This window comes from Roseateles sp. (assembly GCF_039929605.1).
Lineage (GTDB): Bacteria > Pseudomonadota > Gammaproteobacteria > Burkholderiales > Burkholderiaceae_C > Pelomonas.
Genome location: NZ_JBDSQX010000059.1, coordinates 1 through 48,400 on the forward strand (window position 1 = coordinate 1; position 48,400 = coordinate 48,400).

Annotated in this window: 44 protein-coding genes and 1 pseudogene; 13 read left to right on the forward strand and 32 right to left on the reverse strand. The window is 67.5% G+C overall.

From position 1 onward, the window contains the following. Positions 1-115, forward strand: a pseudogene (locus tag ABIS05_RS08170) (IS5/IS1182 family transposase); the annotation flags it as partial. A gap of 26 nt (positions 116-141) precedes the next feature. Here ABIS05_RS08170 and purH read toward each other — a convergent pair. From purH to dusB, 3 genes are all read right to left on the reverse strand, one after another. Continuing rightward, the gene (purH, locus tag ABIS05_RS08175) at positions 142-1,722 is read right to left on the reverse strand and encodes a bifunctional phosphoribosylaminoimidazolecarboxamide formyltransferase/IMP cyclohydrolase (protein WP_348014472.1); all 1,581 of its coding nucleotides are present in this window, start codon (positions 1,720-1,722) and stop codon (positions 142-144) included. 63 nt (positions 1,723-1,785) lie between these two features. Beyond that, a complete protein-coding gene (locus tag ABIS05_RS08180; protein ID WP_348014473.1) occupies positions 1,786-2,034 on the reverse strand; it encodes a helix-turn-helix domain-containing protein in 249 nt (82 codons plus the stop codon). 17 nt (positions 2,035-2,051) lie between these two features. Beyond that, a complete protein-coding gene (dusB, locus tag ABIS05_RS08185; RefSeq protein WP_348014474.1) occupies positions 2,052-3,101 on the reverse strand; it encodes a tRNA dihydrouridine synthase DusB in 1,050 nt (349 codons plus the stop codon). Between the two features lie 62 nt (positions 3,102-3,163). On the opposite strand from dusB, the gene ABIS05_RS08190 reads away from it, so the two are divergent. Together ABIS05_RS08190 and ABIS05_RS08195 are read left to right on the forward strand one after the other, a co-directional pair. Beyond that, the gene (locus tag ABIS05_RS08190; protein ID WP_348014475.1) at positions 3,164-3,661 is read left to right on the forward strand and encodes a YqaA family protein; all 498 of its coding nucleotides are present in this window, start codon (positions 3,164-3,166) and stop codon (positions 3,659-3,661) included. A gap of 175 nt (positions 3,662-3,836) precedes the next feature. Continuing rightward, complete coding sequence (locus tag ABIS05_RS08195) at positions 3,837-5,318, forward strand: carboxypeptidase M32 (RefSeq protein WP_348014476.1); 1,482 nt, start codon at positions 3,837-3,839, stop codon at positions 5,316-5,318. 78 nt (positions 5,319-5,396) lie between these two features. On the opposite strand, the gene ABIS05_RS08200 is transcribed toward ABIS05_RS08195, so the two are convergent. From ABIS05_RS08200 to ABIS05_RS08220, 5 genes are all read right to left on the reverse strand, one after another. Then, entirely contained in the window at positions 5,397-5,690 is a 294-nt protein-coding gene (locus tag ABIS05_RS08200; protein ID WP_348014477.1) for a hypothetical protein, read from the reverse strand. A 147-nt stretch (positions 5,691-5,837) separates the two neighbouring features. Continuing rightward, a complete protein-coding gene (locus tag ABIS05_RS08205; protein WP_407074917.1) occupies positions 5,838-7,115 on the reverse strand; it encodes an NnrS family protein in 1,278 nt (425 codons plus the stop codon). Continuing rightward, positions 7,115-7,582, reverse strand: a complete 468-nt coding sequence (locus ABIS05_RS08210; RefSeq protein ID WP_348014478.1) for an Rrf2 family transcriptional regulator — start codon at positions 7,580-7,582, stop codon at positions 7,115-7,117. Before ABIS05_RS08210 ends, ABIS05_RS08205 begins: the two co-directional genes overlap by 1 nt. 36 nt (positions 7,583-7,618) lie before the next feature. Beyond that, the gene (locus tag ABIS05_RS08215) at positions 7,619-9,892 is read right to left on the reverse strand and encodes a nitric-oxide reductase large subunit (protein WP_348014479.1); all 2,274 of its coding nucleotides are present in this window, start codon (positions 9,890-9,892) and stop codon (positions 7,619-7,621) included. Between the two features lie 28 nt (positions 9,893-9,920). Then, complete coding sequence (locus ABIS05_RS08220; RefSeq protein WP_348014480.1) at positions 9,921-10,208, reverse strand: DUF2249 domain-containing protein; 288 nt, start codon at positions 10,206-10,208, stop codon at positions 9,921-9,923. A gap of 225 nt (positions 10,209-10,433) precedes the next feature. On the opposite strand from ABIS05_RS08220, the gene ABIS05_RS08225 reads away from it, so the two are divergent. After that, positions 10,434-10,697: a DUF3079 domain-containing protein gene (locus ABIS05_RS08225; protein ID WP_348014481.1), complete on the forward strand. Its 264-nt coding sequence runs from the start codon at positions 10,434-10,436 to the stop codon at positions 10,695-10,697. Between the two features lie 284 nt (positions 10,698-10,981). Here ABIS05_RS08225 and ABIS05_RS08230 read toward each other — a convergent pair whose 3' ends face one another. The 6 genes from ABIS05_RS08230 to ABIS05_RS08255 form a co-directional block, all read right to left on the reverse strand. Further along, positions 10,982-11,167 (reverse strand): hypothetical protein, encoded by a 186-nt coding sequence (locus ABIS05_RS08230; RefSeq protein ID WP_348014482.1) that lies wholly within the window; start codon positions 11,165-11,167, stop codon positions 10,982-10,984. Next, complete coding sequence (locus tag ABIS05_RS08235) at positions 11,167-11,391, reverse strand: hypothetical protein (protein ID WP_348014483.1); 225 nt, start codon at positions 11,389-11,391, stop codon at positions 11,167-11,169. Before ABIS05_RS08235 ends, ABIS05_RS08230 begins: the two co-directional genes overlap by 1 nt. Positions 11,392-11,393: 2 nt before the next feature. Next, complete coding sequence (locus ABIS05_RS08240; RefSeq protein WP_348014484.1) at positions 11,394-12,041, reverse strand: hypothetical protein; 648 nt, start codon at positions 12,039-12,041, stop codon at positions 11,394-11,396. A 7-nt stretch (positions 12,042-12,048) separates the two neighbouring features. Continuing rightward, a complete protein-coding gene (gene lpxC / locus ABIS05_RS08245) occupies positions 12,049-12,984 on the reverse strand; it encodes a UDP-3-O-acyl-N-acetylglucosamine deacetylase (protein ID WP_348014485.1) in 936 nt (311 codons plus the stop codon). A gap of 16 nt (positions 12,985-13,000) precedes the next feature. Beyond that, positions 13,001-14,974: an ATP-binding protein gene (locus tag ABIS05_RS08250; RefSeq protein WP_348014486.1), complete on the reverse strand. Its 1,974-nt coding sequence runs from the start codon at positions 14,972-14,974 to the stop codon at positions 13,001-13,003. Between the two features lie 77 nt (positions 14,975-15,051). Further along, entirely contained in the window at positions 15,052-15,615 is a 564-nt protein-coding gene (locus ABIS05_RS08255) for a TetR family transcriptional regulator (protein ID WP_348014487.1), read from the reverse strand. A gap of 109 nt (positions 15,616-15,724) precedes the next feature. Between ABIS05_RS08255 and ABIS05_RS08260 the strand changes: the two genes are divergently transcribed. From ABIS05_RS08260 to ABIS05_RS08270, 3 genes are read left to right on the forward strand one after another with little or no spacing between them, the layout of a single operon-like run. Then, positions 15,725-16,420 (forward strand): SDR family oxidoreductase, encoded by a 696-nt coding sequence (locus tag ABIS05_RS08260; RefSeq protein WP_348014488.1) that lies wholly within the window; start codon positions 15,725-15,727, stop codon positions 16,418-16,420. Between the two features lie 17 nt (positions 16,421-16,437). Next, a complete protein-coding gene (locus ABIS05_RS08265; protein ID WP_348014489.1) occupies positions 16,438-17,259 on the forward strand; it encodes an alpha/beta fold hydrolase in 822 nt (273 codons plus the stop codon). After that, positions 17,256-18,443 carry a Bcr/CflA family efflux MFS transporter gene (locus ABIS05_RS08270; protein ID WP_348014490.1) on the forward strand — a complete coding sequence of 396 codons (1,188 nt, stop codon included), beginning with the start codon at positions 17,256-17,258 and terminating at the stop codon, positions 18,441-18,443. The genes ABIS05_RS08265 and ABIS05_RS08270 overlap by 4 nt, the downstream gene beginning before the upstream one ends. A gap of 53 nt (positions 18,444-18,496) precedes the next feature. Here the strand turns inward: ABIS05_RS08270 and ftsZ are convergent, their stop codons facing one another. The 15 genes from ftsZ to mraZ form a co-directional block, all read right to left on the reverse strand. Further along, the gene (gene ftsZ / locus ABIS05_RS08275) at positions 18,497-19,747 is read right to left on the reverse strand and encodes a cell division protein FtsZ (RefSeq protein WP_348014491.1); all 1,251 of its coding nucleotides are present in this window, start codon (positions 19,745-19,747) and stop codon (positions 18,497-18,499) included. A 95-nt stretch (positions 19,748-19,842) separates the two neighbouring features. Beyond that, positions 19,843-21,072: a cell division protein FtsA gene (gene ftsA, locus ABIS05_RS08280; RefSeq protein ID WP_348014492.1), complete on the reverse strand. Its 1,230-nt coding sequence runs from the start codon at positions 21,070-21,072 to the stop codon at positions 19,843-19,845. Between the two features lie 8 nt (positions 21,073-21,080). Continuing rightward, positions 21,081-21,914, reverse strand: a complete 834-nt coding sequence (locus tag ABIS05_RS08285) for a cell division protein FtsQ/DivIB (RefSeq protein WP_348014493.1) — start codon at positions 21,912-21,914, stop codon at positions 21,081-21,083. A gap of 4 nt (positions 21,915-21,918) precedes the next feature. Continuing rightward, positions 21,919-22,890 (reverse strand): D-alanine--D-alanine ligase, encoded by a 972-nt coding sequence (locus ABIS05_RS08290; RefSeq protein WP_348014494.1) that lies wholly within the window; start codon positions 22,888-22,890, stop codon positions 21,919-21,921. Then, positions 22,887-24,278, reverse strand: coding sequence for a UDP-N-acetylmuramate--L-alanine ligase (gene murC / locus ABIS05_RS08295; RefSeq protein ID WP_348014495.1), 1,392 nt, complete (start codon positions 24,276-24,278; stop codon positions 22,887-22,889). Before murC ends, ABIS05_RS08290 begins: the two co-directional genes overlap by 4 nt. A 178-nt stretch (positions 24,279-24,456) precedes the next feature. After that, positions 24,457-25,539, reverse strand: coding sequence for an undecaprenyldiphospho-muramoylpentapeptide beta-N-acetylglucosaminyltransferase (murG, locus tag ABIS05_RS08300; protein ID WP_348014496.1), 1,083 nt, complete (start codon positions 25,537-25,539; stop codon positions 24,457-24,459). Positions 25,540-25,663: 124 nt separating this feature from the next. After that, complete coding sequence (ftsW, locus tag ABIS05_RS08305; protein WP_407074918.1) at positions 25,664-26,911, reverse strand: putative lipid II flippase FtsW; 1,248 nt, start codon at positions 26,909-26,911, stop codon at positions 25,664-25,666. Further along, positions 26,908-28,587, reverse strand: coding sequence for a UDP-N-acetylmuramoyl-L-alanine--D-glutamate ligase (murD, locus tag ABIS05_RS08310; RefSeq protein ID WP_348014497.1), 1,680 nt, complete (start codon positions 28,585-28,587; stop codon positions 26,908-26,910). The genes ftsW and murD overlap by 4 nt, the downstream gene beginning before the upstream one ends. Positions 28,588-28,591: 4 nt before the next feature. Beyond that, positions 28,592-29,770, reverse strand: coding sequence for a phospho-N-acetylmuramoyl-pentapeptide-transferase (gene mraY / locus ABIS05_RS08315; RefSeq protein WP_348014498.1), 1,179 nt, complete (start codon positions 29,768-29,770; stop codon positions 28,592-28,594). Then, a complete protein-coding gene (gene murF, locus ABIS05_RS08320; RefSeq protein ID WP_348014499.1) occupies positions 29,760-31,172 on the reverse strand; it encodes a UDP-N-acetylmuramoyl-tripeptide--D-alanyl-D-alanine ligase in 1,413 nt (470 codons plus the stop codon). The genes mraY and murF overlap by 11 nt, the downstream gene beginning before the upstream one ends. Continuing rightward, positions 31,169-32,635 (reverse strand): UDP-N-acetylmuramoyl-L-alanyl-D-glutamate--2,6-diaminopimelate ligase, encoded by a 1,467-nt coding sequence (locus tag ABIS05_RS08325; protein ID WP_348014500.1) that lies wholly within the window; start codon positions 32,633-32,635, stop codon positions 31,169-31,171. The genes murF and ABIS05_RS08325 overlap by 4 nt, the downstream gene beginning before the upstream one ends. Next, positions 32,635-34,428, reverse strand: coding sequence for a penicillin-binding protein 2 (locus ABIS05_RS08330; protein WP_348014501.1), 1,794 nt, complete (start codon positions 34,426-34,428; stop codon positions 32,635-32,637). Before ABIS05_RS08330 ends, ABIS05_RS08325 begins: the two co-directional genes overlap by 1 nt. Further along, positions 34,428-34,691, reverse strand: a complete 264-nt coding sequence (ftsL, locus tag ABIS05_RS08335; RefSeq protein WP_348014502.1) for a cell division protein FtsL — start codon at positions 34,689-34,691, stop codon at positions 34,428-34,430. Before ftsL ends, ABIS05_RS08330 begins: the two co-directional genes overlap by 1 nt. A 90-nt stretch (positions 34,692-34,781) precedes the next feature. Beyond that, positions 34,782-35,720, reverse strand: coding sequence for a 16S rRNA (cytosine(1402)-N(4))-methyltransferase RsmH (gene rsmH / locus ABIS05_RS08340; RefSeq protein WP_407075009.1), 939 nt, complete (start codon positions 35,718-35,720; stop codon positions 34,782-34,784). An 11-nt stretch (positions 35,721-35,731) separates the two neighbouring features. Next, entirely contained in the window at positions 35,732-36,172 is a 441-nt protein-coding gene (gene mraZ, locus ABIS05_RS08345) for a division/cell wall cluster transcriptional repressor MraZ (protein ID WP_348014504.1), read from the reverse strand. A 408-nt stretch (positions 36,173-36,580) separates the two neighbouring features. Between mraZ and ABIS05_RS08350 the strand changes: the two genes are divergently transcribed. Continuing rightward, positions 36,581-36,871 (forward strand): co-chaperone GroES, encoded by a 291-nt coding sequence (locus ABIS05_RS08350; protein ID WP_348014505.1) that lies wholly within the window; start codon positions 36,581-36,583, stop codon positions 36,869-36,871. 150 nt (positions 36,872-37,021) lie between these two features. Further along, positions 37,022-38,674, forward strand: coding sequence for a chaperonin GroEL (groL, locus tag ABIS05_RS08355; protein ID WP_348014506.1), 1,653 nt, complete (start codon positions 37,022-37,024; stop codon positions 38,672-38,674). Between the two features lie 200 nt (positions 38,675-38,874). Here groL and ABIS05_RS08360 read toward each other — a convergent pair whose 3' ends face one another. Both ABIS05_RS08360 and ABIS05_RS08365 read right to left on the reverse strand, forming a co-directional pair. Then, positions 38,875-39,702, reverse strand: a complete 828-nt coding sequence (locus ABIS05_RS08360) for a MipA/OmpV family protein (RefSeq protein ID WP_348014507.1) — start codon at positions 39,700-39,702, stop codon at positions 38,875-38,877. A 29-nt stretch (positions 39,703-39,731) separates the two neighbouring features. Next, positions 39,732-41,927 (reverse strand): tetratricopeptide repeat protein, encoded by a 2,196-nt coding sequence (locus tag ABIS05_RS08365; RefSeq protein ID WP_348014508.1) that lies wholly within the window; start codon positions 41,925-41,927, stop codon positions 39,732-39,734. A gap of 88 nt (positions 41,928-42,015) precedes the next feature. Between ABIS05_RS08365 and ABIS05_RS08370 the strand changes: the two genes are divergently transcribed. Next, entirely contained in the window at positions 42,016-44,061 is a 2,046-nt protein-coding gene (locus ABIS05_RS08370) for a DUF1631 family protein (protein ID WP_348014509.1), read from the forward strand. Here the strand turns inward: ABIS05_RS08370 and yihA are convergent. Continuing rightward, entirely contained in the window at positions 44,058-44,792 is a 735-nt protein-coding gene (yihA, locus tag ABIS05_RS08375; RefSeq protein ID WP_348014510.1) for a ribosome biogenesis GTP-binding protein YihA/YsxC, read from the reverse strand. The genes ABIS05_RS08370 and yihA overlap by 4 nt on opposite strands. Positions 44,793-44,862: 70 nt before the next feature. Between yihA and ABIS05_RS08380 the strand changes: the two genes are divergently transcribed. The 3 genes from ABIS05_RS08380 to ccsA all read left to right on the forward strand — a co-directional run. Further along, a complete protein-coding gene (locus ABIS05_RS08380; protein ID WP_348014511.1) occupies positions 44,863-45,483 on the forward strand; it encodes a c-type cytochrome in 621 nt (206 codons plus the stop codon). A gap of 65 nt (positions 45,484-45,548) precedes the next feature. Then, complete coding sequence (locus ABIS05_RS08385; RefSeq protein WP_348014512.1) at positions 45,549-47,642, forward strand: cytochrome c biogenesis protein ResB; 2,094 nt, start codon at positions 45,549-45,551, stop codon at positions 47,640-47,642. Then, on the forward strand, positions 47,639-48,400 hold a 762-nt coding region (ccsA, locus tag ABIS05_RS08390; protein WP_348014513.1), incomplete at its 3' end, for a cytochrome c biogenesis protein CcsA. The genes ABIS05_RS08385 and ccsA, both read left to right, overlap by 4 nt.

Below are 48,400 nucleotides of genomic sequence, written 5' to 3' on the forward strand. Positions count from 1 at the left end.
GCTGCTCGTGCGATACGAGAAACTCGATCGCAGCTTCCTCGCGCTCAACCACATCGCCGCAGCGATCATCGCGTTCCGCAAGGTGCCGCTGACAATAAACATTATTTACGGATAGGCTCTAAGTCCCGCAAGTGACACCGATCAGTGCCGGAAGTGGCGCACGCCGGTCAACACCATCGCGATGCCACGCTCGTTGGCGGCGTTGATGACCTCGTCATCGCGCATCGAGCCGCCCGGCTGGATGACACAGGTCGCGCCCGCGTCCGCCAGCACGTCCAGCCCGTCGCGGAACGGGAAGAAGGCGTCGCTGGCGACGGCCGAGCCGGTCAGCGTCAGGCCGGCGTGCCCGGCCTTGATGGAGGCGATGCGGGCCGAGTCCAGGCGGCTCATCTGGCCCGCACCGACACCTAGCGTCATGCCGCCGCCGCAGAAGACGATGGCATTGCTCTTCACGTACTGGGCCACGGTCCACGCGAACATCAGGTCGTCGAGCTGCTGGGCCGTGGGCTGCAGCGTCGTGACGATCTTGAGGTCTTCCTTCTTCAGGAAGTGGTTGTCGGACGTCTGCACCAGCAGGCCCGAGCCGACGCGCTTGCTGTCGCCAGCATTGCGGCCCTGGTCCCACGGGCGCGGGCCACCTAGCGGAAGGTCGATCTGCAGCAGGCGCACGTTGACCTTGCCCTTGAAGGCTTCGAGCGCCTCGGCGCTGAAGCTGGGCGCCATCAGCACCTCGACGAACTGCTTGGCGACGAGTTGGGCAGCGGCCCCGTCCACCTCGCGGTTGAAGGCAATGATGCCGCCGAAGGCGCTGGTGGGGTCGGTCTTGAAGGCCTTGCTGTAGGCCTCGGCCGGGTTGGCCGCCACGGCCACGCCGCAGGGGTTGGCGTGCTTGACGATGACGCAGGCGGCCACGTCAAAGCTCTTCACGCATTCCCAGGCCGCGTCGGCGTCAGCGATGTTGTTGTAGCTCAGCTCCTTGCCTTGCAATTGCTTGCCGGTGACGAGGGAGCCAGGCGCCGGGAACAGATCGCGGTAGAGCGCGGCGCTCTGGTGCGAGTTCTCGCCGTAGCGCAGGTCCTGCACCTTGACGAAGGTCGAGTTCATCTGCGCCGGGTACTCGGCCTTGGCGCCGTCTTCGGTCAGCGCAGACAGGTAGTTGCTGATGGCCGCGTCGTACTGGGCGATGCGGTTGAACGCGGCGACGCTGCAGGCAAAGCGCGTCTTGTCGCCGGTCCGGCCATTCGCCTTCAGCTCGTCCAACACGGCGGCGTACTGGGCGGCGTCGGTCAGCACCGTCACGTCACGCCAGTTCTTGGCCGCGCTGCGCACCATGGCCGGGCCGCCGATGTCGATGTTCTCGATGGCGTCTTCCAGCGTGCAGCCGGGCTTGGCCACGGTGGCCTCGAACGGGTAGAGGTTGACGGCCAGGATGTCGATGCGCGTGATGCCGTGCTGGGCCATCGCGGCCACATGCTCGGGCAGATCAGAGCGCGCCAGCAGGCCGCCGTGGATCTTGGGGTGCAGCGTCTTCACGCGGCCATCCATCATCTCGGGGAAGCCGGTGTGCTCGGCCACCTCGGTGACGGGCAGGCCGGCGTCAGCCAGCAGCTTGGCGGTGCCGCCGGTGGACAGCAGTTGGGTGCCCAGCGCGTGCAGCTCTTTGGCGAATTCGAGGATGCCGGTCTTGTCGGAGACCGAGAGCAGTGCAGTCAGTTGAGTCATGAAGGGCTTAATCAGTTGGGGTCGGAGCTTCTCGCTTCGCTCGAAGGTCCAACCCGCAAGGTTTTATAGATTGTGATCTGTCAGCTTGCGCCGCAACGTATTGCGGTTGATGCCCAGCCATTGCGCAGCCTTGCTCTGATTGCCGCCGGCTTCGCGCATGACGATCTCGATCAGCGGCTTTTCAACGAGCTTGACCAGCATCTCATGCATCGAATGCGGCTCCTGGCCGTCGAGGTCACGGAAGAAGGCTTCGAGGTTGTCGCGCACGCACGCGTCGATGGGATTGGGTGGGGTGTTCTTCTGGGCGCTCATTGCAGGGTCAGGCAGGTTCAGACAGCGCAGGCTTCGTCGGCTTGCGCGTCTTCGTCGATGGCCACCTCGGTAAGAGGCAGGCGGTGGTGGGTCTGGCCGAGGTGATCGAACCAGTCGCGGAGCGCCTGCAACTGCTCTTCGCAGCGCTCCAGGGTGTTCATGTGCTGGCGAAAGGCTTCTCCGCCGGGCAGGCCGCGCACGGCCCAGCCGATGTGCTTGCGCGCGGTGCGCACGCCGCTGCGCTCGCCGTACAGGCCGTAGTGGTCGTGCAGATGCTCGGTGAGCACGTCGCGCGCTTCGGTGACAGTGGGTGCGGCTAGGTGTTCGCCCGTCGCCAGAAAATGCGTCACCTCGCGAAAGATCCAGGGCCGGCCCTGCGCGGCGCGGCCGATCATCAGCGCGTCGGCGCCCGTGTAGGCCAGCACATCGCGGGCCTTCTCAGGCGTGTCGATGTCGCCATTGGCAACGACGGGGATGGTCAGCGCTGTCTTCACCGCCGCAATGGTGTCGTATTCGGCCAGGCCCTTGTAGCCCTGTTCGCGGGTGCGGCCGTGGATGGTCAGCATGGCGATGCCGGCGGCTTCGAAGATGCGCGCGAGCCGCAACGCATTGCGCTCATCGGCGCTCCAGCCAGTGCGCATCTTCAGCGTGACCGGCACGCCACGCGGCGCGCACACGGCCACGACCGCCTCGACGATTTCCAACGCCAGCGCCTCGTTGCGCATCAGCGCCGAGCCGGCCCACTTGTTGCAGACCTTCTTGGCCGGGCAGCCCATGTTGATGTCGATGATCTGCGCGCCGCGGTCGATGTTGTAGGCCGCCGCCTCGGCCATCATGGCCGCGTCGGTGCCGGCGATCTGCACGGCGATCGGGCCCGGCTCGCCGGCGTGGTCGGCGCGGCGCGAGGTCTTCAGGCTGCCCCACAGCTCCTTGCGCGATGTCACCATCTCGCTGACCGCATAGCCCGCGCCCAGGCGCCGGCACAACTGGCGGAACGGCCGGTCCGTGACCCCGGCCATCGGCGCGACGAACAGCGCGTTGGGTAAGAGGTGGGGGCCGATTTGCACGAAGGGGTCTGCTTAAAAATGAGGCGCGATTGTAGCCAGGGGCCCAACCCGACAATGCCGGCATGGAAGTCTGGCTCGGTCAACTCGTTCACAACCTGCTCGCTGCACTGGCCCTGCCCCAGATCGGGCTGGTCGCGGTCTTCGTCATCGCCTTCATCTCGGCGACGTTATTGCCGCTCGGATCGGAGCCCGCCGTCTACCTCGTGGTCAAGGCGGACCCGAGCATGTTCTGGGTGGTCATCCTCGTCGCCACCGTCGGCAACACGCTGGGCGGCGTGGTGTCGTGGTGGATGGGCTACGGCGTCGAGAAGGCCGTCGAGGCCGTGCAACACCACGAGCCCTCGCACTCACGCGCCGCGCAATGGCTGCAGCGCTTTGGCCCCAAGGCCTGTCTGCTGAGCTGGCTGCCCATCGTGGGCGACCCGCTGTGCGCCGTCGCCGGCTGGCTCAAGATGCCGTTCTGGCCCTGCGTGGGCTACATGGCCGTGGGCAAGTTCCTGCGCTTCCTCTTCTACACCGCCGCGTTGTTGTGGCTCGTTCCTGAAAGCTGGCTGCAGTGACGCTGCCCCTCGCCCAACCTGGCCGTGCTGAACGCCGGCCAGCCTGGTCGGTCCCCCGAGGGGACGGCGATGCTTGCCGGTTCGACCGGCAAGCACATCGCCATGGCGGGCCGGCTTGGGAGCGGCCCGGCGCTCGGCCCGAAATTTCCAACGCAACACTCGGTGGACGATTGACATGACCTCTTCCTATCAAGACCTGGCCACGCGCCAGCGGCGTCTGTACCGCCTCGCCCACCTGCAAGCCATTGCTCAGTGGGACCAGGCCGCCAACATGCCTGCCAACGGCAACGAGGCACGCAGCCTGGCGCTGGCCGAGATGGATGGCCTGATGCACCAGCTCGCCACCGACCCCGCGCTGGCCGCCCTGCTGGACGCCGCCGCCACCGAACCGCTGGACGACGCGCAGCGCGCCAACCTGCGCGAGATCCGCCGCGCCTGGCGCGCCGCCAACGCGCTGCCGCAAGCGCTGGTGGAGGCCAAGAGCCTGGCCAACAACCGCTGCGAGCACGCCTGGCGCACGCAGCGCCCAGCCAACGACTGGGCCGGCTTTGCGCCCAACCTGCGCGAGGTGCTGAAGATCGCCCGCCAGGAGGCCGAACTGCTGTCGCAGAGCGCGGGGCTGAGCCAGTACGACGCGCTGCTGGACCAGTACGAACCGGGCATGCGCTCGGCGGACATCGAACGCGCCTTCGCGCCGCTGCGCCAGTGGCTGCCGGGGCTGATCCGCGACGTCACCGCCAAGCAGTCGCACGAGACCGTCATCGAGCCCGTCGGCCCCTTCCCCACCGCCGCGCAGAAGGCCCTCGGCCTGGACGCGATGAAGCTGATGGGCTTCGACTTCGCCGCCGGCCGGCTGGACGAAAGCACCCACCCCTTCTGCGGCGGCGTGCCCGAGGACGTGCGCATGACCACGCGCTACCGCGAGGACAATTTCCTGCCCAGCCTGATGGGCACCATCCACGAGACCGGCCATGCGCGCTACGAGCAGGGCCTGCCGCGCGAGCTGCTCGGCCAGCCCATTGCCAGGGCGCGCTCCATGGGCATCCACGAGAGCCAGAGCCTGTCCTTCGAGATGCAGCTCGGCAGCCACCCGGCGTTCGCGGGCCTGCTGGCGCCGCTGCTCATCAAGCACTTCGGTCACCAGCCCGCCTTCGAGCCCGGCAATCTGCACAAGCTGCTGACGCGCGTGCAACCGGGATTCATCCGCGTCGATGCCGACGAGGTGACCTACCCCGCCCACATCCTGCTGCGCTTCGACATCGAGCGCGCGCTGATCGAGGGCCAGGCCGAGGTCGACGACATCCCCGCGCTGTGGGGCACCAAGATGGCCGAGCTGCTCAGCCTGGACACGCGCGGCAACTTCAAGGACGGCCCCATGCAGGACGTGCACTGGCCCGCCGGCCTGTTCGGCTACTTCCCCTGCTACACGCTGGGCGCGATGTATGCCGCGCAATGGTTCGCAACGATGCGTCGCCAGCAGCCGCAACTGGACGCGCAGATCGCGCAGGGCGAGCTGGGTGGCGTGTTCGACTGGCTCGGCACCAACGTCTGGCAGGCCGCCAGCCGCTGGGAGACGCCCGAGCTCGTGCAGCGAGCCAGTGGCGAGGCGCTGAACCCGGCGCACTTCGAGGCCCATCTGCGCGGCAGGTATCTGTGAGCCCCTCGCCCAGCCTCGCCCCGCCGGACACGGGTGAGCCGAGGGCAGAACGTGGTGGCTGCCAGCGTCAGGCTGGCCCTAAGCCATCGGCAAGGGGCTCCGGCTGCTCCAGCCGTGCTTCAACGAAGGCAGCGTTCGCTTGATGAGTTCGGCCGGCCTGACGACGAAAACCCCAGGGTCGCGGCCCAAATCCAACAAAAGGTGCCGAACTCGCGCCTGCCAAAGGCGGCCAAGCTCCTGCTTTTCAGCCTCCGAGCCCTTGCCTTCCACGCAACGCTCCAGCAACTGCTCAAGCACTGGCGAAGCTGGCAGGTGGGAAAGGTCTGCATGCGCCTCCACCACTTGGCGCGTGTCCATGCGGGTGAAGGTCATTGTCGTCAAGAGGTCTGGCGAGTAGCGGATAAGACCGACTCGACCGTAATGACGCTGCACCTCGCACGGCGAATCCTGTCAAAGACAGGGCAACGGCGGTCTGGTGGAATAGTTTGACGCTGAAGTAGTTCACGATTCAGCGTTGCTTCACCCCGGGCGGCCATCAAGCCTTGGGCGACAGAGGATGGGCCAATAGCGAATGGCAAAGAGCCCGAAGCCCGCTGACCACAGCACGGCGGACAACACCACAGCGTTCATCAACTGGGTTGGTGCCATCAGGGGAAGCGCAACCCGCACGAGTGCCGCAAGTGCCACGAGCACGTAGCAGGCTGTGTCGAAGCGGTCGGCGACGAGCGGACGTGCAGTGTGGCCTCGGCTCGTCCGGGTCATCATTCCGATGATGAGGCCTCCAATCGCACCGACTGTCAAAGCATGTGCAGAAAGGGAAGGTGTCACCAGGCCGATCGCCGCCGCTGCGCGCAGCAGCAGGTGAATGGGTACCCAGAGGTAGGCAAGATGAAGGACCCAGACCAACGGTGTTTTTCTGGACGTCCACGGGCGCCAAAGCAGCCACCGGACGGAATGCGCAAGGCTGGCGATGGCGAGGAGGACGGCTGCAGGCAAGCCCCCCAGGCCAACCTGGTCTGCGACCAAGACAGCGAGGACCAGACCCAACGCAGTGCGTTCCGTGCCCGGACGCTTCGTTGCGTCCGCACCCGGAACGCCGTTGTTCGTAAACATGGGAATCACTCGACCGCCCATGACGGCCAGGATGAAGAGGACGACGTCCAGCGCCAGCTGTATGCCTCTTGCCGAGAAGGAGGCTGCACCGCGCAGCTGTGACCAATGAACCGCCGCTGCGGCCCCGGCGACGAGTATCAACAAGCCAACGAAGAAGTAGTTCCGGCGGGCCCCGGACTTCCAGAAGGGAATTGCTAGCGCCACTGCAGCAGCAGCGGGGAAGGCGACATTGCAGACCGCTGCAGCCCAGGCGTAGGGCGTCAGCACCAGCACTCGGCTCGCAACCCAAAGAGCGCAGAGGCAGGCAAGGGGCAGGCCTGTCGGCGTAGGCATGTTCGACCAGTTCTTGCCTGCTGTGAACAGGAAGCCGACGATGACTGCGAGAGTGAATCCGAAGACCATCTCGTGTGCGTGCCACACGGGTCCAGCCAGGTAGGGATGCGGCAGGAGCCCGGAGAACTGCAGCGCCCACAACGGGATGGAGATTGCTGCGAAGACACTTGCAAGAAGGTAGAACGGTCGAAACCCCAGGTCGAAGAGGGCGAACCGCCTGGCTACTGTCGCCCGCGGCTCATGTATCTGAATAGGAGACATAACGTCGAATGCGTTGTTGAGCGTTCTTGACCCGCCATGCGACCGCAGCTCGGGGCCTTCGTAGGCGTATGAGGTTTGTTCTCGTTTCATCAAACTCTCCCAGCTTCGGTGACAACTGCCGGGCGACGGAACCGAAGGATGCTCGTGAGCGCGGCCCTGTTTTTCGTGATGTCGGCAAGCGTGTGGCGGTCGAGAACGGCGTAGAAGGCGTGCACCGCCTCCCTCAACACGCCCTTCAGCTGACAGCAACTGACGATGGCGCAGTCACTCGCTTCGTCCGAGAAGCATTCGGCGGGCATTGCAGCGCCCTCGGTATCACGAACGACTTTGCCGATGGAAATCTCCGTCGCCGGCATGGCCAATCGCATGCCGCCGCCCTTGCCTCTCACGGTGGCAATCCAGCCGTGCTTTCCCAGGAAGTGAACGACCTTGGTGAGGTGGTTCTCCGAAATGTCGAACGCCGTCGTGACCTCCATGATGGTCACGCGCCGCTCCGGCTCCGCGGCCAAGTAGATGAGCACACGGAGGCTGTAATCGGTAAAAGCGGTCAATTTCATAAGACAGAAAAGGAGGGCTCACACCCTCCCGCTTGATTAGCGCTTGGCCGTCGCAGCGCCGATGGGCACTGCAACCACACGGCCTTGCGGCCTCAGCAGTTTGTAGGCGTACACCGCAAGGAACACACTGCCTGCGGCGAAGACGATGTCACCGGGCACGCGCAGCCACACCAGGGTTTCCATGACCGGCGAGTGGACGATTTCGGGCGACCGGGCGTACCACAAACCCTTGCTCATGCTGGCCCAAGCCTGGTAGATGCCGGCCGGCAGCAGCGACATGAAGACCATCATGGCCAGACCGATGTTCAGGCTCCAGAAGGCCGGCTTCAGGTACTTGTCTGCGTGCAAGCTGCGGTCGTACAGCCCACGCAGGCAGAACAGCATCAGGCCGATACCCAGCATGCCGTAGACCCCGAAGAGTGCGGCGTGCCCGTGAGCGGCGGTCATGTTCAGACCTTGCACGTAGTACAGCGACGCCGGAGGGTTGATGGCGAAGCCGAGGAGGCCGGCACCCACCGTGTTCCAGAAGCCGACAGCCACGAACGACAGGATGACCCACTTGTAGGCACCCAGCCAGGCGACGTCCTTCGAGCGGCGATAGGTTTGCAGGGCTTCCAGACCGATGAGTGTCAGCGGCACCACTTCGAGGGCCGAGAACACCGAGCCGACGGCGATGACCGAGGTCGGGGTGCCAGTCCAATAGAGGTGGTGAAGCGTGCCGAGGATGCCACCGAAAAGGAACACGATGGTCTCTGCAATGATGGCCCGGTTTGCAGACGCAGCACGGATGAGGCCCAGGTTGGTGAAGATGAGGGCGACGACTGCGGTAGCGAAGACCTCGAAGAAGCCTTCCACCCACAGGTGCACCAGCCACCAGCGCCAGTACTCAATCATCGAGTAGTGCGTGTGCTGACCCCAGGTGAGCGAAGTGGCATAGAACCCGCCGATGCAGGTGGCCGAGAGGAAGACCATGGCAATCAGGCCGCGCGTTTCCGAGGGCTTGCGAAGCGCCGGCCAAAGGGCGCGGCCCAGCAGGAACACCCAGAGCAGCAGGCCAACGAACAGCAGCAGTTGCCAGACGCGACCCATGCTGGTGAATTCGAGGCCCTGGTTGCCCAGCCAGAAGCTGAAGTCGATACCGCGGTGTTGGAGCGTGCCAAGCCAGCCGGTGATGGTCGACCCCAGCACGACGAAGACCAGCGCATAGAAGAGCAGGTCTACGCCGAACTTTTGGAACTTCGGCTCCTTGCCCGACAGCAGTGGCGCCACGTACAGGCCTGTGGCGAGCCACGCGGTCGCAATCCAGAAAATTCCAACCTGGGTGTGGATGGTGCGACTGACCACATATGGCAGGACTTGCGCGAGTGGCATGCCAAAGAACGATTGGCCTTCCACCGCATAGTGGGCGGTGATGGCGCCCATGCCAATCTGCAGCAGCATCAGGCCGATGACGACGAAGAAATACTTCCTCGTAGCCTTCATGGAGGGTGTGGCCTTGGCTCCGAGCAGCGGGTCCACCGCGGGAAGCTGTGCCTCCTCTTCGTGCTTGTCACGGCCGTGCAGCCAAAGCATGGCAGCGATGCCAGCGAGCAGCAGAATGATGCTGACCATCGACCACATCGCCGCAGAGGTCGACATGACGTTGCCAACCAGGGGCTCATGCGGCCAGTTGCTCGTGTAGGAAAGATGGGTCTCGCCGGGCCGGTTGGTTGTAGCCGCCCACGAGGTCCAGAAGAAGAACGCTGCAAGCGCCTGACGTTGCGCCTTCTCAGGAAGCGCACCCTCAGTCATCGCATACTGCTCACGCAACTTGGCGAGGCCGGGCTCCGTACCGAACAAGCCTTCGAAGTGCTGTGCCACTTCACGGATGGCTTTGGCACGAGCGGGCGTTACTGTGATGGTGCCGGCTCCGTCATCGTAGGTGTTGCGCCTCATCTCCTCGCGCACCTGGGTGTCCAGAACCGCCAGGTCGGTCGCTGAAAGCGCCGCAGCGACGGGGGCTTGCTCCAGTGTGCGGAGCTGCTTCAGCGCCACCGCTTCGCGATGGAGCCAGTCAGCAGACCAGTCGGGTGCGACATAGCTTCCGTGGCCCCAGACCGTTCCCAGTTGCTGACCGCCGGCCGACAACCAAGCTTGTTGTCCGAGCTGAACTTGCTCGCCAGTAAAGAGAACTTCCCCGTCAGTTGTGACGACCGCCTTAGGAATCGGCGGCGCCGTCAGGTAAATCTGCCAGCCCAGGTAGCCCAGCGCTCCGAACGATAGAACGAAGATGAGCCCGAGCCAGCGCCAGAGTCTGTTGTTGTTTCTCATGACTGCTCCAGATGTGTTGTTGGTCCAGTTATTGGCCTCCGCAGGAGCCGCAGCACTGGCCATTGCCGTGGGCGCTAGCTGTTCGCGTGACGCGAACCCGCCAATCGTCAGGACCTTGCTCCAGGTACTCGGAGGTGAACTGACCCGGGAACTGACGGCCCATCTCCTGTATCAGGGGGCTCGGGTCGTGGTCGTTAATCACGTCCATTGCCTCTTCGACCTTCAGGTCGCGGAACATCAGGAAGACCGTCGGGTGTCGGTCCCGGGGACGGACCAGTCGAACATCGACCTTGGATGCAGATGCGATATCGGGCATGTGGACTCCTCTTTGGATAAGGTGCATTTGGAATGCATGAATCCTAGGAGTCGCTTCCAGAGCCTGATTTGACGTTTGTCAAGAACAGGGCGGATTGGTCGAGTGGCCGCTTACCGCGAGTCCCATTCACGCGCTAGCGCAGCCAAGCATGAAAAGCGCGGCGGCCGTGTGGGCCTCTGACATAGGTCAAGACTGGCTCGGCCGACGCTGCCGACGCTCGCAGCCATGGCCAAGAAATTTCCCATCGTTCCGGTGAACCCGCAACGCATTTGCTGGGGATGCGACCGCTACTGCGCCGCCGACGCGATGGCCTGTGGAAATGGCTCGGTCAGAACGCCTCACCCCAGCGAGCTGTTCGGCGAGGACTGGAATTCCTGGGGCCTGCCAGGGAACGACGCTGAAGCAGCAGCAACGGCTCCAGTTGCCCCCGCTCCCGAGACAGTGGAAGCGGCGACCGGGAACTCAGCTGCCTGCGAAGGCAATGCCTGAATCCGTGACCGTCAAGCTCGCGAGAGTGCGCCCATGCCGGGCGCACCAAAAAAAAGGGCCGCCCCAGCGGGGAGCGGCCCAAGTTCAGTCGAACGATCTCTCTTCCAAATCCACAGCGCTTCCCCGGCCCCCCGGCCTTCTCCGCGCGTGGCGCCCGTCATGTTGTTCTCTGTCGGGCTCGGCCGCTGCAACTCGTTCAGCGACCGTGAATGCATTCTGAGCACGTCGGGCCGCGCTGGCATCCCCGCAAGCCCAGGGGTAGCTAGCCCCGGCCGTGAACGGCGTCACAGCATCACGGCCAAACGTTCGAGGATCAGCACGGCGAAGAACCCCAGCCCGGCCACCACCGTCCATTTCAGGATGACCAGACCCATGCGCCGCCAGCGCGGCTGCCCGGTGGCGATGGAAAACGCAAAGCAGACGACGGCCGAGAACAGCAGCAGGCCGATGAGGAGGCGGGCGATGAGCATCAGTTGACAGCGTCTGTCGACTCAAAGTAGCGAGCATGGGTTCGCCGCAAAGTAGCCTCGTCGGCCGCACTCAAGAGAATCACCTCTCGTTCGTCGCCTGTGCGCAAGTGCACCAGCTCCAACGCAAGCCCCTCATCCTGAGCGCTTCGGCGCTGCTGATCGTCGAAGACCTTCATGGCGTGCAGCCGTCGACGTTCTGGATCGAAATCCATCAAATAGATCATGGTCATTCCTCTAGCTTCGGCAACAGCACCACGAGGCCATTCAGTGTCTGAGTGAAGTGTTCCCGATTCGGTTCGATGTGGGGACTGTCAGGAAGCGGGAACATTTTGATGCCAGCGGCCACCGCTTCGCCCCGCTCAATGCCGTCAACAGTCTCAGACAACCCATTCATCCATGCACGCAAGTCGGGCCTACCGGCACCGTACTTGAATTCAAGTCCGACCTTGTCAGCGACCAGCTCGCAGAGCTGTGCCCACAAATGCTCAAGCTCCGTTCGCACCTGAATCTCAACCCAGTGCCCGTCCTCGGCTTCGACACTCTGTCGATGAACTTGTCCTCGGCAAACCGCTGCGCGAGGCCATCCACGAGCGCGTTGAGCTCCTCGGTCCTGAACGACGACGCGGCAACCAGCGATGTCATGCATGGTCGACAACCGGGTGCTCTCGCGACGCAGCTTCGCACGGATCGTCGACTTCGCCTCGAGCGCAGTTGGACGATGCCCAAACTCCTCGCGCAACACTCGCTCCACCTCAGCACTTGCGGCCGCAAACTGGCGCCGGTAGTCGTCCAGCTGCCTTAGATCCGCTTCGACCACCGACTCCTCGCGCAACCTGTCCCCGAGTCGATTGATCTGCGTCGTACTCAGCGACACAGCCGTCTCACCACGCCGGCGCCAGCTCGGCAAACCCCTTGGGCGCCTCGTTCACGTCGTTGAAGTAGACGACCTCGTAGGCGTCCTCGTCCGCCAGCAGCGCGCGCAGCAGTTTGTTGTTCAGCGCGTGGCCGCCCTTGAAGGACGTGTACGCCGCCAGCAACGGCATGCCGGCGACCTGCATGTCGCCGATGGCGTCGAGGATCTTGTGCTTCACGAACTCGTCGTCGTAGCGCAGGCCACCGGCGTTCAGCACCTTGTAGTCGTCCACGACGATGGCGTTGTCCATGGAGCCGCCGAGCGTCAGGCCACGGGAGCGCATCAGGTCGATGTCGGACGTCATGCCGAAGGTGCGCGCGCGGGCGATCTCCTTCTTGTAGGTGCCTGAGCCCATGTCGAAGACGAAGCTGCTGCCCGTGGCCGCAACGGCCGGGTTGTCGAACTCGATCTCGAAGCTCAGCGTGTAGCCGTGGTGCGGCTCCAGCTTGGCCCACATCAGCTTCTTGCCCTCGCCGTGGCGCACCTCGACGGGCTTCTTGACCTTGAGGAAGCGCTTTGGGGCGTCCTGCATGGCGATGCCGGCGGACTGCAGCAGGAAGACGAAGCTGGCGGCCGAGCCGTCCAGCACGGGCACTTCGTCGGCGTTGATGTCGACGTAGAGGTTGTCCAGCCCGAGGCCGGCGCAGGCGGAGAGCAGGTGCTCGATGGTCTGCACCTTCGGCGCACCGGGGTCGCCGCCGGGGCTGATCGTGGTGGCCATGCGGGTGTCGCTGACCGAGGTGACGCTGACGGGGATGTCCACGGGCGGGCACAGGTCCACGCGGCGGAAGACGATGCCGGTGTCGGCGGGCGCAGGGCGCAGCGTCAGCTCGACCTTCTGGCCGCTGTGGATGCCCACGCCGACGGCGCGCGTGATCGACTTCAAAGTGCGTTGCTTGACCATGCCCGATTGTCCGGGATCAAGGGCTGGCCTTGCGCTCCACGGGCAATCTCAGGGACAGCCGTGTGCCGCCGCCCGGTGTCGAGTCGACGCGCAGCTTGCCGCCCAGGCGCTGGGCGCGCTTGATCTGGCTCTTCAGGCCGCGGCCGTGCTGGATGTTCTGCAGGTCGAAGCCGGCGCCGTCGTCCTCGACGCGGATCTCGACATAACTGCCGTGGTGGCGCGTGACCATGCGCACGCGGCTGGCGCCGGCATGCTTGAGCACGTTGTTCAGCGCCTCCTGCATCAGGCGCAGCACATGCAGCGCGTCGGGCGGCTCTAGCCAGGTCAGCATCGGCAGGTCCTGCACGTCCCACTCGAGCTTGAGGCCGCCGATCTGCAGGCGCTTGCCGAGGCGGTAGCGCATCGTCGCCAGCAGCGAGACGAGATCGTGGCCGATGGGCTCCAGCGAGTCGATGACGAGGCGCAGGTCGTCCACGCATTCGCGCAGCACCTCCACGCATTGCTCGTGCGACATGCTGCCCTGCTCCATCGCCACCAGCGCCGACAGCAGCGAGGAGCCCAGGCCGTCGTGCATGTCGGCCATGATCCGCTGGCGCTCCAGCAGCAAGGCCTGCTGGCGCTCCACCTCACGCAGCTGGGCGTTCTGCGCCTGCAGCACCGTGACCTGCTCATCCAGGTCTTCCTGCAACTGGCTGTTCTCTGCCTGCACCTGCTCGACGGTGCCGACATAGCGCCGCTGCACGGCGTGCAGGAAGCTCAGCATGACGGCCAGCGTGGCAAACGGCATCCAGAAGAAGTGCTCCGGCCAGGCCCAGCCGGCCAGCACGGCTAGATCATGCCCGCCGATGAGGACGCCGATAACGAGGGCCAGCGCCATCAGGCGCAGCTCGGCGTGGCGCTCTCGCCAAGCCAGCCAGCACAGCCAGGCCGTGCCGACAGAGGCAACACCGGCCGTCACCGCGTACTGCAGCACAACCATGTCGAGCTGGCGCAGCCACAGCGGCATGCTGACGACGCTGACGATGACGACCGCCGCCACCAGCGCCTGCTCCAGCCGCCGCGAGCGCCGGGTCGCAAAGCGCAGCGCGAACAGCAGCGCCGTCGCCATGGCCCAGGCCATGGAGGCATGCGTGGCCCACCAGAACCAGTCCTGCCCCACCGTGGAGACTGGCAGGCTGACGTAGTAGTGCAGATTGCGCACCACCCAGGCGGCGCAGGCGAGTGCAAAGAGGGCGTAGATGGCCTCATCGGGCCGGCGCAGCCACAGCGTCAGCGCGAACAGGCCGAGCACGGCCAGCGTCAGGCTCACGGCTTGCGGCAGCCCGGTCTGCATGCGCACGCGCCACAGCCAGCGCTTCTCCAGCACGTCGCGCGGGCCGACCCAGATGCGCGCGACCGCGTGGTAGCTGTCCGCCGGCACCGGCAGCGCGACGACCAGTTCCAGCCCCTGCGCGCCGCTGCCCGGCAGCGGCAGCCAGATGGGCTGCACCCATTGCTCGCGCTCGGCGTACTGGTTGTCCAGCAGCAGTCGCCAGCCGCCGTCGGTGCGCGCGAGCACGGCCGCCGACAGCGTCACCAGCCGGGGCAGGTAGAGCGCCTGAGCCTCGTCGACACCGGCCGGCACACGCACCCGGTACCAGCGCATCTCGTAGCCACGCGCGTCGCTGACCAGGGTGGCGCCAGGGCGGGAACGCGCGTCGGGCATGGTCAGCGGCTGCCACGCGGTGGGCAGATCGGGCGGCAACAGGTCGGGCGGCAGGTCGAGGCGCTCGTCGGCGGACACCGCCTGGCGGCGCAGCGCGGCCCACCACGCTTCGAGCTGCTCGCGGCTCCAGGCGGTGGTGGCGATTTCGGTGGGCGCGGCCACGTCGGCGGCATGGCGCGGGCTCGGCTGGGGCAGGCGCTGGGCCAAAGCGGGCAGGCAGCAGCCCAGGGCCAGCCACAGCAGCCAACCCCGAAACAAGCCCCGCAAGCCGTGCAGCTCAGTCATTCCCGTCATTTCTAGGCATTGACATGGGCCGCGAGCATGCCACAGGGGCTGGCCAGCAGCAGCCCACCCAACGGGCCTCAGCCGCCGCCGGTCGGCAGACTCTTGCGGGCGGCCTTGCGCAGCTCGCTCGACAGGCCCGTGTCGCCCACCGCGCGCGACAGCAGCAGCGAGCCGACCAGGGTGGACAGCATGGCCAGCGCCTGTTCGCGGCGCGCCGCTTCGTCGACGCCGGGCATCTGGCTCTGCAGCGTCTTCGCGAAGCTGTCGACTTCTTCGGCAAACACCGCCTTCACCGCCGCTGTGCCGCGCGCGGCGTCACCGGCAAGCGCCACCAGCGCGCAGCCCACGCCGAGGCGGTCGCGATGGGCGTCAGACAGATAGGCCTTGACCCAGCCCTGCAGGCTGCGGTCGGTCTGCACTTTCCACTGCTCACGGTTGACCTGCAGCGCACGTTGAGTGGCCTGGGCCGCCAGGTCGTCCTTGGACTCGAAGTGGCCATAGAAGCCGCCGCGCGTCAGGCCGGCGGCCTGCATCAGGTCGTTCAGGCCGATGCCGTCGAAGCCGCGCTCGCGGAAGAGCTGGGCAGCGTTGTCGAGGATGCGTTCGCGGTTTTCTTCGGCCTGGGCGCGGGTGACCTTCATCGCGGTCTCCTGAGTTTGCGGAGGGACTTGACGGATTTTATATGTTGATCGACATTTATATCAATCATGTCGATCGACATGAATAAGTCATATTTCAAAGGAACACCCCATGAAGCTCAAGAACGCCGTCGTCTTCATCACTGGCGCCAACCGTGGCCTGGGCCGCGCCTTTGCCGAAGCCGCGTTGGCCGCCGGCGCCGCCAAGGTGTATGCCGCCGCGCGGGACCCGGCCAGCGTCGACCTGCCTGGCGTCGTGCCGATTGCGCTGGACGTGACCGACCCCGCCCAGGTGGCCGCTGCGGCCACGCGGTGCGGCGACGTGACGCTGCTGATCAACAACGCCGGTGTGTCGCAAGCCGCCACCGTGCTTGCCGACGACGCTATCGACACAGCCCGCCGCCAATTCGAGACCAACTTCTTCGGCGTCTGGGCCCTCACCCAGGCCTTCGCCCCGGCGCTGCAGGCCAACGGCGGCGGCGCAGTATTGAACGTGCTGTCGGTGCTGAGCTGGCTGACGGTGCCGGGCCTCACGCCCTACAGCGCCAGCAAGTCGGCGGCCTGGGCGCTGAGCAACGGCCTGCGCGGCGAGCTGAAGGCGCAGGGCACACAGGTCACCAGCCTGCACGTCGGCTACATGGACACCGACATGACGCGCGGCCTGGACACGCCCAAGTCAGCCCCGGCCGACGTGGCTCGGCTGGCGCTCGAGGGCATCGAGGCCGGCGCCTTCGAGGTGCTGGCCGACGACATCAGCCGCCAGGTCAAGCAGAGCCTGTCCACCGCCACGCCGGCCTACGCCGGCTGAACCTCGCGGAGATCGCCATGGTCGAGTCCCCCGTTCTTGCAGCGCCGTTCGCGGCCCATGCCGACGGCCATCTGGCTGCGGCCCGCCATGCCTTCTCCGCGCCCGAGCGTGTCGCGCTGAGTGCCGCCGAGAAGGCCGCCCTCGCTGGCGCCGCCGAACCGCCGCTGCGCCATGAGTGCCTCAAGCTCGCGCGCTGGACGCTGGGTGCCGGGCCGCGCGTCGTGCTCGTGCATGGCTGGAACAGCCGCAGCTCGCACCTGCTCGGGTTCGTGCCGCCGTTGCTCGAAGCGGGCTTCTCGGTGACCCTCTTCGACCTGCCCGGCCATGGCGACTCCGGCGGGCATGCGTCCAGCGTCGTGCATGCCGCACGCGCGCTGCGCACGGTCATGGCGGCGCTGGGCGACCTCCACGCTGTCATCGGCCACTCGATGGGCTCGGCAGCGGCGCTGCTGGCCTTTGCTCATGGCGTGCAAGTGAAGCGCAGCGTGCACCTGGCCGGGCCGTCGTCACTGACGCCCATGGTCAAGGGCATCGCCAAGGCTCAAGGCTTGGGGCCGGCGGATGCAGCCGCGTTCGCAGGCTGGGTGGAGCGCTTCATCGGCACGCGCCTCGGCAGCGTCGACCTGGAGCGGTTGCAACACGGCCTGCGCCATCCCGGTCTCATCGTCCACGACCCCGAGGATCGAACCGTGCCGTTCGCGGCGTCGCAGGCGCTTCACGCCGCCTGGCCCGGCTCTCGCTTCGAACCCATCTCCGGCCTTGGCCACCGTCGCATGCTGGCAGACGCCGATGTCATCGCCCGCAGCGTTGCCTTCATCGGCGAAGGAGCCCTTCAATGACCGCAGTACCCCGCCCCTGGCTGCTGACGCTGGCCGCGCTGTCGGCGCTGGGCACTTTGTCCACCAACATCCTGCTGCCGTCGCTGCCCGTCATCGCGCAGTCGCTCGGCGTCGACGAAGCCCGGCTGGCGGCAGCGGTGCTGGGCGTCTTCCTGGCGGTGTTCGCGCTGGCCCAGCTCGCGGTCGGGCCGCTGTCGGACCGCATCGGCCGCCGGCCCGTCGTGCTCGGCGGCCTGGCCGTGTTCGTGGCCGGCAGCCTCGTCGGCGCTTTGGCCAGCACGCTGCCGCTGCTGCTGGTGAGTCGCGTGCTGCAAGCCGTTGGCGTCGCTGCGGCTTCGGTGCTGGCGCGAGCTGCCGCGCGAGACCGCTTCGAAGGCCCGCAGCTGGCAGCGCTGCTCGGCCGCATCATGGTCGTCATGGCGGCGGCGCCGGGCTTCTCACCGCTGCTCGGCGGGCTCGTGCAGGCCGCCAGGGGATGGCGGGCGTTGTTCGCCGCCCTGGTGCTGGCCGGCCTCGCATTGGCGGCCGCCTATGCGCGCATCGTCGGCGAGACGCTGCCCGCCGAACGCCGCCGTCATCAGCCCGTGAGCGCGCTGGCGCGAGGCTATGTCACGCTGCTGGGCGACGCACGATTCATGCGCCCGGCGCTCGCAACGGCAGCCATCCTCGGCGCGCTGTTCGCCTTCTTCGGCACGGCGCCGCTGGTGCTGACACGCAGCTTTGGGTTCTCGGCACTGCAGGTGGGCCTGTTCTTTGCGGCGACGGTCTTCGTCGTCTTCGCGGCCGGGCAGACTGCCCCGCGCTGGACGGCACGCTGGGGTGCTCCTACGGTGCTCCGCCTGGGCGCGGCGCTGGCTGCGGCCGGCGGTCTGGCGATGCTGGCGAGCCCTGCCCTTGGCCTCATCGGCTTCGCTGCGGCCGGCTGCGTCTTCTTGTTCGGCATGGGCCTGGTGTCGCCCACCGGCACGGCGCTGGCACTGACACCATTTGCCTCACAGGCGGGTCAGGCTTCGGCGCTGCTGGGCTTCCTGCAGATGGCCGCTGCCGCGCTGCTGACGACGACCGCCGCAACGCTGCCGGGTGCGCGCGTGGATGCGTTAGCGCTGGTGCTGGCCGGCGGCGGACTGCTGGCGCTGCTGGCGGGCTCCGCGAAGCCAGGCGCCACCGTCGCTCGCGCATCCTGAAAGCAAAAAGGGCGGGCCTTGCGGCTCGCCCTTTTTTAGGAAGCGAAGATTGCTCAGTCGGCTTGCTTGCGCAGGAAGGCCGGGATCTCGATCTCGTCCATGCCGTTGGACGACAGCGCCTCGACCTTGGCGGCCGCGCTGCCCGAACGGCCATGGCGCCAGACGCTCGGCACGTTGGCATTCGCAAAGTCACCCAGACCCAGGCCGACATTGGCGTGCTGCCCCGTCGACGTGGTGGACTGGCCGACAGCAACCGCCTGCGTCAGCACCGGCATGGCCACACCGTCGGTGCCGTTGCGCACGACCTGCTGGGTCTGCACCACCTGCAGCGGCGCCTGCTGGCGGGCGCGGCCAGCCGTCAGGCCCGTGGCGATGACGGTCACGCGCAGCGAGTCACCCAGGCTTTCGTCGTAGGCCGTGCCGTAGATGATGTGGGCTTCTTCCGAGGCGTAGCGCTTGATGGCGTTCATCGCGTTGCGCGACTCGCTCAGCTTGAAGTTGGCGCGGCTCGCGGCGATCAGCACCAGCACACCACGTGCGCCGGAGAGGTCGATGCCTTCCAACAGCGGGCAGGCCACTGCGGCTTCGGCCGCCTTGCTGGCGCGGTCCGGGCCGCCGGCCTGTGCCGTGCCCATCATGGCCTTGCCGGGCTCGCTCATCACGGTCTTGACGTCTTCGAAGTCGACGTTGACGAGGCCGGGGATGTGAATGATGTCGGAAATGCCGCCAACGGCGTTCTTCAGCACGTCATTGGCGTGCGCGAAGGCCTGGTCCTGCGTGACGTCGTCGCCCAGCACGTCGAGCAGCTTGTCGTTCAGCACGACGATCAGCGAGTCGACATTGGCTTCGAGTTCGGCCAGGCCGGCGTCGGCCGCCTTGGCGCGCCGGCCACCTTCGAATTCGAAAGGTTTGGTGACGACGCCGACAGTCAGGATGCCCATTTCCTTGGCAACCCGCGCAATCACCGGCGCCGCGCCCGTGCCGGTACCACCGCCCATACCGGCGGTGATGAACAGCATATTGGCGCCCGAAATGGCTTCGCGGATGCGGGATTCGGCCTCCTCGGCGGCGGAGCGGCCCATTTCGGGTTTCGCGCCAGCGCCCAGGCCGGAGGTGCCGAGTTGCAGCAATTGATCCGCGCGGGAGCGGTTCAAGGCCTGCGCATCAGTATTGGCGCAGATGAATTCAACGCCTTGCACGCCCTGGGCGATCATGTGGTCAACCGCGTTACCGCCGCCACCACCGACCCCGATCACCTTGATTTGGGTGCCTTGGTCAAACTGTTCGATCATCTCGATGGGCATATCAAATCTCCTAACTTCGGCAATTGTGCCGTGGCACAAAAAAAATAACTAGCTACTGAAACAACTTTTTCACGACGAGCCCTGGTTTTGGGGGGTCAAAAATTCCCCATGAACCAATCCTTGATGCGCCCGAGCAGGGTTTGCACCGAGCCGGCCTGCTGCGCGGCCTTGAAACCCCGGCTGCGCGACAGCCGGGCTTCTTCCAACAGCCCCATGACCGTGGCAGAGCGGGGGTTGGCGACCATGTCGGAAAGCGCGCCGGAATAGGTGGGCAGACCGCGGCGCACGGGTTTCAGGAAAATGTCCTCGGCGAGTTCCACCATGCCAGGCATGACGGCCGATCCGCCGGTCAGCACAATCCCCGAGGACAGCAATTCCTCGTACCCGCTCTCGCGAATGACCTGGTGAACCAGGGAAAAGATTTCCTCGACGCGCGGCTCGATGACGCCAGCCAGCGCCTGCTTGGAGAGCATCCGCGGGCTGCGGTCACCCAGACCGGGCACTTCGACCTGGTCGGACGGGTCAGCCAACAACTGCTTGGCAACGCCATATTCGACCTTGATTTCCTCGGCATCCTTGGTCGGCGTGCGCAACGCCATGGCGATATCGCTGGTGATCAGGTCGCCAGCGATGGGAATCACGGCGGTATGGCGGATGGAGCCGCCGGTGAATATCGCGACATCGGTGGTGCCGGCACCAATATCCACCAGCGCAACCCCGAGGTCGCGCTCGTCGGCGGTCAGCGCTGCATGGCTGGACGCGCTGGGGTTCAAAACCAGCTGATCCACCTCCAGGCCGCAGCGGCGCACGCATTTGACGATGTTTTCGGCGGCACTTTGCGCGCCGGTGACGATATGAACCTTGACTTCCAGCCGCCCGCCGCTCATGCCGATGGGTTCTTTCACCTCATGGCCGTCGATGACGAATTCCTGCGGCTCGACCAGCAAAAGGCGCTGATCGTTGGGAATATTGATGGCCTTGGCGGTTTCGACCACGCGGGTCACATCGACCGGCGTGACCTCCTTGTCGCGCACGATGACCATGCCGGTGGAGTTTTGGCCGCGGATATGGCTGCCGGTGATCCCGGTGTAAACCCGGGATATTTTGCAGTCGGCCATCATCTCGGCCTCTTTCAAGGCCTGCTGGATGGACTGCACGGTGGCATCGATATTGACGACGACGCCACGCTTCAAGCCGTGCGAGGGCGCAACGCCCAGGCCGGCGATGCGCAATTCACCGCCCGGCAAAACCTCGGCCACGACGGCCATGATCTTGGCGGTACCAATATCCAAACCGACGACCAGATCCTTGTATTCCTTGGGCATGTCCGTCCTCAGCGTTTTCTAATTACGGGTTTACCCGGTGTTTGTGCCGTCACAGTCGTCACACCGCGCAACTTGACCGCGTAGCCGTCGGCATGGCGCAGGTCGGCGGACAGCAGCGGGCTGTGATACGTCGCCGTGACCTGCGTGATGGAGCGCGCGAACTGGCTGAAGCGGGCGACGACATCGGCCTCGCCGCCACGGCCGAGCTCGACGACCGCACCGCTGCCCAAGGTGGCGCGCCAGGAGCCGCGGCCGGAAAGGTCCAGCCGCTCGATGCTTTCGCTTAAGCGCTCGGCGGCCGGCGACAGCGCCTGCCACATCTGCAACATCGGGCCGGCGGTATGGGCCGGGCCGGCGAGCACGGGCAGGGTTTCGTCTTCGACATCGCCGAGGTTGGCCTGGAAAACTTCGCCAAAGCTGTTGACCAGCGCGCGCTCGGCCGTGGCCTCGGTGGCCGCGTCGGCACCGTCGGTGCGCGCCTCCCAGTAAGCGGCGGCGCGGTGCTCTTCCAGGTTGACCCTGAGACGCATCGGCCAGATGCGCTGCAGTTGCGCGTGGCGCACCCAGGGCACGGCCTCGAAGGCGGCGCGGCCTTCCTGCAGATCCATGCCGAGGAAGGAGCCGTGCAACTGCGGCAGCGCATTGGCGCGCAGCGAGGCGACGCTGTTGCGGCTGACGTCACCCTCGACCTGGATGGCGCGCAGGTTGAACACCGGCAGGCGCACCACCCAGCGAATGGCCGCCCACGCCGCCGTCACCAGCAAAGCCGCGACGAGCAGCGCCGACACCGCATTCATCAGGCGGATGTCGGGTGGCAGCGCGGCGCTCGCAGCGGAGTTCATGAATTCAAGCGCGGTCAAGGCGGGCCTGCGACAGCAGCCACAAGCACAAATGCGGGTAGTCGATGCCCACCGCTTGCGCGGCCTTGGGCACCAGCGAATGCGAAGTCATGCCGGGGCTCGTGTTCATCTCCAGCAGGAAAGGCTTCATGTCGGACTTGCGCAGCATCAGGTCGGCGCGGCCCCAGCCACGGCAGCCGAGCAGGCGGTAGGCGTGAAGCACGAGTTGACGGATATCGGCTTCCAGCGCGGCGGGCAGGGAGCCGAACAGGTACTGCGTCGTGTCGGTCTCGTACTTGTTGGCGAAGTCGTAGTTGCCGGCCTCGGCGCGGATCTCGATGACAGGCAGCGCGACGGCGCCCTCGCCTTCGCCCAGCACGGCGCAGGTCAGCTCGGGGCCTTCGATGCATTGCTCGAACAGCAGCTCGTCGTCAAAACCCAGCGCCAGGTCGACGGCGGCCTGCATGTCCGAATAGCCGGCGGCCTTGGTGATGCCGATGCTGCTGCCTTCGTGCGGCGGCTTGACGACAACGGGCAGGCCGAGCGTGTCGGGAATCTGGCGAATGCGCTCGCGCGTCAGCTCCGCGCGGGTCAGTGCCAGGTATTGCGGTGTCGCCAGGCCCTCGTGGGCCCAGATCCGCTTGGTCATCGTCTTGTCCATCGCGACGCCGGAGGCAGTCACGCCGGAGCCGGTGTACGGGATGCCCAGCCATTCGAGCGCGCCCTGGATGGTGCCGTCTTCGCCGCCACGGCCGTGCAGCGCGATGAAAGCGCGCGCGAAGCTCTCGTCCTTGAGCGCCTGCAGCGGGCGCTCGGCGGGGTCGAAGGCGTGGGCGTCGACGCCGATGGACTGCAGTGCAGCGAGCACGCCTTGGCCACTCATCAGCGACACCGGCCGCTCGGCGCTGTGGCCACCGAGGAGCACCGCAACCTTGCCCAGGCCCTTGGCATCCAAGTTCAGATCAATCGGCGAGTTCATGCCGAAGCTCCTTCAGAGAAATGCGCCGCGACACGGCCCGGCAGGCTGCTCATCGAACCCGCGCCCATGCCGATGACTACATCGCCATCGCGCGTCAAGGTGGCCAGGGCGGCGGGCATGTCGGCCACCGTCGCAACAAAGTTCGGCGTGCCGACGGCTTCAGCGAGCGCCATGCCGGTGGCGCCTTCGATGGGCGCCTCGCCCGCCGAATAGACCTCGGTCAGCAGCACGACATCGGCGCCAGCCATGACACGCACGAAGTCGGCGAAGCAGTCGCGGGTCCGTGTGTAGCGGTGCGGCTGAAAGGCCAGCACGAGGCGGCGACCCGGGTAGGCGCCGCGCGCGGCGGCGAGCACGGCGGCCATCTCGACCGGGTGGTGGCCGTAGTCATCGACCAGCTCGAAGCGCCCGCCATCGCCGGCTGGCCACTCGCCATGCTTCTCGAAGCGGCGGCCGACGCCGGAGAAGTTGGCCAGCGCCTTCTGGATGTCGGCGTCCGCGCAGTCCAGCTCGGTCGCGATGGCGATGGCCGCCAGCGCATTGCGCACGTTGTGCTCGCCGGCCAGGTTCAGCAGCACGTCGAGCGGCTCGGCGCCTTCGCGCTGGCAGGTGAAGCGCATCTGCGCGCCGGCCAGCGCCTGCACGTCGACCGCGCGAACGCTGACGCCGGCCGACAGCCCGTAGCTGACGACCGGCCGCTCGATGCGGCCGAGGATGGCCTGCACGCCGGGGTCGTCTGCGCAGACGATGGCCGCGCCGTAGAAGGGCATGCGGTGCAGGAACTCGACGAAGGCCGCATGCAGACGCTCGACCGAATGGCCATAGGTGTCCATGTGGTCTTCGTCGATGTTGGTGACGACGGCCAGCACCGGGCTGAGCTTGAGGAAGGAGGCGTCGCTCTCGTCGGCCTCGACGACGATGAACTCACCGCGGCCCAGCCGCGAGTTGGCGCCGGCCGCGTTGAGCTTGCCGCCGATGACGAAGGTCGGGTCCAGCCCGGCCTCGACGAGGATGGCCGTGACGAGCGAGGTCGTCGTCGTCTTGCCGTGCGTGCCGGCGATGGCGATGCCGCGGCGCAACCGCATCAGCTCGGCCAGCATGACGGCACGCGGCACGACGGGCACCTGGCGTGCACGGGCGGCGACGACTTCGGGGTTGTCTGCAGTCACGGCCGTGCTGGTCACCAGCGCCTGGGCGTCGCCGATGTGCGGCGCGGAGTGGCCGATCTCGACGCGCAGGCCCATCGTGCGCAGGCGCTCGGTCGACGCGCTTTCAATCGCGTCGGAGCCGCTCACCGTGAAGCCGAGGTTGTGCAGGATCTCGGCGATGCCGCTCATGCCGGCGCCGCCGATGCCGACAAAGTGCAAACGCTGTACGGCGTGTTTCATGTCTGCCCCTCGTCCGACGGGTACGTCGGCCGATCCCCCGAGGGGATGCGGGCCGGCTTGGCGAACTGGAGTCGGACACAAGCAGTCCCTGCGGACTGCTTGTGCCTACGACGGGCCAGGGGCCTCTGGTCCCTGGCAGCCCGGCGCTCGGCCCGCCATGCACTACGGCCTTCACGGCTCATCGCAACATCCCTTCGATTTCATCCGCCACGCGCGCGGCGGCGCGGGGTCGGGCCAGCGCGCGGGCCTTCTCGCCCATCGCCAGCAGCGCGCTGCGGTCCAGGCCGCTCAGGAGTTCGTGCAGCTTCGTGGGTGTCAGTTCGGTCTGCGGCAAATGGATGGCCGCGCCGTGCTGGGCCATGAAGACCGCGTTGTCACGCTGGTGCGAAGTGGTGCTGACGACCAGCGGCACCAGCACCGCCGCGCAACCCGCCGCGCAGAGTTCACTGACGGTGATGGCGCCGGCGCGGCAGACGACGACATCGGCCCAGGCCAATGCCGTGGCCATGTCGTCGATGAAGGGGCGCACCTCGGCCGTCAGGCCGGCATCGGTGTAGGCCTGCCAGACGGCACCGAGATGGTCCTGGCCGGACTGATGCAGCACCTGCGGGCGCTTGTCTTCAGGCCACAGCGCCAGCGCCTGCGGCAGGGCCTGGTTCAGCGCACGGGCGCCGAGCGAGCCACCCAGCACCAGCAGGCGCAGCGGGCCCTGCAAGCGATCCGGGTCGACCATGCGTTCGGCGGGCAGTGGCAGTTCCTCGATCTCGGCACGCACCGGGTTGCCGCTGACGATGGCGCCTCGCGTCGACGCGGCCGCCGCGCCGTCGAAGCCGAAAGCGATGCGGCGGGCGAAGGGCTTGAGCGCGAGGTTGCTCTTCAGCATCGCCGCGTCGGCATTGACCAGCATCAACGGCCGGCCGGTCAGCGCCGCCGTCAGGCCTGCCGGCACGCAGACATAGCCGCCCATGCCGAGCACGGCCGTCGCGCCGCGCTGTTCGTAGACGCGGCGTGCCGCGCCCAGCGACTTGAAGAAGCCGACGATGCCGCGCAGCGTGTGCTTGAGGCCTTTGCCACGCATGCCGGCGAAGGGCAGTGCGTCCAGCTCGATGCCGCGCGCCGGCACGAGGCGGTTCTCCATGCCGTGCGGCGTGCCGATCCACGACACGGTCCAGCCGCGGCGCTGCATCTCTTCGGCGACTGCGAGGCCCGGGATCACATGCCCACCGGTGCCTGCGGCCATGACGACGAGGTGGCGGGTCATGTTTTCCGCATCCGCTCGGGAACACAGCCACAGAGACACAGAGGCACAGAGAAAGCACCACACAAGGGGCAATCCCGCTGTCTCTGTGTCTCTGTGCCTCTGTGGCTTTGTTTGAAGTTCAGCCTCACGACCGCCCTCCCCGCATCATTTGCCGGTTCTCAAGGTCGATCCTCAAGACCACCGCCAGCGCCACGCAGTTCATCAAAATCGCCGACCCCCCAAAGCTCATCAACGGCAACGTCAGCCCCTTGGTCGGCAGCGCACCCAGGTTCACGCCCATGTTGATGAAGGCCTGGCCGCCCATCCAGATGCCGATGCCTTGCGCGTACAGCCCGGCGAACACGCGGTCTAGCGCGATGGCCTGGCGGCCGATGAGGAAGCAGCGGCGTGTCAGCCAGAAGAACGCGAGGATGACCAAGGCAACTCCAGCAAAGCCCAGTTCCTCGCCGATGACGGCGAGCAGGAAGTCGGTGTGCGCTTCGGGCAGGTAGTGCAGCTTCTCGACGCTGCCGCCCAGGCCCTGGCCGAGCCACTCGCCGCGCCCGAAGGCGATCAGGCTGTGCGTCAGCTGGTAGGCCTTGCCCTGGGCGTACTTGTCGTCCCAGGGGTTGAGGTAGGCAAAGATGCGCTCGCGGCGGAACTCGCTGAAGGTGATCATCAGCGTGAAGGCGCCCACCAGCACCAGCGTGATGAGCAGGAACATGCGGCCGTTGACGCCGCCCAGGAAGAGGATGCTCATCGCGATGGCCGCGATGACCATGAAGGCGCCCATGTCCGGCTCGGCCAGTAGCAGCACGCCGACGACCGCCAGCGAGATGGCGATCGGCGTGACGGCCTGGAAGAAGTTCTCCCGCGCGTCCATCTTGCGCATCATGTAGTTGGCCGCGTACAGCGCGATGCCGAACTTGGCCAGCTCGCTGGGCTGGAAGTTCATGACGCCCAGCGGGATCCAGCGCCGAGCGCCGTAGACGACCTTGCCGATGCCGGGGATCAGCACGCCCACCAGCAGCACCAGCGCCGCGACGAACACCCAGGGTGCAAAGCGCTCCCACAGCGACACGGGGATCTGCACGGTGACGAGGCCGGCGACCAGCCCGAAGCCGATCGCCACGATGTGGCGCGTCAGGAAGTGTGTCGGCAGGTACCTGGCGAAGCGCGGGTTGTCCGGCATCGCGATGGACGCCGAATAGACCATCAGCAGGCCCAGGGCCATCAGCGCCAGCACGACCCAGACGAAGGTGATATCGAAACCCTGCAGCTGCGTCGGCCGACCGGCGGAGGTGGAGACCCAGTCGCGCACCGGCACCGGGCCGCCGGACTCGTCGTCGCCGCGCTTCCAGAACGATTGCAGCTTGGCCGCGATGGCGTTCACAAGCTCACCCCGCGTTCATCGGCCAACTGCTGCACCGTCGCGACGAACACTTCGGCGCGGTGGGCGTAGTTGCGGAACATGTCGAGGCTGGCGCAGGCGGGGGACAGCAGCACGCTGTCGCCGGATTGCGCCTGGCTCAGGCACCATGTGGTGGCGGCTTCGAGCGTCGTGTGGTGCTGCAGCGGCACGCCGGTGGCGGCGAGCGCGGCCTCGATCTGTGGCGCGTCGCGGCCGATCAGCGCGACGGCGCGGGCATGACGTTGAACACCCTCTGCCAGCGGCGCGAAGTCCTGGCCCTTGCCATCGCCGCCGAGGATGAGCAGCAGCTTGGCCGGTGCGCGGTCGGCGCCAAGGCCCGAGATGGCGGCGACGGTGGCACCGACGTTGGTGCCCTTGCTGTCGTCGTAGAACTCGACGCCGTCGATGCTGCCGATGGGCTCGACGCGGTGCGGCTCGCCGCGGTACTCGCGCAGCGCGTGCAGCATCGGCGCCAGGTCGCAGCCGGCGGCACAGGCCAGTGCCAGCGCGGCCAGCCCGTTGGCGGCGTTGTGGCGGCCGCGCACGCGCAGAGCGTCGGCGGGCATGAGGCGCTGGATGATGAGCGGATCAACGTCATCGCTCTTCTTGCGCTTGATCGTCGGGTCCAACTCCAGGGCGCGCACCAGCCAGGTCAGGCCGCCCTCTTCGACGAGGCCGAAATCGCCGGCCACGCGCGGCGGGTTCAGGCCGAAGCGCACGACCTGGCGCGACACGGTGCGGCCGGGCTTGCCACGGCTGCCTTTGACGAACACCGGCGCCGGCACCAGGCCTTCGACCTCGGCGTCGTCGCGGTTGGCAACGATGACGGACTCGCGGCCGAAGACGCGCGCCTTGGCTCGGCCATAGGCGGCCATGTCGCCGTGCCAGTCGAGATGGTCCTGCGTCAGGTTCAGCAGCGCACCCGCCGTCGGCTCGAAGTTGGCGACGCCATCGAGCTGGAAGCTGGACAGCTCCAGCACCCAGACCTCGGGCAGCGTCTCGAACACCGGGCCGCGCGGCGGCGGCGGGTCAATCGGCAGCGGAGTCTCTTCGTCCGGCAGCACCGACTCGGCATCCGTCGTCTCTTCGACCGGTGCGTCTTCGATCGCCTCGGCGATGGCCTCGGCCGGCGTTTCGACCGGCGCGGGATCGGGCTCCTTGGTCAGCGCCTCGGTCAGCGTGTCCAGCAGCGTCGGGCCGATGTTGCCGGCGATGGCCACGCGCTTGCCGGCGCGCTCGGCGAGCAGGCCGGTCATGCAGGTCGTCGTCGTCTTGCCGTTGGTGCCGGTGATGGCGAGCACGGCGGGCGCGTAGCCGTGCTGGGCCTTGAGCGCGGCCAGCGCATCGGCGAACAAGTCCAGCTCGCCGCGCACAGCCGGGCCATGGGCGTAGACGGCGGCGAGCCGCGCATCCAGCGGCGACAGGCCCGGGCTTTTCAGCACGGCGTTGAAGCCGGCCGCGATGTCAGCGGTCAGCTCGCCCGTGATGAACGCGGCCGTGTCGCCGAGCGCGCCAAGCTGCGGCGGCTCGGCCCGCGAGTCCCACACCGTCACCTGCGCGCCAAAGCTCGCGCACCAGCGCGCCATCGCCAGGCCGGAGTCACCCAACCCGAGCACGAGCACGCGCTGGTCAACGAGTTGCGGCAGGCTCAGCTTCATCGGTTCAGCGGAGCTTCAAGCTGGCCAGGCCGACCAGGCACAGCAGCATGGTGATGATCCAGAAGCGGATGACGACCTGCGTCTCCTTCCAGCCGCCCTTCTCGAAGTGATGGTGCAACGGCGCCATCTTGAAGATGCGGCGGCCCGTGCCGAACTTCTTCTTCGTGTACTTGAACCAGCTGACCTGGAGCATCACGGACAGCACTTCGGCGACGAAGATGCCGCCCATGATGCCGAGCAGGATTTCCTGGCGCGTGATGACGGCCAACGTGCCCAGGCCACCGCCCAGCGACAGCGCGCCCACGTCGCCCATGAAGACCTGCGCCGGATGCGCGTTGAACCACAGGAAGGCCAGGCCCGCGCCGGCCATCGCGGCGCAGAAGATCAGCAGTTCACCCGCGCCGGGGATGTAGGGCAGCAGCAGGTATCTGGAGAACACCGACGAGCCAGTCAGGTAGGCGAACAAGCCCAGCGCCGAGCCGACCATGACGACGGGCATGATGGCCAGGCCGTCCAGGCCGTCGGTGAAGTTCACCGCGTTGCTGGTGCCGACGATGACGAAATAGGCCAGCCCGACGAAGCCCCACACGCCCAGCGGCATGCTGATCGTCTTGAAGAACGGGATCAGCAGGTCGGCCTTGGGCGGCAGCTCGGTGGAGAAGCCGCTGGTGACCCAACGGAAGAACAGCTGGACGACGCCGAGGAACGAGGTCTCCGACACGCTGAATGCGAGGTAGAGCGCAGCGAACAAACCGATGAGCGACTGCCAGAAGAACTTCTCGCGGCTGCGCATGCCCTCGGGGTTCTTGTCGACGACCTTGCGCCAGTCGTCCACCCAACCCACGGCGCCGAAGCCCATGGTGACGATCATGACGACCCAGACGAAGCGGTTGCTCCAGTCGAACCACAGCAGCGTCGACACGCCGATGCCGATGAGCACGAGCACGCCGCCCATCGTCGGCGTGCCGGTCTTGACCAGATGCTCCTGCACGCCGTAGGCGCGCACCGGCTGGCCGATCTTCATCTCGGTCAGGCGGCGGATGACCCACGGCCCAAAGGCCAGGCCGATGAGCAACGCCGTCATGGCGGCCATCACCGCGCGGAAGGTGATGTAGTTGAAGAGGCGCAGGAAGCCCAGGTCGGGGTAGAGACCCTGCAGCCACTGGGCGAGGCTAAGCAGCATGCGTGTCTCCCTGCGGCGCGCTGCGGGTGGTGGGTTGCTGCAGCGCAGCCACGATCAATTCCATCTTCATGAAGCGCGAGCCCTTGACGAGGGTCTGGGTCGAGAGCGGTTGTTCGGCCAGCGCTTCGATGAGCGCGGCGGGGTTGTCGAAGGCGCGGGCGCCGGGGCCGTAGGCCAGCGCGGCGTCGCGCGCGGCGTGCCCGGCCGTCCACAGATGCGTCACGCCCTGCTCGGCGGCGAAGGCGCCCACCTCGCGGTGGAAGGCGGGGCCTTGGTCGCCCACCTCGCCCATGTCGCCGAGGATGAGCCAGCCCTGGCCGGGCAGCGCAGCGAGCATGGCGATGGCGGCGCGGACGCTGTCGGGGTTGGCGTTGTAGCTGTCGTCGATGAGCAGGCGGCCACGCGCGTCGCGCTTGATCTCGCTGCGGCCCTTGACAGCGCGAAAGGTCTCCAGCCCTTGCTGGATGGACGCCAACGGTGCGCCGGCCGCCAACGCACAGGCCGCAGCGGCCAGCGCGTTGCGCACGTTGTGCTCGCCGGCCAGGTAGAGCGCCACCGGCACGGTGCCGGCCGGTGTGTGCAGCTCCAGCGCCCAGTGCTGCGCGTCGCCCTGCCACTGCGCCTCGCCGGTCACGTCGGCCTCGCCGTGCAGCGCGAAGGTCAGGTGCGGTCTCGTGCCGGCCAGGTCGAACCAGATCGGCGCGCACGCGTCGTCGGCCGGGAACACCGCGCAGCCGCTCGCGCTCAGCGCCTGCAGCACGGCGCCGTTCTCGCGCGCCACGGCATCGACGGTGGCCATGAACTCCTGGTGCTCGCGCTGTGCGTTGTTGACGAGGGCTACGGTGGGCTGCGTCATCGCGGCCAGCGGCGCGATTTCGCCGGGGTGGTTCATGCCCAGCTCGACGACGGCGGCGCGGTGGCTGGTCTCGTCGTCATGGCGCAAGCGCAGCAGCGTCAGCGGCACGCCGATGTCGTTGTTGTAGTTGCCCTCGGTGGCCAGCGCGCCGTCAGCCACCCATGCACGCAGGATGCTGGCGATCATCTGCGTCGTCGTCGTCTTGCCGTTGCTGCCGGCGACGGCGATGACGGGCAACTGCTGCTGGCGGCGCCAGGCGGCGGCGAGCTGACCGAGAGCGGCCTTGGCGTCTGGCACGAGCAGGCCCGGCAGGCCGGCTTCAGCCAGGCCGCGTTCGGCGAGTGCCGCGACGGCGCCCGAGGCCATGGCTTGAGGGAGGAAGTCGTTCGCATCGAAACGCTCGCCGCGCAGCGCAACGAACAGGTCGCCGGCGCGCAGCGTGCGCGTGTCGCTGTGCACGCGGGCAAAGCCGGTCGCACCGTCGCCGACCAGCGTGGAACCCGGCAGCAGCGCCTGCGCTTCGGCCAATGTGAGGAACAGGCTCACAGACCCGCCCTCCCAAGCAGCGCCGCGCGCGCCTCGGCCACGTCGGAGAACGGCCGACGCACGCCGTTCACCTCCTGGTAGTCCTCATGGCCCTTGCCGGCGACGAGCACGATGTCGCGTGCGCCAGCCTGCGTGATGGCGGCGCGGATGGCTTCCTCGCGTGCCTCGATGACGATGGCAGCGGGCGCGCCGGCCGTGATGTCGGCCAGGATCTGCGCCGGCACCTCGCTGCGCGGGTTGTCCGTCGTGACGACGACATGGGCCGCCAGGCGAGCCGCGATGCTGCCCATCTGCGGGCGCTTGCCGCGGTCGCGATCGCCGCCGCAGCCGAACACGCAGATCAGCTCGCCGCCGCGCGCCTTGGCCAAACCCTGCAGCGCTGACAACGCCTTCTGCAGTGCGTCCGGCGTGTGGGCGTAGTCGATGACGACCTGCGGCAGTTCGCGGCCGTTGCCCACGCGCTGCATGCGGCCCGGCACTGGTGTCACGCGGGCCAGTGCGCGTGCCACGTCGGCCAGCGTGTGGCCCTGCGCCCGCAGTGCGCCGGCCACGCCGAGCAGGTTGGCGGCGTTGTAGTCGCCAATTAGGCTGGTCTGCAACGCGATGGACTCGCCGCCCTCGTGCAGCGTGAAGGCCAGGCCTTCGCCGGTGTAGTGCAGCTCACGTGCGGTCAGTCGCGCATCGAGGCGCTCGACGCCGGTGGTCCACACCTCCAACGCCGCCAGCTCGGCCGCCAGCGCGTCGCCCTTGGCATCGTCGAGGTTGATGACCGCCGCGCGCAGGCCCGGGAAGCCGAACAGGGCGCGCTTGGTCGCCCAGTAGGCGTCCATGTTGCCGTGGTAATCGAGGTGGTCCTGCGTGAAGTTGGTGAACACGGCGACGCGGATGGCGCTGCCGGCCAGGCGGCCTTCGTTGAGCCCAATGCTGCTGGCCTCGATGGCGCAGGCCGAGAAGCTCTGCTCGACCATGCGCGTAAACGCGGCCTGCAGCAGCACGGGGTCGGGCGTGGTCAGGCCGTTGTAATCGAGCTTGGGCGGCTCGCCGATGCCGAGCGTGCCGACGACGCCGCAGCGCTTGCCGAGCTGGGCCGAGGCCTGCGCGATCCACCACGCCGACGACGTCTTGCCGTTGGTGCCGGTGATGGCGATGACGTCCAGCGTGTCGGTGGGCTTGCCGAAGAAGGCGGCGGCGATCTCGCCGGTGCGGGCCTTCAAGCCGGGCAGCGAGGCGACGCGCGCGTCTTTGATCCCGAATCGCTCGACATCAGCTTCCTCGACGAGGCAGGTGGCCGCACCGGCGGCCAGCGCGGCCGCAACGTACTCGCGGCCGTCGCGCGCATAGCCGGGCCAGGCGATGAATGCGTCGCCGGGCTGCACGTGGCGGCTGTCGGTGCGCAGCGTGCCGGTGCACCATTCTTGGAGCCAGCGGGCGGCGGCGGCGGGGGACTTCAGGCGGGTCAGCATCAAAAGCTCTCTTCCGTGGCCGTCGCCTTTTGATTCGCGATGATCTGGCTCTTCACATCGAGGTCGGGCTGAACGCCCAGCAGGCGCAGCGTCTGCGCTGCAACCTGGCTGAACACCGGGCCGGCTACCTGGCCGCCGTAATGGGCGCCGGCGGTCGGCTCGTCGACCATGACGGCGACGACGATGCGCGGCTTGCTGATTGGCGTGATGCCGACGAACCAGGAGCGGTATTTGTGGGTGGCGTAGCCGCGGCCTTCCTGCTTGTAGGCCGTGCCGCTCTTGCCGCCGACGCTGTAGCCAGGCACCTGGGCCTCCGGCGCAGTGCCGCCAGGGCCGGCGGCGGCCTGCAGCATCAAGCGCAGGTCCTGCGTGACCTTGGGTGAGAACACGCGGATGCCGGGCACTGGATGCTCGTGCGGCTGGCGCAGCATGCTGACCGGGATGATCTCGCCATCACGGGCGAACACCGTGTAGGCGCGCGCCAGCTGGAACAGCGACGCCGACAGACCGTAGCCATAGCTCATGGTCGCCTGCTCGATGGGCCGCCAGCTCTTCCAGGGGCGCAGCTTGCCAGTGACGGCGCCGGGGAAGTTGATCTGCGGCCGCTGGCCCAGACCGATGGCCGTGAACATCTCGTCCATCTCGCGCGGCTGCATCTGCATGGCGAGCTTGGTGGCGCCGATGTTGCTGGAGAACTTGATCACCTCGCGCACCGGGATCACGCCGTGGGCATGGGTGTCGCTGATGACGGCGCCCTGGAAGGCGTACTTGCCGTTGCCGGTGTCGACCAATGTGTCGGGCGTGCTGCGGCCGGTCTGCATCGACAGGCCGGCGATGAAGGGCTTCATCGTCGAGCCGGGCTCGAAGACGTCGGTCAGCGCGCGGTTGCGCAACTGTTCACCGGACAGATTGCGACGGTTGCCGGGGTCGTAGCTCGGGAAGTTGGCCAGCGCCAGCACCTCGCCGCTCTGCGCGTCCAGCACGACGACCGAGCCGGCCTTGGCCTTGTTCTCGATCACCGCGTCGCGCACGCGCTGGTAGGCGAAGAACTGCACCTTGGAGTCCACCGACAGGTCGATGTCCTGGCCGTTGACGGCGGGCACGATGTCACCGATGTCTTCCACCACGCGGCCCAGCCGGTCGCGCACGACGGAACGCGAGCCGTCGCGGCCCTGCAGTTCCTTCTGGAAGGCCAGCTCGACGCCCTCCTGGCCGCGGTCCTCGGCGCCGGTGAAGCCCACGACGTGGGCAGCCGCCTCACGTTCGGGATATTCGCGGCGGTACTCGCGGTCCTGGAACACGCCCTTCAGGCCGATGGCCTTCACGGCGGTGGCGGTGTCGGTGTCCGCCAGGCGCTTGAGCCAGACGAAGCGCGTGTCCGGGTTGAGCTTGGCCTCCAGCTCCTTGCTCGACAGACCCAGCGCCTTGGCGAGCGCGAGGCGCTTGGCCGCGTCGGCGTCCACTTCCTTCGGGATGGCCCAGATCGACGGCACCGCCACGCTGGCTGCCAGCGTCTGGCCGGTACGATCGTTGATGCGGCCGCGGCTGGCGGGCAGCTCCAGCGTGTGCGCGTAGCGCGCCTCACCCTGCTTCTGGAAGAAATCGCTGTGCAGCACCTGCACGTAGATGGCGCGGCCCAGCAGCCCAGCGAAGGCCAGGCCAACGAGGGCGACGAGAAAGCGCGAGCGCCACGGCGGCGTCTTGGACGCGAGCAGCGGGCTGGTGGAATAGCTGACCCCGCGGCCCGAGCCCAGGGCGCGGGCGCCTGACTTGTTGGCCTTGCCCGCACCCATCACGGCGTGACCCCCGACGCGACGACGGCCGGCGAGATCGGCCGCATGCCCAGGCGCTCGCGCGCCACCTGCTCGACACGCAGGTTGGTGGCCTGCGCATGGCGCTCGGCCTTCAGCCGCTCGGCGTCAGCCGCCAGGCGCTGGCCGTCGGCCTTGATACGGTCGCGCTCAGCAAACAAGCGGCGCGATTCATAGGCGTTGTGCACCAGCACCAGGCCACTGGCCAGCACGGCGAGGATGAGCACGAGGTTGATCTTGGCCATGTCAGCCCTTGCACCGCGTGCTTGCGGGCCGAGCGCCGGGCCGCTCCCAAGCCGGCCCGTCATGGCGATGTGAGCTTTGGGCGAGGGCCATCATTTCAGAGGCGCGTCGGTGCGCTCGGCGATGCGCAGCACGGCCGAGCGCGAACGCGGGTTGGCCCTCACCTCGGTCTCGCTCGGCATCACGCGGCCGAGGGCCTTCAGCACCAGCGGCGGCGGCGGCGCGAAAGGCGCACGGCGGTCGAACTCGGGCTTGCTGTGCGCGGCGATGAACTGCTTGACGCGCCGGTCTTCCAGCGAGTGGAAGCTGATGACGCTGAGCCGGCCACCGGGCTTCAGCAACCGCAGCGCGGCGCTCAGCCCTTGATCAAGCTGCTCCAGCTCTCCATTGACGTGAATCCGAAGAGCTTGAAAGGAACGCGTGGCCGGGTCTTGCCCAGGCTCGCGGGTCTTGACCGCGCCAGCCACGAGTTCGCGCAGCTCGTCGGTGCGCGTGAGCGGCGCACCGGCTTCCCGGCGAGCAACAAGCGCCTTTGCAATGTGTGAAGCAAACCGTTCTTCGCCATAGTCCTTGATCACCCGTGCAATCTCGCGCTCGTCGGCCCGCGCCAGGAAGTCGGCCGCGCTCTGGCCGCGCGTCGTGTCCATGCGCATGTCCAGCGGCCCGACGAAGCGAAAGCTGAAGCCCCGCTCCGGGTTGTCGATCTGCGGGCTGGACACCCCCAGGTCCAGCAGCACACCATCCACCTGATGAACGCCGATGGCCGCCAGCTCCTCCACCATGTCGGCAAAGCCGGCGTGGACGATGGAAAAGCGCGGGTCGGTGATCGCGGCCGCTGCAGCGACGGCCTCCGGGTCGCGGTCGATGCCGATCAGCCGGCCCGCCGGCCCCAGCTTGGCCAGCAGCGCGCGCGAATGGCCGCCGCGGCCGAAGGTGCCGTCCACGTAGACGCCGTCCGGCCGCGCCAGCACGCCGTCCACCGCCTCGTCCAGCAGCACGGTGGTGTGGCGGAAGGTGGCGCTTTCGTTCACGTCGGCGCCCATCAGAAGCTGAAATCCTTGAGCGCGTCCGGCAGCGGCCCGGCCATGGTCTCGGCCTCCTCGGCGAGGCGGGCCTTTTTGTCCCACAGCTCGAAGTGGCTGCCCATGCCGAGCAGCACCACGTCTTTGTCCAGGCCGGCACTCTCGCGCAGCTCGGGCGAGATCAGCACGCGCGCCGCCGAGTCGATCTCGACATCCATCGCATTGCCCAGGAAGACACGCTTCCAGCCGGCCGCCGCCATCGGCAGCGCCGCGACCTTGTCGCGGAATGCCTCCCACGTCGGTCGCGGGAACAGCATCAGGCAGCCGTCCGGATGCTTGGTGACGGTCAACCGCCCCTGGCAGAGCAGTTGCAGCACCTCACGGTGTCGCGTCGGGACGCCCAGACGCCCCTTGGCGTCCAACGCCAAGTTTGAGGCACCCTGAAAGACGATTTCCGACACTTTTCACCACGAAAGAACACTTCTCCCCACTTTAAGGCCCAGGAACACGGGGGTCAAGGTTGTGCACAAGTTTTTTCAATGGAATCAAGCACTTAGCGATGACTGTGAAAATATCCAGGCGCGCTGAAAATGTCATTCATAAATAAGGACTTGGCGGGATATTGCGATGTGGTGCTTTAGATATGAGGCCGTTGAGTGCCACGTTTATCCCCACCTTCGACGGCGTACAGCGAATTGGCCCGACGCATCTTGAATCGTCACCCTGCGTCCCTATAATGCAGAGCTGCTAGCACTCTAGGCATTCGAGTGCTAACGAATCGGGTCGAACCTTCGGCCCCGTTTTTTGGCGTTCGCCGCGTCGAGACTCGGCACGGCGACCGCCTCAGTTCCAACTCTCAAGGAGACCCCATGAAGCTGCGCCCCCTGCACGATCGCGTGATCGTTCGCCGCCTGGAACAAGAAACCAAGACCGCCTCCGGCATCTTCATTCCCGACAACGCCGCCGAGAAGCCCGACCAAGGCGAAGTCCTGGCTGTCGGCCCGGGCAAGCGCGATGACAAGGGCAACTTCATCGCCCTGAACGTCGCCGTCGGCGACCGCGTCCTGTTCGGCAAGTACTCCGGCCAGACCGTCAAGGTCGACGGCGACGAACTGCTGGTCATGCGCGAGGAAGACCTCTTCGCCATCGTTCAAAAGTAATGACACGGGGATGGACCATCACGCAGTGATGCTCCGTCCTCGCTGATTTACTGACTTGCGGGACAGACCGAAGCGCGCAGCGCGAGTTCTGTCCCCAACTGATTCAGAGAAATTGTCTCTGACCCAATTTAAGTATTCGGAGAATTCCAAATGGCAGCAAAAGACGTGATCTTTGGCGGCGAGGCTCGTGCCCGCATGGTTGAAGGCGTGAACATCCTGGCCAACGCGGTCAAGGTGACCCTGGGCCCCAAGGGCCGCAATGTCGTGCTCGAGCGCTCCTTCGGCGCCCCGACCGTGACCAAGGACGGTGTGTCCGTGGCCAAGGAAATCGAGCTGAAGGATAAGCTTCAGAACATGGGCGCGCAGATGGTCAAGGAAGTCGCTTCCAAGACGTCTGACAACGCCGGTGACGGCACCACCACCGCCACGGTCCTGGCTCAAGCCATCGTCCGCGAAGGCATGAAGTACGTGGCCGCCGGCATGAACCCGATGGACCTGAAGCGCGGCATCGACAAGGCGGTCACCGCCCTGGTCGCTGAGCTGAAGAAGGCCTCCAAGGCCACCACCACCTCCAAGGAAATCGCGCAAGTCGGCACGATCTCCGCCAACAGCGACCACGAAGTGGGCCGCATCATTGCCGAGGCGATGGACAAGGTTGGCAAGGAAGGCGTCATCACCGTCGAAGACGGCAAGAGCCTGGACAGCGAGCTGGAAGTCGTCGAAGGCATGCAGTTCGACCGCGGCTACCTGTCGCCCTACTTCATCAACAACCCGGAAAAGCAAGCCGCGCTGTTGGACAACCCGTTCGTGCTGCTGTACGACAAGAAGATCAGCAACATCCGCGATCTGCTGCCGACGCTGGAACAGGTTGCCAAGTCGGGCCGCCCGCTGCTGATCGTCTCGGAAGACGTGGACGGCGAAGCGCTGGCGACGCTGGTGGTCAACACCATCCGCGGCATCCTGAAGGTTGTCGCCGTCAAGGCGCCTGGCTTCGGTGACCGCCGCAAGGCCATGCTGGAAGACATCGCCATCCTGACGGGTGGCAAGGTCATCGCCGAAGAAGTCGGCCTGACGCTTGAGAAGGTCACGCTGGCTGACCTGGGCCAGGCCAAGCGCGTCGAAGTGGGCAAGGAAAACACCATCATCATCGACGGCGCCGGCGCTGCTGCTGACATCGAAGCCCGCGTCAAGCAAGTGCGCGTCCAGATCGAGGAAGCCACCAGCGACTACGACCGCGAGAAGCTGCAAGAGCGCGTGGCCAAGCTGGCCGGCGGTGTTGCCGTCATCAAGGTCGGTGCTGCCACCGAAGTCGAGATGAAGGAAAAGAAGGCCCGCGTCGAAGACGCCCTGCACGCCACGCGCGCTGCGGTGGAAGAAGGCATCGTGGCCGGTGGTGGCGTGGCTCTGCTGCGCGCCAAGCAAGCTGCTGGCGCCATCAAGGGCGACAACGCTGACCAAGACGCCGGCATCAAGCTGGTGCTCAAGGCCATCGAAGCGCCCCTGCGCGAGATCGTCTACAACGCCGGTGGCGAAGCCTCCGTCGTCGTGGCCGCCGTGCTGGCCGGTTCGGGCAACTACGGCTTCAACGCCGCCAACGATTCCTATGGCGACATGATCGAAATGGGCATCCTGGACCCGACCAAGGTGACGCGCACTGCCCTGCAGAACGCCGCTTCGGTCTCGTCGCTGATGCTGACCACCGAGTGCATGGTGGCCGAGTCCCCCAAGGACGAAGCTGCCGGCGGCGGCGGCATGGGTGGCGGCATGGGTGGCATGGGTGGCATGGGCGGTATGGATATGTGATCGGCACGGCATTCGGCTACTGCGCAGGCGCTGGACGGCGCTGCAGTGCTCACCGCACGCAAGTGCGGTTCCGCGCTTCACACCGCCCAGCACCTGCTCGCTACGCCGACTGCCGCACCGATCCGTGTCGCTTGGCGACTTTCTGTTCAAGCAAAAAGGGGCTGCTCACGCAGCCCCTTTTTTTGCGCGCCCGGCTGGCGTCAATCGTTCGCGCGCGCCGCCGACCGCTTCAGCGTGTAGGTCAGCCCGATGCCGTAGCTGGCGCCGCTCATCTGCCGCACCAGCGGGCTGTCGCGGTTGGCGGCGCCGGCTAGGCTATCGAGGCGGACGAAGGAAAAGAGGCGCAGGTCCGGCGTCAGCTGGGTCGCCACGCTGCCGCCCAGCCGCCAGGCGATCAGGCCAGCGCGCGCCTCGTAGGCCGGCCGGTCCGCCATGGCCTCGCCGGGCGCGACGCCGTAGAAGGTCGAGCCCAGTCGGCGGTCGCCGACCAGCGCGCCTACGCTGAGCCCATAGCCCCAGCCGCCTTCAACGGGGCGTTGCTGCCAGCTCAATCGGGGCTCGAAGCTCATGCCGCGATGCAGGCTCAGGTTGCGGGCCTCGAACACGCCACGCACAGGCAGTTCCAGCACGATGCGATCAGCCGCGTTGCGGCCGTTCAAGAACCAGCGCGCCACCGGCCCCGCCTCCACCAGCGTGTTCAGCCGCGCCATGCCCTCGCGTGCCCGCAGCGACTCGGAGCCTGAGCTCAGCGAGCCCGCGAACGACACATCCAGCTCGAAGCGCTCCGTGCGCAACGCGCGCAGGCCAGCGCCATCGCGGTCGGCGCGCCACACCTTGCCGCGGTAGATCAGATAAGGCAGCGCCAACGCACGGCGGGCCTGCTGGTCCGACCCGGGATAAGCCTGCTGCGAGACGCCGACCGCCGCGACGCCGACCTCCCACAACGGCAGGTCCGGTCGCTTGGGCGCGGGCTCGTCAGCCTGTGCGCCGGCGCCGACCAGGCTGAGAAGAAGAACGAAGCGTTTCATGGCGGATGCGGGAGCAGGGACGCCGCGCATCATGCCGTCAGTTGGGCCAGCAAGTCGTCGGCGAAATGGCCGGCGTCGCACAGCGGGCTGGCCGCCATGCGATCACGCAGGCCGGCGCGCAGCGCAGCAAGGCCCGCACGGTCCTGCGCCCGCAGCTGCGCGAGGCGCACGAAATCATCCTCGTCCGCCGCCACCCAGCCGTCCGCCAACCCCAGCGTTTGCATGAAGCTCAAGCCCTGGCGCGAGATGGGCGCGAGGCCGGGCAGTGTGAGCACGGGCACGCCCATCCACAGCCCATCCAGCGTTGTCATGCCGCCGCCGTGCGGGAACGGGTCCAGCGCGATGTCGACACGGCCGAACGCGGCCAGGTAGTCCGCCAGCGGCCCGGGGCCTTCCAGTTCGAGCTGCGCCGCGTCGCCCGGCCAGCGCGCCTGCAGCGCCGCGCGTTCGTCGGCGTGCTGCAGGCCCGGCGCCTTGATGAGCAGGCGGCTGCCGGGCGTCGCATGCAGCACGCGCGCCCACAGCGCCAGCACCTCGGCGCCCAGCTTGTGCAGTGCGTTGAAGCTGCCGAAGCGTGGCGCCTCGCCCAGCGGCGTGACGGCCGGCGCGTCGGCCGGCGGCGCGTAGACGGTGAAGCTGTGCGGCAGGCGGCGCAGCGGCTCGACGAAACCCGCCTCGGCAACGACTGGCAGCAGCCCGTGGTCGCCGATGAAGGCGTCGATCTCAGCCAGGCCGGTGCTACCGGCATAGCCCAGCCAGCTGAACTGACGCGGCGCGGGCCGGCGCGCGAACACGCCGAGACGGTGGCCTCCCGTGTGGCCGTTGAGGTCGACGAGCACGTCGATGCCGTCGGCGGCGATGCGCTCGGCCAGGGCCGCGTCGCCCAAGCTCGCAGCATCCAGCCAGCGCGGCGCGGCGGCGCGCAGCCGCTGCGTCAACGTGTCCTCGCTGCGCATACCGGCGTAGACGAACAGCTCGCACCGCGCCGCCAACGCCGGCAGCCAGGCCTCGGCCAGGCGCCCGACGGGGTGGCCGCGCAGGTCCGCTGACACCAGGCCGACCCGCAACGGCCCCGCCGCCCGAGCGGGTCGGGCGACGCGGGGTGACTGCACGGCCCGGCCGAAATCCGCCGCCTCGGCAACGGACGCCATGCCGCGATAGGCGCGCAGCAGCAGCCGGTCGCTGCGTGCGGTCAGCAACGCCGGGTCCAGCTCGATCAGCTGGCTCAGCACGGCATCCGCTTCGTCCAGCGCGCCCTGGCGCTTCAGGGCCTGGGCCAGATTGCTCAACGCCTGAGGCGATGACGGCGCCGCGCCCAGCGCTTCTCGATAGGCCTCGACCGCCTGGGCATGCCGGCCCTCGGCCAACCTCAGCCCGCCGAGATTGCCCAGCACGGCGGCACGGCGCTCGCCGCTCAGTCCCCTGTCCAGTCCCGTGTCCAGTCCCGCTGCCAGCGCAGCGCCCAGCACCGCCTCGCCGCGCTCGGGCCGCAGCAGCGCGAGGTTGCAGGCCGCCTCCGCATGGCCGGCGTCCAACGCCAACACGCGCTCCCAGGCCTCGGTGGCGTCATCGCCGTTGGCTTGCAAGTGCTGGCCCAGCGCGAACCAGACGTCGACACGCTGCGGCGCCAGGCTCGCGGCTTCGCGCAAGCAGGCAATGGCCTGGGCCACACGGCCCGCAGCCGCCAGCGCCGTTGCCGCATGCAGGCGCAGGCCGGCGTCGCGCGGCTGCGCGGCCACCGCACGCCCAAAGGCCTCGGCGGCATCGTCGTGGCGCCCCAGCGCCAGCAGCGCACGCGCCCGGTTGCCGGAAGCGGCGACCAGCCCGGGTTGCCAACTCAACGCGGCGTCAAAGGCCGCCAGCGCCTCGGACGGCTGGCCCAGCGCCAGCAGCGCATTGCCCAGGTTGTTGTGCGCGCCCGCCAGTTGCGGCTGCAGGCGCAGCGCCTGCTCATAAGCCGCGCGCGCCTCGAGCCATTGGCCACGGGCTGCCAGCAGGGCGCCCAGGTTGGCCGGCAGATCGGCGTCGCCCGGCAAGAGCTGCATCGCTCGCTGCAAAGCCGGCAGCGCGTCCTGCCCCAACACCTGCTGCGCAACCGACAAGGCCTTCCATAGCGCGCCGTCGTCCGGCGCCTGCGTCAGGAGCTCGCGGGCCCTCGTCGCCATCTCGGCGTGGCGACCGCTCTGGAAAAGCGTGAATAGGTTATGAAGTGCGGCGTGTGCCATGCGGTTCAGGGGGTGGTAAGTGGCGGCAACACCGCAAGACGCACCAATTCGGCGCCAGATAATCTCATTCCGCCGTCGCATCGCCTTCATGTCCGCCAGCCTGCATCCCCACCATCTGCTCGACCACGCGCTGACCGAAGCCGGTCCGCTGGCCCGGGAGTTGCTGAACCTCGTGCAGGACGCGCTCGATGCCCAGCCCCAGCACTTCGCGCTGCGGGACAGCTGGCGCAAGGTGCGGTCGCGGTTTGCGGCCGATTTCGAAGGCAGGCTCATCGAACTGCTGCAGGCCGGGCGCCGTGGCGAGGACCCGTTGCACCGCAGCGTGCCGGCCGGCGGGCTGGAAGGTCTCAGCCTCGTCGACGAGCCCCAGGCCTTGCAGGCCGTGGCCGTTGCCCACGTCGCCCAGGCGGCCGAGGACATGAGCCGCGCCGAACTGCACCAGATCGGCAACTTCTACGCCGCCCTGCGCGGCACCGCCCGGGCGCGCGAGCGCGACAACCCGCTGCGCCCCGCCCTCTACGCCCATGCGCTGCACCAGGCGCTGGCTGCCAGCCCGCTCGCTGCCCAGACCCGATACGAGCTGATGCGCGTGGCCGCCGCGCCGCTGGCCGAGGCCCTGCACCGCCAGTACGTCCAGGCCTGTGCCGCGCTGCGCGCCGCCGACATCGGCGACATGGTGGCGTCGCACGGTCGTGCCCAGACCGACCCGCTGGCCCACCAGCGTCTGGCCGCCATGCGCGGCATCGGCGCACGTCCTGCGGCGGCCGGCACGCTGGACGGCCTGTCGCGTCGCGTCGACGCCGTCAATTCGCGGCCCCAGCGATTGAGCAGTTTCGGCACAGCCACGCAGCGCGACCCGCTCGCCCCCGCGCCCTTCGTGCGCACGACGGGGCCGGACATGCTCAGCCGGCTCTACGACCAGATCCTCGCCGACCCGCGCCTGCTGCCGCCGCTGAAGGCCCTGCTGGCCCGGCTGCAGATCGCCGTCGTGCGCCTGGCGCGCAGCGACGCGATGCTGCTGCGCCGACAGGACCACCCCACCTGGGCGCTGCTGAACCGCGTCGCCGCCCACGGCATGGCCTTCGAGCGCGTGGACGACAAGCGCTTCGTCGACTTCCTGCGCTTCATGGAAGCCGAGGCCCAACTGCTGGTGGACGCACCGACGCCGACAGCCGCCCTCTTCCAGCAGGTGCTGGCGCGCGTGGACGCCCGGATCGACCAGCAGGCCCGCCAGAGCAGCGAGCGCAACGCCGTCGAGCTGGCTGCTCTGGAGCGAGAGCAGCAGCGCAGCGAGTGGCGTGAGCTGATCCGCGAGCAGACCGATCACCAGGTTGCCGGCGCGCCGCTCGGCCCGCGCATGCACCGCTTCCTGCAGACGGCCTGGGTGGACGTCATCGTCACGGCCATGGTGCGCCACGGCCGCGACTCGCAGGAGGCGCTGGCCGCGATGGAGCTCGTCGACGCCGTCATCGACAGCCTCACGACGCCGCGCGACACGGCCGACCGCGACGCGCTGCGCATGCGCCTGCCGGTACTGATCGAACGCCTGATGGCCGGCTGCGAGAGCATCCAGCTGCCACCGGCCAAGCGCGAGCCGCCACTGTCCGAGCTGATGGCCCAGCATGCCCGCCTGTTGCGCGGCCTGCCGGCCCAGGACCCGGGCGAGCGCCGACCCATGCTGCCCCGACCGGCAGTGGCGAGCAGCGCCGCGCCCGCCACGGCCGACGAGATCGTCAAGCGCCTGATGGAGGAGCGCGACTCCCAGATCCCCTCACACTGGCTCAGCGCCGACGTCGACCGCGGCGAGCTGCCGACGGTGCCGGTGCAGCTCTACAACGAGCACGATTCGCCCGACGCGCGCGCCGCCCTGCAGCGCTGGGTCGAGGACGTGGAGATCGGCCGTTGGTTCCACCTTTTCATCCAGGGCGGCTGGCACACCAGCCAGGTCGCCTGGATCAGCGAGGGCCGCCAGTTCATGCTCTTCGTCGGCCGCGACTCCGACGAGCGCCTGCCGCTGACGCGCCGCGCGCTGGAGGCCCTGCTGGCCAACGGCCTCATCACAGCGCTGGAGGACGACAGCGTCGTCCAGCGCGCCGTCGACACGCTGATGAGCGACCTGGACGGCGGCGGCTAATCCGTCGGCTGATCGGGCTCGGCACCCGCAACCGCATCGGGCAGCCGATGCGCCAGTACCCATTCGCGCAGCGCCAGCGCCACGTCGCCGACGCCGCTCTTCTTCAGCGCCGAGAACAGCGTCACGGCAACGTCCGAGCTCTCGGTGGACAGCTCCGCCAGGTAGTCGGTTGTCGAGCGCAGGATGGCGTCGGCCCCCCTGCGGTTGAGCTTGTCGGCCTTGGTCAGCAGCACCAGCAGCTTGATCTCGCCACTCGAGATGCGGGCAGCGACGAAATCGAGCAGTTGCTTGTCCAGGTCGGTCAGGCCCAGCCGCGAATCCACCATCAGCACGACGCCCGACAGGCTGCGGCGCACCTCCAGGTAGTCGGCCATCACCTTCTGCCAGCGCATCTTGGCGGCCTTGGCGACGGCGGCGTAGCCGTAGCCGGGCAGGTCGGCAAACAGCGCGTCGGCGGCGTCCTTGGGGCCCAGCTCGAACAGGTTGATGTTCTGGGTGCGGCCCGGCGTCTTGGATGCAAAGGCCAGGCGCTTCTGCTGGGCCAGCGTGTTGATGGCCGTGGACTTGCCGGCATTGGAGCGGCCGACGAAGGCGATCTCTGGCAGGTCGGTGGCGGGCAGGTGGATGAGCTGGCTGGCGGTGGTCAGGAAGCGCGTGGTGTGCGTCCAGGCCAAGGCGATCTTCTCGGTGATCGGCTCGGCGGGTACTGCATCAGGGATTTCGTTGGTCATGGCCGGGTCGAGCGCTTAGGTCTGGCATTGTAAAATTCGAAAGTTGCGCCCAACGAAACCATATAAATCCATGAAGACTGTCGCCATCCTTCTGTCGAGTCTGCTGCTGGCCACCGTGGCCCAGGCGAACGAGCCGGCTGCCGCGCCCGCCAAGCCCGACCTCGCCAAGGGTGGCGCGCTCTCCACCCAGGTGTGCGCCGCCTGCCACACCGCCGACGGCTCGCGTGGCAGCCCGGCCAACCCCATCCTGCAGGGCCAGCACGCGGAATACCTGGCCAAGCAACTGGCCGATTTCAAGAGCGGCAAGCGCAAGAACGCCGTCATGACCGCCATGGCCGCGCCGCTGTCGGAAGAAGACATCCGCAACGTGTCGGCCTTCTACGCGTCCAAGACCGCCAAGCCGGGCTTCGCGAAGAGCAAGGACACTGTCGCGCTGGGCGAGAAGATCTGGCGCGGCGGCATTGCCGAGCGCAATGTGCCGGCCTGCGCGGCCTGCCATGGCCCGACCGGCTCGGGCATCCCCGCCCAGTACCCGCGCGTCGGCGCCCAGCATGGCGACTACGTCGAGGCACAGATGGTGGCCTTCCGCAGCGGCGCGCGCACCAACAACGCCGTCATGAACGGCGTGGCCGCAAAGATGAACGACAAGGAAATCAAGGCCGTGTCCGACTACGTCGCCGGCCTGCGCTGAACCTCCACGCACGCCTCGGGAACTAAGGCCGGTGAACTCCACCGGCCTTTTTCATTGATGCCCTGATGTCCGCCCCCGCCGCTCCCCCACCCGTCCAAACCCCCACCGCCGCACGCGTGCTGCTGGACCTGCTGTCGTCCATGCGCTTCGCCATCACGCTGCTCAGCGTGATTTGCATCTCGTCGGTCATCGGCACGGTGCTGCGCCAGAGCGAGCCGATGGGCAACTACATCAACCAGTTCGGCCCCTTCTGGGCCGAGGTGTTCGGCAAGCTGGGCCTCTACACGGTCTACAGCGCGCCCTGGTTCCTGCTCATCCTGGCCTTTCTCGTCGTGTCGACGAGCCTGTGCATCGCCCGCAACGCGCCCAAGATCCTGGTCGACCTGCGCAACTACAAGGAAGGCGTGCGCGAGCAGTCGCTGCAGGCCCATCACCACAAGGCCATCGGCGAGCTGCCCAGCAATCCTGCGATGGCGCTGGCCGAGATCGGCAACACGCTGGCGGCGCTGGGCTGGAAGGCGCGGGTGCAGAAACGCGACAACGGCAACATGATCGCGGCGCGGCGCGGCGCGGCCAACAAGATCGGCTATCTGTCGGCCCACTCGGCCATCGTGCTCATCCTCATCGGCGGCGTGCTGGACGGCAACGCGGTGGTCAAGCTGGCCATGTGGGTGCAGGGCAAACAGCTCTACACCGGCTCGGGCTTCATCGCCGAGATCAAGCCCGAGCACCGCCTCAGCGCCAGCAACCCAAGCTTTCGCGGCAATGTGTCGGTGACCGAGAAGCAGCGCCAAGGTATTGCCGTGCTCAGCCTGCCCAACGGCGTCGTGCTGCAGGACCTGCCCTTCGACATCGAGCTGAAACAGTTCAAGGTCGACTACTACCCGACCGGCATGCCCAAGAGCTTCGCCAGCGACATCGTCATCCATGACGGTGGCACACGGCGCGAGGCGACCGTCAAGGTCAACGAACCCGTCATCCACAAGGGCGTGGCCATCTACCAGAGCAGCTTCGAGGACGGCGGCAGCAAGCTGCAGCTCAAGGCCCTGCCACTGGCGGGCGGCGCGGCGTTGAAACTGGAGGGCCGCGTCGGCACCAAGATGGCCTTCGGCGCGCAGACACTGGAGCTCGACGGCCTGCGCGTCATCAACGTCGAGAACCTGGCCAATGACGGCAGTGGGGCCAACGCCAGCGGCGCCGACGTGCGCAAGGTCGACCTCGGCGAACGCCTGAACAAGCACCTCGGCAGCGGCGCCAAGAGCGACGGGGCCAAGGTGCTGCACAACGTCGGCCCCAGCTTCAGCTACAAGCTGCGCGACGCCGCCGGCCAGGCGCGCGAGTTCAACAACTACATGGTGCCGGTGGCGCTGGACGGCCAGCGCCTCTTCCTCGCCGGCATGCGTGAGACACCGGCCGAGAACTTCCGCTACCTGCGCATGCCGGCCGACGAGAACGACTCGCTGGACAGCTGGCTGCGCCTGCGCCAGGCGCTGGCCGACCCGCAACTGCGCGACCTGGCCGCGCGTGCCTATGCCGTGTCGGCCACGCCAGCCGCGCAGCCCAAGATGCAGGAACAACTGCAACTCACCGCCCAGCGCGCGCTGACGCTCTTCTCCGGCGCCGCTGCCAAGCCGGGCGAAGACGTCAAGGGTGGCCTGCCGGCGCTGTCGCAGTTCATCGAGCGCGACGTGCCCGAGCCCGAGCGCCAGCGCGTGTCCGAGGTGCTGCTGCGCATCCTCAACGGCAGCCTGTTCGAACTGCATCAGCTCGCCCGCGAGCGCGCGGGCCTGAAGCCCGCCGGCACCGACGCGGCCGCGCAGGCCTTCATGACCCAGGCCGTGCTGTCGCTGTCCGACAGCCTCTACTACCCCGCGCCCATGTTGCTGCAGCTCGACGGCTTCGAGCAGGTCCAGGCCAGCGTCTTCCAGGTCGCGCGCGCACCGGGCCAGAAACTGGTCTACCTCGGCGCCCTCCTGCTCATCGTCGGCGTCTTCTCCATGCTCTACATCAAAGAGCGTAGGCTGTGGATCTGGATCGCGCCCAGCGCCGACCCGGCCAGCTCGCAGGTGCGCATGGCCATGTCCAGCACCCGCGAATCGCCCGACAACGCTACCCTCTTCGCCCAGCTCAAGGCTGCCGTGCTCAAGGACCCGACATGAACACCACCACCTTCGACCTGCCGCGGCGCCACGCGCTGCAGCGCCGCGACGCGCTGGACTGGGTCTTTGCGGCCCTCGTGCTGCTCGGCGGCGCCTATGCCTTCAACCGCTACCACGCCAGCATGGACGGCTACGAGAAGGGCATCCTGGCCTGCGCCATGCCGGCGCTGATCGCGCTGGGCTGGTTCTGGAAACCGCTGCGCACCTTGTGCGTCGCCGTGGGCGCCGCCACGCTGCTGGCCATTGCGCTGTACGCGCGGCAGACCGACGCCTTTGGCGCCGACCTGGCCGCTGGCGAGCAGGTCTTCTGGCTCAAGTACATGCTGTCCAGCCAGAGCGCCATCCTGTGGATGAGCCTGCTCTTCACGATGAGCATGCTCTTCTACTGGGGTGGCTTCTTCACCGGCGCCGGGCGCAACAGCGTGGCCGAGGCCGTGGGCTCCAAGCTGGCCTGGGGCGGCGTCTTCATGGCACTCGTGGGCACGCTGGTGCGCTGGTACGAGAGCCACCAGATCGGCGCCGACATCGGCCACATCCCCGTCAGCAACCTCTACGAAGTCTTCGTGCTGTTCTGCTGGATGACGACGCTCTTCCACCTCTACTACGAGCAGCGTTTTGCGACGCGGTCGCTCGGCGCCTACGTGATGCTGGTCGTCAGCGCGGCCGTCGGCTTCCTGCTCTGGTACACGCTGGAGCGCGGCGCGCAGGAGATCCAGCCGCTGGTGCCGGCCCTGCAGAGCTGGTGGATGAAGATCCAC

Bases quoted from the DNA above. Each gene is read 5' to 3' on its own strand.
- ABIS05_RS08255 (WP_348014487.1), bottom strand. From the start codon at position 15,615: ATGAAGGTCACCCGCGCCCAGGCCGAAGAAAACCGCGAACGCATCCTC.
- ABIS05_RS08290 (WP_348014494.1), bottom strand. From the start codon at position 22,890: ATGAACTCGCCGATTGATCTGAACTTGGATGCCAAGGGCCTGGGCAAG.
- ABIS05_RS08195 (WP_348014476.1), top strand. From the start codon at position 3,837: ATGACCTCTTCCTATCAAGACCTGGCCACGCGCCAGCGGCGTCTGTAC.
- ABIS05_RS08330 (WP_348014501.1), bottom strand. From the start codon at position 34,428: ATGGGTGCGGGCAAGGCCAACAAGTCAGGCGCCCGCGCCCTGGGCTCG.
- ftsA (WP_348014492.1), bottom strand. From the start codon at position 21,072: ATGCCCAAGGAATACAAGGATCTGGTCGTCGGTTTGGATATTGGTACC.
- ftsZ (WP_348014491.1), bottom strand. From the start codon at position 19,747: ATGCCCATCGAGATGATCGAACAGTTTGACCAAGGCACCCAAATCAAG.
- ABIS05_RS08230 (WP_348014482.1), bottom strand. From the start codon at position 11,167: ATGCTCATCGCCCGCCTCCTCATCGGCCTGCTGCTGTTCTCGGCCGTC.
- ABIS05_RS08325 (WP_348014500.1), bottom strand. From the start codon at position 32,635: ATGCTGACCCGCCTGAAGTCCCCCGCCGCCGCCGCCCGCTGGCTCCAA.
- yihA (WP_348014510.1), bottom strand. From the start codon at position 44,792: ATGACCAACGAAATCCCTGATGCAGTACCCGCCGAGCCGATCACCGAG.
- ABIS05_RS08205 (WP_407074917.1), bottom strand. From the start codon at position 7,115: ATGAAACGAGAACAAACCTCATACGCCTACGAAGGCCCCGAGCTGCGG.
- ABIS05_RS08360 (WP_348014507.1), bottom strand. From the start codon at position 39,702: ATGAAACGCTTCGTTCTTCTTCTCAGCCTGGTCGGCGCCGGCGCACAG.
- ABIS05_RS08380 (WP_348014511.1), top strand. From the start codon at position 44,863: ATGAAGACTGTCGCCATCCTTCTGTCGAGTCTGCTGCTGGCCACCGTG.
- ftsL (WP_348014502.1), bottom strand. From the start codon at position 34,691: ATGGCCAAGATCAACCTCGTGCTCATCCTCGCCGTGCTGGCCAGTGGC.
- ABIS05_RS08370 (WP_348014509.1), top strand. From the start codon at position 42,016: ATGTCCGCCAGCCTGCATCCCCACCATCTGCTCGACCACGCGCTGACC.
- ABIS05_RS08350 (WP_348014505.1), top strand. From the start codon at position 36,581: ATGAAGCTGCGCCCCCTGCACGATCGCGTGATCGTTCGCCGCCTGGAA.
- murC (WP_348014495.1), bottom strand. From the start codon at position 24,278: ATGAAACACGCCGTACAGCGTTTGCACTTTGTCGGCATCGGCGGCGCC.
- groL (WP_348014506.1), top strand. From the start codon at position 37,022: ATGGCAGCAAAAGACGTGATCTTTGGCGGCGAGGCTCGTGCCCGCATG.
- ABIS05_RS08260 (WP_348014488.1), top strand. From the start codon at position 15,725: ATGAAGCTCAAGAACGCCGTCGTCTTCATCACTGGCGCCAACCGTGGC.
- ABIS05_RS08215 (WP_348014479.1), bottom strand. From the start codon at position 9,892: ATGAGAAACAACAACAGACTCTGGCGCTGGCTCGGGCTCATCTTCGTT.
- ABIS05_RS08365 (WP_348014508.1), bottom strand. From the start codon at position 41,927: ATGGCACACGCCGCACTTCATAACCTATTCACGCTTTTCCAGAGCGGT.
- ABIS05_RS08200 (WP_348014477.1), bottom strand. From the start codon at position 5,690: ATGACCTTCACCCGCATGGACACGCGCCAAGTGGTGGAGGCGCATGCA.
- ABIS05_RS08265 (WP_348014489.1), top strand. From the start codon at position 16,438: ATGGTCGAGTCCCCCGTTCTTGCAGCGCCGTTCGCGGCCCATGCCGAC.
- murD (WP_348014497.1), bottom strand. From the start codon at position 28,587: ATGAAGCTGAGCCTGCCGCAACTCGTTGACCAGCGCGTGCTCGTGCTC.
- murG (WP_348014496.1), bottom strand. From the start codon at position 25,539: ATGACCCGCCACCTCGTCGTCATGGCCGCAGGCACCGGTGGGCATGTG.
- ABIS05_RS08180 (WP_348014473.1), bottom strand. From the start codon at position 2,034: ATGAGCGCCCAGAAGAACACCCCACCCAATCCCATCGACGCGTGCGTG.
- ABIS05_RS08250 (WP_348014486.1), bottom strand. From the start codon at position 14,974: ATGACTGAGCTGCACGGCTTGCGGGGCTTGTTTCGGGGTTGGCTGCTG.
- ABIS05_RS08285 (WP_348014493.1), bottom strand. From the start codon at position 21,914: ATGAACTCCGCTGCGAGCGCCGCGCTGCCACCCGACATCCGCCTGATG.
- mraY (WP_348014498.1), bottom strand. From the start codon at position 29,770: ATGCTGCTTAGCCTCGCCCAGTGGCTGCAGGGTCTCTACCCCGACCTG.
- ABIS05_RS08210 (WP_348014478.1), bottom strand. From the start codon at position 7,582: ATGAAATTGACCGCTTTTACCGATTACAGCCTCCGTGTGCTCATCTAC.
- purH (WP_348014472.1), bottom strand. From the start codon at position 1,722: ATGACTCAACTGACTGCACTGCTCTCGGTCTCCGACAAGACCGGCATC.
- ABIS05_RS08225 (WP_348014481.1), top strand. From the start codon at position 10,434: ATGGCCAAGAAATTTCCCATCGTTCCGGTGAACCCGCAACGCATTTGC.
- ABIS05_RS08235 (WP_348014483.1), bottom strand. From the start codon at position 11,391: ATGATCTATTTGATGGATTTCGATCCAGAACGTCGACGGCTGCACGCC.
- ABIS05_RS08270 (WP_348014490.1), top strand. From the start codon at position 17,256: ATGACCGCAGTACCCCGCCCCTGGCTGCTGACGCTGGCCGCGCTGTCG.
- ABIS05_RS08385 (WP_348014512.1), top strand. From the start codon at position 45,549: ATGTCCGCCCCCGCCGCTCCCCCACCCGTCCAAACCCCCACCGCCGCA.
- lpxC (WP_348014485.1), bottom strand. From the start codon at position 12,984: ATGGTCAAGCAACGCACTTTGAAGTCGATCACGCGCGCCGTCGGCGTG.
- ABIS05_RS08220 (WP_348014480.1), bottom strand. From the start codon at position 10,208: ATGCCCGATATCGCATCTGCATCCAAGGTCGATGTTCGACTGGTCCGT.
- ABIS05_RS08190 (WP_348014475.1), top strand. From the start codon at position 3,164: ATGGAAGTCTGGCTCGGTCAACTCGTTCACAACCTGCTCGCTGCACTG.